Annotated in this window: 42 protein-coding genes and 1 other annotated feature (1 of these 43 cut by a window edge); of the genes, 34 read left to right on the top strand and 8 right to left on the bottom strand. The window is 54.9% G+C overall.

What is annotated here, in order from left to right:
* Positions 1–475 precede the first annotated feature (475 nt).
* On the top strand, positions 476–865 hold the full coding sequence (locus tag HGBM_RS05190; RefSeq protein WP_019120030.1) for a DUF2500 domain-containing protein: 390 nt from the start codon (positions 476–478) through the stop codon (positions 863–865).
* Positions 866–940: 75 nt separating this feature from the next.
* On the opposite strand, the gene trhO is transcribed toward HGBM_RS05190, so the two are convergent.
* Positions 941–1,870, bottom strand: coding sequence for an oxygen-dependent tRNA uridine(34) hydroxylase TrhO (gene trhO / locus HGBM_RS05185; protein ID WP_019120029.1), 930 nt, complete (start codon positions 1,868–1,870; stop codon positions 941–943).
* 159 nt (positions 1,871–2,029) lie between these two features.
* Here trhO and HGBM_RS05180 point away from each other — a divergent pair, with 159 nt between their 5' ends.
* On the top strand, positions 2,030–3,160 hold the full coding sequence (locus HGBM_RS05180) for a conserved virulence factor C family protein (protein WP_019120028.1): 1,131 nt from the start codon (positions 2,030–2,032) through the stop codon (positions 3,158–3,160).
* Between the two features lie 252 nt (positions 3,161–3,412).
* The gene (locus HGBM_RS26620) at positions 3,413–4,858 is read left to right on the top strand and encodes a PAS domain-containing sensor histidine kinase (protein ID WP_019120027.1); all 1,446 of its coding nucleotides are present in this window, start codon (positions 3,413–3,415) and stop codon (positions 4,856–4,858) included.
* Positions 4,859–5,046: 188 nt separating this feature from the next.
* Here the strand turns inward: HGBM_RS26620 and HGBM_RS32405 are convergent, their stop codons facing one another.
* Together HGBM_RS32405 and HGBM_RS30685 are read right to left on the bottom strand one after the other, a co-directional pair.
* Positions 5,047–5,133: a putative holin-like toxin gene (locus HGBM_RS32405; RefSeq protein WP_222705644.1), complete on the bottom strand. Its 87-nt coding sequence runs from the start codon at positions 5,131–5,133 to the stop codon at positions 5,047–5,049.
* Between the two features lie 301 nt (positions 5,134–5,434).
* A complete protein-coding gene (locus tag HGBM_RS30685; protein WP_019120025.1) occupies positions 5,435–5,626 on the bottom strand; it encodes a serine hydrolase in 192 nt (63 codons plus the stop codon).
* Positions 5,627–5,834: 208 nt separating this feature from the next.
* Here HGBM_RS30685 and HGBM_RS05160 point away from each other — a divergent pair, with 208 nt between their 5' ends.
* The 4 genes from HGBM_RS05160 (at position 5,835) to HGBM_RS05145 (ending at position 9,486) form a co-directional block, all read left to right on the top strand.
* A complete protein-coding gene (locus HGBM_RS05160; protein WP_026074227.1) occupies positions 5,835–7,469 on the top strand; it encodes a peptide ABC transporter substrate-binding protein in 1,635 nt (544 codons plus the stop codon).
* A 90-nt stretch (positions 7,470–7,559) separates the two neighbouring features.
* Positions 7,560–8,780 carry an NAD(P)/FAD-dependent oxidoreductase gene (locus HGBM_RS05155; protein ID WP_051029600.1) on the top strand — a complete coding sequence of 407 codons (1,221 nt, stop codon included), beginning with the start codon at positions 7,560–7,562 and terminating at the stop codon, positions 8,778–8,780.
* Positions 8,781–8,863: 83 nt separating this feature from the next.
* The gene (locus HGBM_RS05150) at positions 8,864–9,295 is read left to right on the top strand and encodes a peroxiredoxin (protein ID WP_019120022.1); all 432 of its coding nucleotides are present in this window, start codon (positions 8,864–8,866) and stop codon (positions 9,293–9,295) included.
* Positions 9,292–9,486: a hypothetical protein gene (locus HGBM_RS05145; RefSeq protein WP_019120021.1), complete on the top strand. Its 195-nt coding sequence runs from the start codon at positions 9,292–9,294 to the stop codon at positions 9,484–9,486. Before HGBM_RS05150 ends, HGBM_RS05145 begins: the two co-directional genes overlap by 4 nt.
* A gap of 11 nt (positions 9,487–9,497) precedes the next feature.
* Here the strand turns inward: HGBM_RS05145 and HGBM_RS05140 are convergent, their stop codons facing one another.
* The gene (locus HGBM_RS05140) at positions 9,498–10,715 is read right to left on the bottom strand and encodes an MFS transporter (RefSeq protein WP_019120020.1); all 1,218 of its coding nucleotides are present in this window, start codon (positions 10,713–10,715) and stop codon (positions 9,498–9,500) included.
* A gap of 225 nt (positions 10,716–10,940) precedes the next feature.
* Between HGBM_RS05140 and HGBM_RS05135 the strand changes: the two genes are divergently transcribed.
* From HGBM_RS05135 to leuS, 9 genes are all read left to right on the top strand, one after another.
* Positions 10,941–11,462 carry a YqeG family HAD IIIA-type phosphatase gene (locus HGBM_RS05135; protein ID WP_026074226.1) on the top strand — a complete coding sequence of 174 codons (522 nt, stop codon included), beginning with the start codon at positions 10,941–10,943 and terminating at the stop codon, positions 11,460–11,462.
* Positions 11,459–12,574, top strand: coding sequence for a ribosome biogenesis GTPase YqeH (gene yqeH, locus HGBM_RS05130; protein ID WP_019120018.1), 1,116 nt, complete (start codon positions 11,459–11,461; stop codon positions 12,572–12,574). Before HGBM_RS05135 ends, yqeH begins: the two co-directional genes overlap by 4 nt.
* 26 nt (positions 12,575–12,600) lie before the next feature.
* The gene (locus tag HGBM_RS05125) at positions 12,601–13,446 is read left to right on the top strand and encodes a shikimate dehydrogenase (protein WP_019120017.1); all 846 of its coding nucleotides are present in this window, start codon (positions 12,601–12,603) and stop codon (positions 13,444–13,446) included.
* Positions 13,447–13,450: 4 nt separating this feature from the next.
* A complete protein-coding gene (gene yhbY, locus HGBM_RS05120; RefSeq protein WP_026074225.1) occupies positions 13,451–13,741 on the top strand; it encodes a ribosome assembly RNA-binding protein YhbY in 291 nt (96 codons plus the stop codon).
* 12 nt (positions 13,742–13,753) lie between these two features.
* Positions 13,754–14,383, top strand: a complete 630-nt coding sequence (locus tag HGBM_RS05115) for a nicotinate-nucleotide adenylyltransferase (protein WP_019120015.1) — start codon at positions 13,754–13,756, stop codon at positions 14,381–14,383.
* Positions 14,325–14,894, top strand: coding sequence for a bis(5'-nucleosyl)-tetraphosphatase (symmetrical) YqeK (gene yqeK / locus HGBM_RS05110; RefSeq protein ID WP_019120014.1), 570 nt, complete (start codon positions 14,325–14,327; stop codon positions 14,892–14,894). The genes HGBM_RS05115 and yqeK overlap by 59 nt, the downstream gene beginning before the upstream one ends.
* 10 nt (positions 14,895–14,904) lie before the next feature.
* Positions 14,905–15,261, top strand: coding sequence for a ribosome silencing factor (gene rsfS, locus HGBM_RS05105; protein ID WP_019120013.1), 357 nt, complete (start codon positions 14,905–14,907; stop codon positions 15,259–15,261).
* A gap of 4 nt (positions 15,262–15,265) precedes the next feature.
* Positions 15,266–16,009 (top strand): class I SAM-dependent DNA methyltransferase, encoded by a 744-nt coding sequence (locus HGBM_RS05100; protein ID WP_019120012.1) that lies wholly within the window; start codon positions 15,266–15,268, stop codon positions 16,007–16,009.
* A gap of 44 nt (positions 16,010–16,053) precedes the next feature.
* Positions 16,054–16,287: a binding site (T-box leader), on the top strand.
* Positions 16,288–16,344: 57 nt separating this feature from the next.
* Positions 16,345–18,813, top strand: coding sequence for a leucine--tRNA ligase (gene leuS / locus HGBM_RS05095; RefSeq protein ID WP_019120011.1), 2,469 nt, complete (start codon positions 16,345–16,347; stop codon positions 18,811–18,813).
* A gap of 196 nt (positions 18,814–19,009) precedes the next feature.
* Here leuS and comER read toward each other — a convergent pair whose 3' ends face one another.
* Positions 19,010–19,912, bottom strand: coding sequence for a late competence protein ComER (comER, locus tag HGBM_RS26615; protein ID WP_261798117.1), 903 nt, complete (start codon positions 19,910–19,912; stop codon positions 19,010–19,012).
* A 153-nt stretch (positions 19,913–20,065) separates the two neighbouring features.
* On the opposite strand from comER, the gene HGBM_RS05080 reads away from it, so the two are divergent.
* Together HGBM_RS05080 and HGBM_RS05075 are read left to right on the top strand one after the other, a co-directional pair.
* A complete protein-coding gene (locus HGBM_RS05080) occupies positions 20,066–20,383 on the top strand; it encodes a DUF485 domain-containing protein (RefSeq protein ID WP_019120008.1) in 318 nt (105 codons plus the stop codon).
* Positions 20,380–21,894, top strand: coding sequence for a solute symporter family protein (locus HGBM_RS05075; protein ID WP_019120007.1), 1,515 nt, complete (start codon positions 20,380–20,382; stop codon positions 21,892–21,894). The genes HGBM_RS05080 and HGBM_RS05075 overlap by 4 nt, the downstream gene beginning before the upstream one ends.
* Positions 21,895–21,902: 8 nt before the next feature.
* Here HGBM_RS05075 and HGBM_RS05070 read toward each other — a convergent pair whose 3' ends face one another.
* Both HGBM_RS05070 and asnB read right to left on the bottom strand, forming a co-directional pair.
* Positions 21,903–22,580, bottom strand: a complete 678-nt coding sequence (locus HGBM_RS05070) for a ComEA family DNA-binding protein (RefSeq protein ID WP_019120006.1) — start codon at positions 22,578–22,580, stop codon at positions 21,903–21,905.
* Positions 22,581–22,774: 194 nt separating this feature from the next.
* Positions 22,775–24,706: an asparagine synthase (glutamine-hydrolyzing) gene (gene asnB, locus HGBM_RS05065; protein ID WP_026074224.1), complete on the bottom strand. Its 1,932-nt coding sequence runs from the start codon at positions 24,704–24,706 to the stop codon at positions 22,775–22,777.
* Between the two features lie 190 nt (positions 24,707–24,896).
* Between asnB and HGBM_RS05060 the strand changes: the two genes are divergently transcribed.
* From HGBM_RS05060 to holA, 4 genes are all read left to right on the top strand, one after another.
* Positions 24,897–27,290 carry a DNA internalization-related competence protein ComEC/Rec2 gene (locus HGBM_RS05060; protein WP_019120004.1) on the top strand — a complete coding sequence of 798 codons (2,394 nt, stop codon included), beginning with the start codon at positions 24,897–24,899 and terminating at the stop codon, positions 27,288–27,290.
* Positions 27,291–27,379: 89 nt separating this feature from the next.
* Positions 27,380–27,928 (top strand): RNA polymerase sigma factor, encoded by a 549-nt coding sequence (locus HGBM_RS05055; protein ID WP_019120003.1) that lies wholly within the window; start codon positions 27,380–27,382, stop codon positions 27,926–27,928.
* On the top strand, positions 27,925–28,830 hold the full coding sequence (locus HGBM_RS30215; RefSeq protein WP_019120002.1) for an anti-sigma factor family protein: 906 nt from the start codon (positions 27,925–27,927) through the stop codon (positions 28,828–28,830). Before HGBM_RS05055 ends, HGBM_RS30215 begins: the two co-directional genes overlap by 4 nt.
* A gap of 291 nt (positions 28,831–29,121) precedes the next feature.
* Positions 29,122–30,171: a DNA polymerase III subunit delta gene (gene holA, locus HGBM_RS05045; RefSeq protein WP_019120001.1), complete on the top strand. Its 1,050-nt coding sequence runs from the start codon at positions 29,122–29,124 to the stop codon at positions 30,169–30,171.
* A gap of 44 nt (positions 30,172–30,215) precedes the next feature.
* Here the strand turns inward: holA and rpsT are convergent, their stop codons facing one another.
* Positions 30,216–30,491: a 30S ribosomal protein S20 gene (gene rpsT / locus HGBM_RS05040; RefSeq protein ID WP_019120000.1), complete on the bottom strand. Its 276-nt coding sequence runs from the start codon at positions 30,489–30,491 to the stop codon at positions 30,216–30,218.
* Positions 30,492–30,655: 164 nt separating this feature from the next.
* Here rpsT and gpr point away from each other — a divergent pair, with 164 nt between their 5' ends.
* From gpr to HGBM_RS28765, 12 genes are all read left to right on the top strand, one after another.
* A complete protein-coding gene (gpr, locus tag HGBM_RS05035; protein WP_019119999.1) occupies positions 30,656–31,777 on the top strand; it encodes a GPR endopeptidase in 1,122 nt (373 codons plus the stop codon).
* 465 nt (positions 31,778–32,242) lie between these two features.
* Positions 32,243–34,126 (top strand): PrpR N-terminal domain-containing protein, encoded by a 1,884-nt coding sequence (locus HGBM_RS05025; protein ID WP_019119997.1) that lies wholly within the window; start codon positions 32,243–32,245, stop codon positions 34,124–34,126.
* Positions 34,127–34,302: 176 nt separating this feature from the next.
* Positions 34,303–35,619, top strand: a complete 1,317-nt coding sequence (locus HGBM_RS05020) for a four-carbon acid sugar kinase family protein (protein ID WP_051029599.1) — start codon at positions 34,303–34,305, stop codon at positions 35,617–35,619.
* A 16-nt stretch (positions 35,620–35,635) separates the two neighbouring features.
* Entirely contained in the window at positions 35,636–36,667 is a 1,032-nt protein-coding gene (locus HGBM_RS05015; RefSeq protein WP_019119995.1) for a TRAP transporter substrate-binding protein, read from the top strand.
* A gap of 66 nt (positions 36,668–36,733) precedes the next feature.
* Positions 36,734–37,249, top strand: a complete 516-nt coding sequence (locus HGBM_RS05010; RefSeq protein ID WP_019119994.1) for a TRAP transporter small permease — start codon at positions 36,734–36,736, stop codon at positions 37,247–37,249.
* 2 nt (positions 37,250–37,251) lie between these two features.
* A complete protein-coding gene (locus tag HGBM_RS05005; RefSeq protein ID WP_019119993.1) occupies positions 37,252–38,526 on the top strand; it encodes a TRAP transporter large permease in 1,275 nt (424 codons plus the stop codon).
* 37 nt (positions 38,527–38,563) lie between these two features.
* Positions 38,564–39,829 carry a nickel pincer cofactor-dependent isomerase, group 22 gene (locus HGBM_RS05000; RefSeq protein ID WP_019119992.1) on the top strand — a complete coding sequence of 422 codons (1,266 nt, stop codon included), beginning with the start codon at positions 38,564–38,566 and terminating at the stop codon, positions 39,827–39,829.
* Positions 39,830–39,868: 39 nt separating this feature from the next.
* Positions 39,869–41,311: an aldehyde dehydrogenase family protein gene (locus HGBM_RS04995; protein WP_019119991.1), complete on the top strand. Its 1,443-nt coding sequence runs from the start codon at positions 39,869–39,871 to the stop codon at positions 41,309–41,311.
* 27 nt (positions 41,312–41,338) lie between these two features.
* Positions 41,339–42,541, top strand: a complete 1,203-nt coding sequence (locus HGBM_RS04990; protein WP_019119990.1) for a hydroxyacid-oxoacid transhydrogenase — start codon at positions 41,339–41,341, stop codon at positions 42,539–42,541.
* A gap of 36 nt (positions 42,542–42,577) precedes the next feature.
* Positions 42,578–43,582, top strand: coding sequence for a 4-hydroxythreonine-4-phosphate dehydrogenase PdxA (gene pdxA / locus HGBM_RS04985; RefSeq protein ID WP_019119989.1), 1,005 nt, complete (start codon positions 42,578–42,580; stop codon positions 43,580–43,582).
* An 89-nt stretch (positions 43,583–43,671) separates the two neighbouring features.
* Positions 43,672–44,655, top strand: coding sequence for a 2-hydroxyacid dehydrogenase (locus HGBM_RS04980; RefSeq protein ID WP_019119988.1), 984 nt, complete (start codon positions 43,672–43,674; stop codon positions 44,653–44,655).
* Positions 44,645–44,828, top strand: partial view of a molybdopterin-dependent oxidoreductase gene (locus HGBM_RS28765; protein WP_019119987.1) — the beginning only. Its footprint extends 926 nt past the window's final position; only the first 184 of its 1,110 coding nucleotides appear in the window; the start codon lies at positions 44,645–44,647; its stop codon lies off the right edge, out of view. The genes HGBM_RS04980 and HGBM_RS28765 overlap by 11 nt, the downstream gene beginning before the upstream one ends.

The raw sequence follows: 44,828 nt of genomic DNA, 5'->3' as shown, positions 1-44,828 counted from the left end.
GTGTAAAAAAAACTGGATTTCATGAAAATAGTGGACAATAAATCGGCATAGAACGAAACGGAAATATTTACTGATAAACAAATGTGAACGTTTTCATTTTACTATGATTCTTTTTTTCGTTCAACGTTTTGTCACATTTTCCCCGCTTCCAAATCTTTCAAAGCAGAAAAAGGACAGCCATCATGAAAGAGTCATGATGGCTGTCCGGTATGGCCCATTTACTATCTGCGGCGACGGGCTCTGACCAAAACGCTTTGGCCAGGTCTTAATGTTACAGTGATTTGTTTTTTGCGACGCTTGTGTTTATGACGATGGCAGGACATACATACACCCCCTTTGCTAACTCTACTACATCCTATGCATGTCTGATTGGAATGCTATGGACAAGTGTGACAGGAAAAAAGAACATTTTTGATCAGTCGAATTATGGTAAAATAAGCCGATATGCGACGTTTTTTAACTGGAGGTTATTTACATGGGCATGGGACCAGGGTTCGGAGATGCTTTTTTTAGCGGCAAGCCTCCGTTTTTTCTGCTGTTTTTCCTAGCAGTTGCCGGCTTTATCCTGTTTGGTATTTTGCGTACGGTTCGCTATTATGTAAAGAATGCGACTTCTCCGATGTTAACGACAAGGGCAAGGGTTATCGCCAAAAGGATAGAAGTCACCGGCCATACGAGCATGCACAACAATGAGGCTCACCGCCATTCCCGCACCTATTATTACGTTACGTTCGAAACGCCTTCGGGAGAGCGAATGGAGCTGGTGACCAGCGGGAGAGAGTACGGACTGCTGGTGGAAGGCGACGAGGGAGTCTTGACCTATCAAGGCGAATGGTATAAAAGCTTCCAACGCTCACAAGCGTAGCAGAAAAGGCAGGAGCGGTATTCCCCAAGCTGCAGTCAGCAGGAATACCGCTCCTGATGTTTCTTTGTCCTTGTTCTATTTTCCGGCGCCGGCCAGTTCGGCCTGCTCCAGAACGTACCGGTTGCGGGGATGCTCCTCGCATTCCTTGGAGCAGGAACGCTTGTGTTTGATTTCGCACTCCGGACAGCAGATATGCTGCAGGTTGCATTCCGGGTTGGCACAGTTGAGATATCTGTCCTCCGGTTTGCCGCAGTGGTAGCATTTTCCGACGACGACATCCTCCACCTGGTTGATCGGAACGGAGATTCGTTCGTCGAACACGTAACATTTCCCGTCAAACAATCGGCCCTTTACCTCCGGATCCTTCCCGTAGGTGACGATGCCGCCGTGCAGCTGGTAGACATCTTTAAATCCTTCTTTTAACAGGAATCCGGTCAGCTTTTCGCAGCGAATGCCGCCCGTGCAGTAGGTGAGCACCTTCTTGTCTTTATACTGGTGAAAGTTTTCCCGGATCCACTGCGGAAACTCGCGGAAGGATTCTACCTCCGGCCGGATCGCGTTGCGGAAATGGCCGAGGTCGTACTCGTAGTTGTTTCTGCCGTCCAGGACGACCACGTCATCCCGCTGCAGCATTTCGTAGAATTCTTTGGGCTTCAAATACTTGCCAGTCAATTGATTGGGGTCGAGGTCGTCTTCCACGCGGAACGTGACCAGTTCCTTCTTGGGCCGGACAAACATTTTTTTAAAGGCATGCTTGTCCACCTCATCGATCTTGAACCAAAGATCGGCAAACAGCGGGTTTGCGTGCATGTGCTTCATGTAGGCATCAGTCTGTTCGACCGTGCCTGATACGGTTCCGTTGATGCCCTCTTCGGCAACGAGAATTCGCCCTTTTAAGCCAAGCTCCTTGCAAAATTGCAAGTGCTCCGCCGCGAATTCCTCGTAATTTTCAATGCGAACAAATTTATAGTAAAGGAGAACCCTGTAAGCTTTCTGTCCGTTCATGATACCAACATCCACCTATCTTCAGTTATTTTCGTTCAGAATCATATTATACTTGATTTTTTTAACAAGTGCACATTCATATTTTGGAGAAAACGGTAATTCCGATATAATGGTTACGAGTTGAACCAGAGCAAAAACGATGGAGTGTGAGCAAGGAAGATGAAAATCGTATCGATTGAACCGACTCCCAGCCCCAATAGCATGAAGTTGAATTTGGACGAGAAGCTGCCCCCCGGGGTGAAGATGACATATACGCAGGAAAACCGGGAGCGAGCGCCGGAACAGATCAAAAAACTGCTGGAGATTGAAGGGGTCAAGAGCATTTTTCATGTGGCCGACTTTATCGCGCTGGAGCGAAGGGCGAACGCGGATTGGAAGGCGATTCTGGCCCAGGCAGGCGAGGTGCTTGGCGAAGGGACTGCGCAGTCTGTACAGGCCGTGGCACAGAACAGCCAGGATGACCAGTGGCAGGAGGTTAACGTCTTTGTGCAGATGTTCCGCCACATTCCGATGCAGGTGAAAGTGACAGCCGGTCTGGAGCAGATGCGGGTCGGTTTGCCGGAGCGTTTTACACAGGCGGCCATGCGCGCCGGAGCGGCTTCGGCCAACCTGGTCATGGAGCGGAAGTGGGTGGAACAGGGGGTCCGCTACGGGACCATGCAGGAGATCGGCGAAGAGGTCGCACAGGAGTTGGATGCGGCATACGACACTGAGCGGTTGGAACAGCTTGTGGAACAGGCCTTCCACTTTGAGCCGGCAGCCCCCGAGCCGATCGAGACACTGTCAACCGAAAAAATAGCAGAAATGCTCGACCATCCCGATTGGAAAAAGCGCTACGCGGCATTTGAACGGCTCAACCCGACGAAAAATGACATCGATCTGTTGAAAAAAGCGCTGGCCGACCCGAAATCCTCGATTCGCCGCCTCGCTGTCGTCTACCTGGGCATGGTTGGCGGGGAAGAGGTATTTCCCCTGCTCTTCCAAGCCTTGACGGATGACTCTGTCTCCGTGCGGCGGACCGCCGGCGATACCTTGTCGGACCTGGGTGATCCGATAGCGATCGGACCGATGGCAAAAGCTCTGCAGGATCCGAATAAGCTGGTGCGCTGGCGAGCCGCACGCTTCCTGTACGAGGTGGGGGATGAGTCGGCCCTGCCCGCGCTGCGGGAGGCACAGGATGACCCGGAATTTGAAGTGAGCATGCAGGTGAAGATGGCCCTGGAACGGATTGAGCGGGGAGAGGAAGCCAGCGGTACGGTATGGCAGCAGATGACCAGAAGAAACTCCTGACAAAGAAAGCGTTGCTGGAGAAGGGGGCAGCGCCAGAGCGGCTGCCTCCTTTGTCTATAAGGGTGCAGCTTGGCTCCGCCTGAAAGCTAGGCGGAGCCAAGTTGTCGATTGTTGCAGGTGTATTTGTCGAATTATGTCGTATTTTTTCGCTTGTTGGGGGAATCACTCTCCTCTATGCTGAAAGTGACAGAAAATTTCATAATTGAAATGGCTATCATAGCGACGCCAGCATAACAGGAGGGAAAAGGAGACTTGAACGGATATCGCAGCTATCCCAATCATTCCAGACTTGAAGAACACGTCATTATCCAAAATGCTCCCGAGGCGATCGTCACGATCGAAGCCTCCGGTGTAATATGCTCTTTTAATGCGGCGGCCGAAGAACTATTCGGTTATTCAGCAAATGAAGTGCTGGGGGAGAAGTTCTCCCTGCTGATTCCCCAGGCAAACGGAGATTCGCTCTTGCACATTCTTTACGGGCCTGAAGCAGATGGCCCGCAGAGCGAAAGAATCGGGCGGCGCAAAAACGGCCAGGTATTCGACCTTGGCGTGAGCATCCGCGACCTTCTCTTCGAAGAGCGTGCGTATTACGTCTGTATTTTTCGCGACATCACGAAGCAGAAGGTCCGGGAACAGGTGATGCTGGAGAGCAAGGAGCGCTACAAATCGCTGTATGAACACCATCCTGATATCGTCTGCTCAATCGATGCAAAGGGAACCATTGTCAGTATCAACTCGGCAACCACGAGGATTACGGGATACTCGCAGGAAGATGTCCTGGGCCGCTCGTTTGTCAGGTTAGTCGCAGAGCGTGATCTGAATCTGGCAAAGGATGTTTTTCGGCGCTCAATCGCCGGGGAACAGATAATGAGCGAGTTGGCTGTCAAACATAAAAGCGGAAGATTTATCGATTTGTCTGTCAACAGTATTCCGATTTTGATTGAGAACCGGATTGTTGGCCTTTTTTGTATCGCCAGGGACATCACTGAGCGGAAACACACGGAGGAACTGCTGCGGCAGTCGGACAAGCTGTCAGCCCTGGGGCAATTGGCTGCCGGCGTTGCCCATGAAATACGCAACCCGTTGACAGCGCTCAAGGGGTTTATTCAACTGCTCCAATCAACGCAGAGCAAAAATCAGACCTATTTGGGAATCATGCTGACAGAGCTGGAGCGGATTAACTTTATCGTCAATGAACTGCTGCTGCTGGTGAAGCCGCAAAGCGTCCATTTCAAACGAATTGATTTGGTATCGCTTACGCAAAGCGTGATCACCTTGATTCAACCGGAAGCCATCTTGAACGACGTCTCGATTACCACCCGCATCCAAGGGGAAATCCCGGAGATCGAAGGCGAGGCCAACCAGTTGAAACAGGTGTTCCTCAACATCCTAAAGAATGCAATCGAGGCCATGCCACGGGGCGGAGAAGTGGTCGTCACCATCGGAGCGCATGAAGGGGACAAGGTGTTGATCCAATTCCAGGATCAAGGTCCGGGAATCCCCGAAGAGCAAATTCCCAAACTGGGAGTCCCCTTCTACACGACGAAAGAATCGGGAACAGGCCTGGGATTGATGGTGAGCTTCAAGATCATCCAAGAACATCACGGCAGCATCCGAATCCACAGCGAGACAAACAGGGGAACCGCCATCAGTGTGATTTTACCAGCTGCAGCTGACAGGGAACAGTTAGACAATTGACCGAATTTACATAAAAAAATGTTTCATCAGGAAGTCACCTGTGATAAAATAAATCTTGTTGGTGTCAAAACGACATTACCGGCAACACAAAAAAACCGCAGGTGCTGCCAACACCTGTGGCAAAAATGTCGTTCCCCCAAGGGAGCGGCTAGAGTGAAATGACCGCTGATCTCCACATGTACAGGCGGTTATTTCCGTTTGGTGGGGAAAGAAACCATCGCTAATACCAGCGCCCCAAATGTAACCATGAGAGATAACCCTTCGTATACAGTCATTTTTGTTCACCCCCTTTCTATAGGGGTTCAGCCAACTGCCCTTGAAGGTTAAAAATTATCTCTATATTGCATTATAACATGTACACTGGCACAAATATACAGAAAGTTTAAAAAAGTTTCTTTTGTTACAGGGTAAGAAGTCCAAACGCAGCTTACCCAACTTCCGATCTGTAATGATCGTACACCAGTTTGCCGATTTTTTCGATCGTGTCACGGGCTGCCCGTGCCTCTACATCCTTGGATAGCACGCCTGACCCTCTAACCAGATCCTCCTGCCGCAACGGGATCTTCTCTTCAAAGCTCACCGGCCCGCGTAAGTCTCGGCAAAGACAGCCAGCATGACCGGGACTTTGATCAAGCTGGCAGAGAAAAACCGCTGATCCTCGCGAAGCGTCCAGCGCTCACCCGTCCCGAGGTGTTCCAGGACAATCCCCCATTCCCAGCCAGCCGACGAAACGAGCGCTTCCAGTTCCTCATGCAAATCCGCTAACATACTACCCCTCCTTATGTACAGAAAAATAATTGATAGACATAATATTCGTAATAGAATAATATAAATCATATTCCGTTTTAGCAAGATAAAATAACAGCTATAGAACAGTAAGGGAGGACAACGCAGCAAGAATAAAACGGATGTTGACAAGTCTTTAAATTGGATGACGGAACGTTTTGATTGTTTATGGACAAACAAGGGGGCACCTATGAACAAAAGCAAATTCGGCATGCTATCCATGAGTATCGTTCTAACGCTTAGTCTACTATTTGCTGGCTGTTCTTCCAACTCTGACAGCACATCGGGAGGAAGTGCCGCGGATTCCGGCCCGGCTGCGGGGGCTCAAAAGCTTTCGGTGAATATGGGCTCTGAACCGTCGACAATCGACCCTGGTCTGGCTGAGGATATCCCTTCCATGGTTGTTCCGCGGGCGGCCTTTGACGGATTGCTTCGCCTCGGTCCCGATGGAAAACTGCACGAGGCAGTTGCCGAGAAGTATGAAGTATCGGATGACAAGCTGACTTACACGTTCCACCTGCGGGACTCCAAGTGGAGCAACGGCGATCCGGTCACGGCCCAGGATTTTGAATACGCCTGGAAGCGGGTCTTGGATCCGAAGACGGCTTCCAGCTACGCTTATCAGCTCTACTACCTGAAGAACGGGGAAGCGGCCACCAAAGGAAGCGTCTCCCTCGACGAAGTGGGTGTAAAGGCGACGGACGACAAGACGCTGGTCGTCACGTTGGAGCATCCAACCCCATTTTTCCCTGAATTGGTCGCATCTGTCACCTACTTCCCGGTAAATAAAAAAGTGGCCGAGAGCAATGAAAAATGGGCGGACGACCCGTTTACTTACGTCGGCAATGGCCCGTTTAAACTGGACAAGTGGGAGCACAAGTCAAAAATTCACCTGGTGAAAAACGAACAGTACTGGGACAAGGACAACGTGAAACTGTCGGAAATGACGCTGTTTATGATCGACGATGCCAATACGGAATTAAACATGTTCGACAGCGGCGATCTGGATTGGGCCGGCTCTCCGCTGGGCAATCTGCCGCTGGACGCAATGCCGGCGCTGAAGGAGTCCGGAGGGCTGCAGAGCCAAGCGACTGCCGGGACGTACTGGTACCTGTTCAATACGGAGCAGGCGCCGTTTCACAACAAGAAAATTCGCCAAGCCTTCAGCTACGCGATCAACCGCCAGGAGATTGTCGATAACATCCTGCAGTCGAAAGGCGAGGTGGCGCTTGGCATCCTGCCTCCGTCGATGTCGTACAAGCCTGACGGCTACTTCAAAGACGGCGACATCGAGACGGCGAAAAAATTGCTGGCAGAGGGAATGCAGGAGCTAAAGCTGCAGAAGCTGCCAGAAATCACGATTCTCTACAACACGGACGAGACTCATCAACGGATTGCCCAAGCCATTCAGGACCAATGGCGGAAAGCTTTCGGCGTCGAAGTGAAGCTGAAAAACGAGGAAAACAAGGTTGCCCGCGAAGACATGAAACAGGGCAACTTCCAGATTGGCCGTGCCAGTTGGATCGCGGACTTTAATGACCCGATCAACTTCCTTGACGTGTTCCGCGACAAAGGCGGCAACAACAAAACCGGCTGGTTCAGCCCGGAATACAAGGACCTCTTGACCAAGGCAACCGAAGAGAAGGACAGCGGCAAGCGGGCTGAACTGTTGAAACAGGCAGATGCCATGATTATGGATGAAATGCCGGCGATTCCGATTTACTACTACACCTACGCATGGGTGAAAAAGGATTCGGTAAAAGACGTGGTTATCGACCCGCTCGGTTTTGTCGACTTCAAGTACGCTTCCAACGAAGTGAAGTAAAAGTATGGACCGTTCCATTTGGGGCGGTCCGTTTTTTTGTTCAGTCTTAATTCCGCTGTTTTTTCATATGAAAAAAGAAAGAGGTACCCTATGACTTTGCAGGGGGGGATAAGCGTGTCACAAACGCATTACACGGTTGCGATTGTAGGCGGCGGAAGCGGCGGGATTGCGGTCGCGGCGAGGCTGGCCCGGGCGGCAAAGGGGCTGTACGGGAAAATCGCCATCCTCGACCCGGCCGAAAAGCACTATTATCAGCCGCTGTGGACATTAGTAGGCGGAGGTGTGGCCAGAAAAGAAGCGACCGAGCGGAAGATGTCCGCCCTTATTCCAGAGGGGGTGGACTGGCTGCAAGACAGCGTGACAGACATTCTTCCCGAGGAAAATCTGCTCGTGACCGCAAAGGGGATGAGCGTTCGCTACGACTATTTGGTGGTGGCCGCCGGCATCCACGTGGCCTGGGAGAAGATCAAAGGCCTGCGGGAAACTCTGGGCAAGAACGGCGTCTGCAGCAATTACTCCTACGATCTCGTCGACAGCACATGGGAGAACATCCGGGACTTTTCCGGGGGAAACGCGATTTTCACCCAGCCCAATACCCCGGTGAAGTGCGGCGGCGCCCCGCAGAAAATCATGTACCTGGCGGAGGAGTTTTTTTGCAAAAAGGCGATCAGACAGCACTGCCAAGTGATTTTCGCTTCGGCAAGTCCGACGATTTTTGCCGTCAAGAAGTATGCCGCTACCCTGGATCAAGTCATTTTGCGCAAGCAGATCATCACGAAGTTCAAGCGCAATCTGATCGAAATCAAGCCGGATGCGAAGGAGGCCGTCTTTGAGCACGTCGAGACGGGGGAGCTGGAAGTGCTCCCTTACAGCATGATTCACGTCGTACCGCCCATGCACGCTCCCCCGTTTATTCAGAAAAGCCCGATCGCCGACCAGGCCGGCTGGGTGGACGTTGATAAATACACCTTGCAGCACAAGCGCTTTGCCGACGTATTTGCCTTGGGAGATTGCAGCAATTTGCCCACCTCCAAGACAGGCGCGGCCATTCGCAAGCAAGCCCCTGTCGTCGCGGGAAATTTGCTCGCCCGGATGGAGGGAAAGCCGCTTCCCGAGAAGTACGACGGCTACACCTCCTGTCCGCTCGTCACCGGGTACGGCAATCTGGTGCTGGCCGAATTTGACTACGACCTGAATCCCCGGGAGACCTTTTGGTTTGATCAGTCCAAGGAGCGCTACAGCATGTACCTGCTGAAAAAGCACGTGCTCCCGGTGATGTATTGGCAAGGCATGATGAAAGGGCGCATGTGAAGGAAAGAAGGGGATTGCCCGCCGGTACGGAGGAAGGGTACACTTGAGTCAAGAAAAGCCAAGGGGCAAAGGGAGGTGCGGCCATGCTGCCAGTGGGAGCAATTGCACCCCTGTTCACGGCCGAGAGTACCTGCGGCGAGGTGCGTTTGGCAGACTATATCGGGAAGAAAAACGTCGTGCTGATCTTTTATCCGCGGGATCACACGCCGGTCTGCACCAAGCAGCTCTGTACCGTACAGGCGGATCTTCAGCAGTTTGAGCAAAGCGATACGGCAGTATTTGGCGTAAACCCGGGGTCCCTCGAGACGCATCAGGGTTTTGCGGCGCGTTACAGCTTCACCTTTCCCTTGATCGCGGATCGGGAAGGAGCGATCAGGAAATTGTACGACGTTCCCAAAATGCTTGGATTGATCGCCCAGCAGCGAATTGTCTACGTCATAGACAAAGCGGGAAAAATCGCCTTTGCCCAAAAGGGCTCTCCCGCGACACAGACCTTGCTCGGGGTGCTGCGATGAAAGAGAATCGCTACCACTGCTGCGCCACCTGCGAGCACTTTCGCGTCGAGAAGGGGGACGGCAAGACCTCATACCGCTGCGCCAGGCTTACCTACGAGACAAAACCGCATTACCGCTTCAACTGCTGGTCGCCAAAAGAGCAGGTGCGGCGGCGGATGGAACAGGAAGCGCCTCAGTCCGATGAAGACTGAGGCGCTTGGCGTTACTCGTCAACCAATTCCCGCAGCCGCGTCTCCGGTCCGAGGAAGGCGACCGCCAAGACGCCGATCAGGATCACGCTGAAGAACATCGTGAAGATCCAGGCAATGCTGAACTTGGCGGCGACGAGCACGCCGACCAGGAGCGGAGCGGCGATTCCGCCTACGCGGCCGATGGAAGCGGCCATGCCCGCACCTGTCGAGCGTATCGCCGTCGGGTACAACTCCGGCGTGTAGGCGTACAGGCCGCCCCATGCCCCCAGGTTGAAGAAGGAAAGAAAGATGCCGGATGCCAGCAATGCGGGCAGGGAACCGGCATTGCCGAACCAGAGGGCGGCGAGCGCGGTCATCGTCAGGTAGAGGACCAGGACAAATTTTCGTCCATATCTTTCAATAAAGTAGGCGGCCGTGAAGTATCCTGGCAGTTGAGCAAGCGTCATGATCAAGACGTATTCAAAACTCTTGATCAGGCTAAACCCCTTCATGACCATGACGGTCGGCAGCCAGAGAAACATGCCGTAATACGAAAACACGACAGTAAACCACAAGATCCACAGCATCATCGTCGAACGGCGGTGTTCGCGTTTCCAAATCGAGGCTAGATTTTCGGCAAAGGAACGCGCTCCCCGTCCGCGTACGGCGATGTGACGCGGGGAATCTTCGATGGAACGGCGCAGGTACAAGGCGTAGAGCACCGGGATGGCGCCGATCGCAAAAGCTGACTGCCACCCGTACACGGGGATGACAAAGTAAGCGACCAGTGCCGCGAGCAGCCAGCCGCCCGCCCAAAAGCTTTCCAGCAGGACCACGGCTTGTCCGCGTTTGGCTGCCGGCATGGACTCCGAGACGAGCGTCGAGGCGACGGGCAGTTCGCCGCCCAGTCCGACTCCAGCCACAAAGCGCAGCACGCAGAGGATCAGAAAGGAATGGGCCAGCGCCGACAGCCCGGTGGCAACGGAAAAGACGAGCAGGGTGGCGATCAGCACGTTTTTCCGCCCGTAGCGATCCGCCAAAATCCCGGCCAGCGCCGCTCCGACGGCCATCCCGATGGAATTGATGCCAGTCAGCCACCCTACCTGCTGCGGGGTGAGATTCCAGGCGACAGTCAGCGCGGCGACAATGAAGGAGATAATCCCTACATCCATCGCATCGAACAGCCAGCTAAGTCCTGCGCTGAACAGCAATTTTCTCTGGCTTGTACTGCTAGAAGTAAGCATCGACATGAATAAGACCTCGCTTTGTCCATTTCATTAATAGCGTAACCTGCCTTGGCAAAATCATAAATACTAAAATTCCGATTGCAGGCATTATCTCCATGCATTCGCCCCTTTCAAGGACGGCTGTTTTCTTTTGCAAACAAGGCTTCAGATATGATATAGTTAGTCCCGATATCACGTACTGAACAGAATATTGCAGGCCTTGACGGGACGTTTTGGAGGTGTCTTAGGCTGATCAAAAAAGTCATGCCGAGCCAATTCGTGGAGACGATTCACGATATCGATATAGAAGAATTGCGAGCGAAAAATATCCGTGCCGTCATCACGGACTTGGACAACACACTGGTCGAGTGGCACCGGCCGGACGCTACCCCGGAGGTGCTGGCGTGGCTGTCGCGCATGCGCGAGGCCGGCATTCAGGTGACGGTCGTCTCCAATAACAATCAGGAGCGCGTGCTGCGCTTTTGCGAGCCGCTTGGCATCCGGTTTATCTGGGCGGCGCGCAAGCCGTTGAACCGGGCGTTCCTCAGGGCAATCCGGGAGATGGGTGTTCGGATTGAAGAGACTGTAGTGATCGGGGATCAGTTGTTTACGGATATCCTGGGCGGAAATTTGCTCGGGTTCCATACGATCCTTGTGGTCCCCGTGGCCGGCACCGACGGATTTTGGACCCGGTTTAACCGCCGCATGGAAAGGATTGCGCTTTACTGGATGCGCAGAAAGGGATTGATTACGTGGAAGAACCATTCATGAGCCCAGATGAGCCGCTGCAGTGTGCCGGCTGCGGCGTCGCCATACAGACGGAAGACAAGACAAAGCAGGGGTACGCCCCCTTGTCTGCACTGAATCGGGACGTCGTCATCTGCCAGCGCTGCTATCGGATCAAACACTACAATGAAGTGGCGCCGGTCGACATGGAGGACGACGACTTTTTGCGGATCTTAAACGGCATCGGGGCTACGGACAGCCTGGTCGTCATGGTCGTCGACATCTTTGACTTTCAAGGGTCGTGGCTGCGCGGACTGCCTCGCTTCGTCGGAAACAATCCGATCCTGCTCGTCGGCAACAAGGTTGACCTTTTGCCGCGCAGCATCAACCTTAATCGCGTCCGCAACTGGATGCAGCACGAGGCCAAACAGCTGGGACTTCGCCCGGTCGACGTCGTGCTGGTCAGCGCCGCCAAGGGGCAGGGGATCGACGAACTGCTGCAGCGGGTCGGGGCACTTCGCAGGGGCAGAGACGTATATATCGTCGGGGTCACCAACGTCGGAAAGTCTACCCTGATCAATCGGATTATCCACGATTACGGGTCCGCGGGAGTGGAGATTACCACTTCTCCGTTTCCGGGAACGACGCTGGACAAGATCGAGATTCCGCTCGAAGACGGGCGCTTTATCTACGACACTCCCGGGATCATCAACCGGGATCAGATCGGCCATATGGTTACGCCGCAAGACCTGCGGAAGCTGACGCCGACCAGCCGGGTCAATCCCAAAACCTATCAATTGAACGATCGGCAAAGCCTGTTTATCGGCGGCTTGGCGCGGATCGATTACGTCAGCGGCGAACATCAGCCGTTTGTCGTCTACGTTGCCAACGCTCTGCCGATTCACCGCACCAAGCTGGAAAAAGCAGATGAACTGTTGGCAAAACACCATGGCGGGCTTCTGGCCCCCCCGGCTGGCGAAGCGGTCAAGCTGCTGCCGCCGTTTACCCGGCATACGTTGAAGATCGAGAGCGCAGGCCCGGTTGACGTCGTCATCTCCGGCCTGGGTTGGGTTACGCTGCAGGGCAAACGGAAAGCGACTCTGGAAGTACACGTCCCGAAGGGCGTCGGCGTTGCCGTCCGCAAAGCGCTGATATAACGGGAGCACCGCTGGGGGGAAGAGATATGATAACGAGCAAAACCGTGTTAGTGGGGTTGTTGGGTCATCCGGTCGGCCATTCGCAATCACCGCTGATGCACAATGCCGCATTTGCCGCACAGAACCTGGAATTTGCCTACACGGCCTTCGATGTTGCCCCTGATGATTTGAAGGACGCCGTGGCCGGCATCCGCGCACTTGGCCTCCGGGGCGTCAACGTGACGATTCCGCACAAAGTAGCGATCATGCCTTTTCTGGACCGGATTGATCCCTTGGCGCGTCGGATCGGCGCGGTAAATACCGTCGTCAACGACCAGGGGCAGCTGATCGGATACAATACGGACGGGTTGGGGTACGTCCGTTCATTGGTGGAAGAGATGAAGATAGATCTCCACGACCAGGCGGCTGTGCTCTTGGGCGCGGGCGGTGCAGCCCGGGCGGTCGCTTTTACCCTGGCGGACCAGGGAGTAAAACAGCTCAAGATATACAACCGTTCGCGGGAAAAGGCGGAATTTTTAGCAGAACAGCTGAAGTCGATTGCAGCGGTGAAAACGATCGGCCCCTCTGAGTTGAAAGCGGCTGTCGAGGCTGCCACGCTTTTGATCAACACCACTTCGATCGGGATGCATCCCCATGTCGACGAGATGCCGATACCGGCGGAGTGGCTGCATGAGCGGTTGATCGTCAGTGATTTAATTTACAATCCATTAGAGACAAAACTGCTGCGTCACGCGAGGCAGGCTGGTGCCAGAACACACTCCGGCGTCGGGATGTTCGTCTATCAAGGGGCACTTGCTTACGAGCTGTGGACCGGGCAGCCAGCACCGACGGAGCTGATGCGCGAGTCGGTGCTCAAACGCTTGGAAGGATGATATGATGTTGACAGGAAAACAAAAGCGGTATCTTCGCTCTCTCGCCCATCACCTGACCCCGATTTTTCAGGTGGGCAAAGGCGGGGTAAATGAAAACATGCTGAAGCAGATAGAGGAAGCTTTGGAAGTTCGCGAATTGATCAAGGTATCGATCCTGCAAAACAACCTGGACGACAAACACGAGGTTGCGGAAGCGTTGGCCGCCGGCTCCGGCGCCGAACTGGTCCAGCTGATCGGCCATACTGTCGTCTTGTACAAGGAATCTGTGGAACATAAAACGATTACGCTTCCGTGAGGACGGGAAACGATGCAAAAACGGATTGGGATACTGGGCGGAACGTTTGATCCGATTCACAACGGGCATCTGCTCGCTGCGGAACAGGCGCGGGAACAGGTCGGGCTCGATGAAGTCTGGTTTATGCCCGCCTACATTCCGCCCCACAAGGAGCACAAGGGCATAGCGGAGGCACGGCATCGCCTGCGAATGACGGAACTGGCTACGGCCGACCATCCCGCCTTTCGGGTGACGGATATCGAATGCCGGCGAAGCGGTCCGTCGTATTCGATCGACACCATGCGGGAGTTGACCCGGACCTACCCGGACGTTCAATTTTTCTTTATCATCGGCGGCGACATGGTGGAGATGCTGCCTAGCTGGCACATGATCGAGGAGTTGGTCAGCCTGGTCCGCTTTGTCGGCTTGGCGCGTCCGCGGGCGGATTACGACGAGGCCGCACTGGCCCGCTACGTGACATTTGTCGATATGCCGGCCTGGGATCTCTCGTCTACGCTGATCCGCGAAAAGGTGAGAGCGGGGAGAAGCCTGCGCTATCTCGTACCCGCCGCCGTGACAGACTATATAAAGGAGCAGGGGTTGTATGGAGCTGTTGCACAATCGGGAGAAACTGCTGGCACAGATTCGCGCCCAGATGAATGAGAAGCGCTACACGCACACCCTCGGCGTCGCTGCCGCTGCCCGGGAGCTGGCGCAACGCTTCGGCGCCGATCCGGACAAGGCGGAGCTGGCCGGCTTTGCACACGACTATTGCAAATGCTGGCCGACGGCACGGATGCACGATTACCTGCTGCGTTACGATTTTCCCGAGGATATTTTGAGCGGCGACAAGGAACTGTGGCACGCCTTTGTCGGAGCCATCGTGATTCAGACCGAACTGGGGGTTGACGATCCGGAGATTATTCAGGCGGTGCGCTATCACACGACTGGCCGGGCAGGAATGTCCCTTTTGGAAAAGGTCGTCTGTGTGGCCGACTACATCGAACCGGGCCGGTCGTATCCCGGAGTGGACAACATCCGCCGACTGGCCGAAAGCGACCTAAATCTGGCTCTGGCTGAGGCGCTCGGCGGTACGATCACCCATTTGATCGAGCAAAAAAAGCGGGTCCATCCGCTTACCCTGACAGCATACAACGATCAACTCAACCGATAGGAGGGGTTTTGTGGCAAATGTAATCGAAGAACTGGCCCGCCTCGTCGTCAAGGCGGCAGAGGACAAAAAGGCGGAAAACATCCTGACCCTGGATATCAGCAAGCTGTCGGTCATCGCCGATTACTTCATCATCTGTCACGGCAATAACGAACGGCAGGTGCAGGCGATCGCAGGTGAAATTCGCGATCAAGTCTACAAGCATGGTTATCAGGTTCGCGGCATCGAAGGCGCCGATGAAGGTCGCTGGGTACTGATCGATCTGGGCGACGTCGTGGTCCACGTCTTCCACAAGGAAGAGCGGGATTTCTACCATATCGAACGGCTGTGGAGCGAGGCGGAACACGTCTCCCTCAGCAAACAGGCGTAAGGCCGTGGCTTACACGCATTTAGCCGCCGTTTACGATGCGCTGATGGCGGATGCCCCCTACAGCGAGTGGCTCGACTGGGCGGAAGCAGCCTGGTCCAGGACGGGACGGCCGAAGAGCGTCATCGATTTGGGCTGCGGTACAGGAAATCTCGCCATTCCGCTGGCCAAACGCGGGTACGATGTCACAGGAGTAGATCTGTCCGCCGAGATGCTTTCGATCGCCTACGAAAAAATGAAGCGGGAGCAGGCGCGGGTCACCTGGGTTGAACAGGACATGCGCGAGTTGGCGCTGCCTCAGTCAGATGCGGTGATTTCATTTTGTGACTCGCTTTGCTACCTGCTCGAAGAGAGTGATGTCGAGCGGACGTTTCAGCGCGTCTTTGCCCAGCTCAGGCCGGGCGGGACGTTTTTGTTCGACGTCCACAGCCCGTACAAGATCGTTCAGGTCTTTGGCAACAACACGTTCACTTTGACGGGCGACGAGATCAATTACATCTGGCAGTGCTTCTGCGACCCCGAGCGGCTGGAAGTGGAGCATCAGCTTACCTTCTTCGTTCAGGAGCGCGCCGATCTGTTCCGCCGGATGGAAGAGGTCCACGTCCAGCGCACCTATCAGCCGATTCAGCTGGCCGGGTGGCTTAGGGAAGCCGGCTTTGAAAACATTGTGATCACGGGAGATTTTACCTGGTTGCCGCCGACCCCCGGGAGCGAACGCCTATTTTTTTCGGCTCGCCGCCCCTTAAGTTGACAGGATGCGACATCTCTGACTATAATGATTGGTAATGATCAGTATGGTTGGCAATGACGAGGAGCAGTAGGAAATGGATTCGGCACAAAGAGAGTTGGCGGACGGTGCAAGTCAACCCAATCTTTTCTGAACTCGCCTTTGAGCTCTTCACCGGAAGGCTGCGAGGCTGCGTATGGTGAAGCGACCCTTCCACGTTACGGAAGCACAAGTGGGCGTACGGCGTATGACTGTTCGTCAAGTAGGGTGGTACCGCGGGAAAGTAACCTCTCGTCCCTGACAGCATGCTGTTGGAGATGGGAGGTTTTTTATTTACATGTCGTTGAGGAGGCTTTTCTATGGCAAAGCAATACGATCCTGCCTTGATTGAGCAAAAGTGGCAAAAGGTCTGGAAGGAACGACAAAGCCACAAGACAAATGAAGACAAGTCAAAACCGAAATTCTACTGCCTGGAGCAGTTTCCTTATCCTTCCGGTCACCTGCACATGGGGCATATGCGGGTCTATTCGATCGGGGACATTATCGCCCGTTTGAAACGGATGAACGGCTATCAAGTGCTCCATCCGATGGGCTGGGATGCCTTTGGGCTGCCGGCGGAGAATGCGGCCGTCAAATTTGGTGCCGCCCCGGCGAAGTGGACGTATCAGAACATCAACCACATGAAAGAGCAGCTGCACCGTTTGGGGGTCAGCATTGATTGGTCGCGTGAAGTGACCACCTGCTCTCCCGATTACTACAAATGGACCCAGTGGCTGTTCCTGACCTTCTATGAGCGCGGACTTGCCTACCGGAAGCGGGCCTCCGTCAACTGGTGTCCGGAGTGTTCCACTGTTTTGGCCAATGAACAGGTGATTGACGGCCGCTGCTGGCGCTGCGATTCGGAAGTGACAAAACGGGATTTGGAGCAGTGGTTCCTCAAAATCACGGATTATGCCGAACGCTTGCTGAACGATCTGGAGAATTTGCCGCGCTGGCCGGAAAAAGTTCGGACGATGCAGAAGAACTGGATCGGCAAAAGCGAAGGGGCCAATATTGCCTTTACCCTGCCGGAGTTGGCAGACGAGAAAATCACCGTTTTCACCACGCGGCCGGATACGCTGTACGGAGTGACTTACATGGTGATCGCTCCTGAACACCCGCTCGTTCCCCGTTTGATTGCCGGGAAACCGCAGGAAAAGCAGGTCGCCGACTTTATCGAGCAGATGAAAAAGGAGAGCGACATCTCCCGCACCTCCGCCGATGCGGAAAAGGTGGGCTATTTTACCGGCGCTTATGCCAAACATCCGCTGACCGGCGAACAGGTGCCGATCTGGGTGGCCAACTACGTGCTGATGGATTACGGAACGGGCGCGGTGATGGGCGTGCCGGCTCACGACGAGCGGGACTTCGCATTTGCGAAAAAATACCAGCTGCCGATCAAGGCAGTCATCAATCCGGATAGCGAAATGCTGGTGGAGGAAGTCGGCATCGATTCCGCCTATACAGGGGAAGGCACGCTGATTCACTCCGACATCTTCGATGGCATGCCAAACCGCGAGGCGATTCAGGCGATCGCCAAACATCTGGAGGAAAAGGGAATTGGCGGCCCGACGGTCTCTTACCGGCTGCGCGACTGGCTGGTGTCCCGCCAGCGCTATTGGGGCGCCCCGATCCCGATGATCTACTGTGACAGCTGCGGCATCGTTCCCGTACCGAAGGATCAGCTGCCGGTCATGCTGCCGGAAGACGTCGTCATTGACGGCAAGCGGAATCCGTTGACGACATCGGACGAGTTTGTCCACACGACTTGTCCGAACTGCGGCAAGGCAGCCCGGCGGGAGACGGATACGATGGATACGTTCATCGATTCTTCCTGGTACTACATGCGGTATACCGACCCGCACAACGCAGCGCTTCCGTTCGCCAAGGAGAACGCAGACAAATGGATGCAGGTGGACGAGTACATCGGCGGGATTGAACATGCGATCCTTCACCTGTTGTACTCTCGTTTCTTCACCAAGGTGCTGCACGACGCAGGCATGATCTCCTGCGACGAACCGTTCCGCAGCCTGCTGACCCAGGGCATGGTGCTCAAGGACGGGGCGAAGATGTCCAAGTCGAAAGGCAATGTCGTCAGTCCGGACGAGATGATTGAAAAATACGGGGCGGATACGGTACGCCTGTTCATTCTGTTCGCTGCGCCGCCGGAGCGCGACCTGGACTGGACCGACACCGGCGTGGAGGGCAGCTACCGCTTCCTGAATCGCGTTTGGCGGCTGGTCGAATCGCATGCGGACTTGCTGAAAAGCGGAACTGCTGCGGCCGATCCATCCGGCGGGGATGCAAAAGAACTGTACCGGATGACGCACTACGCGATCAAAAAGGTTACCGAGGATATCGGCGAGAGGTACACATTTAACACGGCAATCAGCACGATTATGGAACTGGTCAACAAGCTGTACGCCTATCCTGCGGAAGCTGACCGCGGCACGCTGGCCTTCGCTCTGGAGACGCTGATCGTGCTGATGGCGCCGATCACACCGCACATCGCAGCCGAGATGTGGGAGTTGATCGGCAAGAACGGCTCTGTGCATGAACAAAGCTGGCCCAGCTACGACGCTGATGCTCTGGTGCTCGATGAAGTGGAGATCGTCGTTCAATTGAACGGCAAAGTGCGCGACAAGCTGGTCGTGCCGAGCGGCTTGTCAAAAGACGAATTGGAATCACTCGTGCTCGGCAACGACAAGACCAAAGCCCTGATCGAAGGGAAGACCGTCAGAAAAGTGATTGCGGTCCCCGGCAAACTGGTCAATCTCGTCGTTGGCTAAAAAGCTAGTCGGTTTACTGTCATACATCATAAAGAGATGCTCCTCTTCGGGACGGTTTTTTTGCCATTGTCCCCAAGAAAGGAGCACTCTTTTTTTATCCCGGCAGTTCCGATGACACCCATACGGCACACGTGCAGCTTTTGCCAGTCAGCTGCGGCCGGACCTGAGCCGCGCGCCTTGATGTCCGGCAGCCAGGTCACACGGATTCTCTGGCTGCTTCGCTCCTTTCCGTGGCCGTGAGCTGCAGATGTTCACTCATCGCTGCACGGTCCTCGGCAAACTTGGCGTGAGTGCGCCTGAATACCTCTTGAAACACACCGGGCACGTGCTCCCGCAAAGGAATCAAACCTTCACCCGTAATCCCGCCGGGAACACAGACCCGTTCTTGCAGGGAAGGCAGGGAGAACACGTCCTGGCGGAGGAGATCGGCAAAGCCAAGGACCATCTGCGTGGTGAGAAATGTGGCCGATTCCCGGGAAATGCCCGTTTCATCGACAGCCGCTTGGATCATCTGCTGCAGCAGATAGCTGAGGAAGGCAGGGCCGCAGCTGCTGAGATCGGAGGCAATCCGCAAAAAGCCTTCCGACACTTCCAGCGGCTGACTGATCCGGGAGAACAGGGACAGTACCAACCGACGCTGTTCATCAGTGATGCGCTGTCCAAACTCGACCAGTGTAAGTCCGCTGCGAGCGGCATTGGTAATGCTCGGCACAGCCCGGGCGACGGCACAGGGGACGAGATCCTCCAATTGGACCAGTTGGACGGGGCTCGTAATCGTCACGAGGAGCTTTTGTTCCGTCAAGGCGTCTCCCAGTTCTTCCAGCGCCTGGCGATACTCCAGCGGTTTGACGCAAAGCAGTACGACGTCGCTCTCTTCAGCTACTTCCGCATTCGAGTTTGCTGCCCGGAGGCCGGGATGCCGAGCAGCCAAGTTTGTCAATTTATCGGGCGTCCGATTAAAGGCGATGATCTTGTCGGGTGCAAGTGAATGGGCGGCGATAAAAGCGTCAATGAGGATGGCCCCCATACTGCCCGTACCGATAAAGCCAACCTGCATGGAAATCCTCCTATCAGATCTTCTTTTTGCATAGTATGACAGCAGAGGAAGAAAAATGCCCAAGTGGGGAGTAGGGAAGCAGCGGACAAAGGAGAAAACAAAGTTGAAATTGTAAGAATATTGTAATAAATTACAAATAGGCAGAGATTGGAATTCGATCTTTGCAAACTTGGGAAACAGAAGGAGGAAGAAAGCATGAGTCAACCTGATTGGGACAAAGTGGTCCAATCACCCGCGTTTCGGGAGTTGATGCGGCAGAAAAAATCGTTCATCATCCCGGCCACCATCTTTTTTATCGTTTTCTACTTTATGCTCCCCCTGCTGACAGCCTTTACGACCTCGTTGAACGGAAAAGCAATCGGAGCGATCAACTGGGCGTATCTTTACGCGTTTGCTCAATTTGCAATGACCTGGATCATTTGCCACTTGTACGCGAGCAGGGCAAGCACATTTGACAGAATAGTCGAGCAAGTCAAAGAAGAGGTTGAGGGGAAGGGAGTGAAGGCCGGATGAATGGAACCGCTTTCAGTTTGTTTGTGATTATCATCCTCATCACGCTGATCATCACCTATTGGGCTTCCAAACGCAACAAATCGACCAGTCAATTCTACGTCGCGGGCGGATCGATTACCGGCTGGCAGAACGGACTTGCCATCGCGGGGGATTACATGTCGGCAGCCTCATTTCTCGGCATCGCCGGTGCCATTGCGTTAAACGGTTTCAGCGGCTTCTTCTTTTCCATCGGTTATCTGGTAGCTTATTTGGTCGTCTTGCTGCTTGTTGCCGAACCGCTGCGAAACCTGGGAAAGTATACAATGGCAGACATGATCGCGTCGCGGTTTAACGTGAAGGCGATTCGCTCTACGGCTGCTCTCAGCACGATCACGATCAGCACCTTCTACATGATCGCCCAGTTGGTTGGCGCCGGAGCGATCATCAAGCTGCTGCTTGACATCGAGTACACCACTTCCATCATTATCATTGGAATTCTCATGACCATCTATGTGGTGGCCGGCGGCATGCTTGCGACCACGTGGGTGCAGATCGTGAAGGCAGTGCTGCTGATGTTCGGGACAATTGCGCTGGCGATCATGGTATTGGCCCATTTTCACTTCAACCCTGTTGAGATGTTCAATCAGGTGGAAGCCAAACTGGGCGAGGAGATGATTGCGCCTCCGCCTCCTACGACAATTGCTGCCGGATTGGATTCGCTCTCCCTCAACATGGCTCTGGTTTTCGGAACAGCCGGGCTGCCGCATATTCTCATCCGGTTCCTGTCCGTGCCGGATGCGGTGACTGCCCGCAAATCAGTTGTCATCGCCACTTGGCTGATCGGGGTGTTCTACCTGCTGACACCGTGTTTGGGATACGGTGCGGCCTATTTTGTCGGCAAGGAAGTCATCATGGCGGAGAATAAAGCGGGCAATTTGGCAGCTCCGCTGCTTGGCCAACACCTTGGCGGAGACTTCTTCCTGGCGTTTATTTCGGCGGTTGCGTTTGCCACCATTCTGGCGGTGGTGGCCGGTCTGGTCATCTCTGCAGCCAGCGCATTCGCCCACGATTTTTATTCCAATGTGCTGCGGCATGGACAAGCGACGGAAAAAGAACAGATGCGTGCTGCGCGGTGGGCCTCGATCGGCATATCCATCGTTTCCATCCTGCTGGCGCTGGGGGCGCGAAACTTCAATGTCTCTTTCCTCGTTTCCCTCGCCTTCTGCGTTGCCGCCAGCGCCAATTTGCCGGTTATTCTGTTGACAATATTCTGGAAGAGATTTAATACGAAAGGCGCAATTACAGGGATGCTGACCGGACTAATCAGCTCTGTCGGCCTGATCTTGCTCAGCGGAAATGTGATGGAGCAAGCCATTTTCCCATTGAAGAATCCAGCTCTCATCTCCATCCCCCTCGGATTCCTGGCCTGCTACCTCGGTACCGTGCTGAGCGGAGGCTCAACGCCGGAGGAACAGAGAAAACACACCGAGATCCTGGTAAAAGCGCATACCGGGATCAAGCAGACCGGATGACGATTTGGTCATGGCGCGGCGATTTTGTCTTTCAGCCGGTCATACGTAGAGTTGCCGATTCCGCTTACTTTCTTTAGCTGTTCCGGAGAAGAGAACGGGCCATGCTGCTCGCGGTAGGCGAGGATTGCCTGCGCCCGGGTCTCGCCGATACCGGGCAGCGTCATCAGCTGCTCCTGGGTGGCGGTGTTCAGGTTTACTTTGTCGCCGCCGCCGGAAGCAGCTTGCCCGGCCGAGGGGCCCCCGCTTGCGGCAGCGCCTGGTGTTCGACCAAGAGTGCCGCAGGGGCCGCACCGTGCGTTTTTGGCAGGAATAAAAATCACCATGCCGTCGGTGAGCGGCTGGGCAAGGTTGACACAGTCTGCATCAGCCTCCGGCAAAAAGCCGCCGGCTTTGGCGATGATCTGCCCGGTCCGCTCGTTGTCGGAGAATGTGTACACCCCGGGCTGTTTGACGCTCCCTTTTACATCAACGTATTTTACAGCCGGTGCCGGCGGGCTTTCCGCTTTTTTCTCCACAGGCAGCGGTGCGTCTTCGCTTGCTTTTGCTGCGGCGTAGGCGGGCAGCGGGAGTGAGGGGGCATCCTTGTTGGGCCATCCCGGATAGAACAAAAATGAGACAAGTACAAACAGCGTGATGCCGATCACGATAATGATCCTGCGGTGCCGCTCCCATAGATCGTACAGCATCTCTTTACCCTCCTTTACAATATCTCCTTGTAGAGAGCCTACAAAAAGACAGAGGGGGAGCGCAAAAAAATGTCCGCTGGGGCAGCCTGAGGCAGGGTATCGATAGAAACAGCCTGAGTTCATGTAAGTACAGAACTCAGGCTGTTTACTCGTTCGATTCTGTCTGCTTTATCTGCGTTTTTCCTGCAGGCAGCCTATCCGATCTGCTGATGCAGCTCTGCCGATTTTTGTCGGCGGATTTCCACGGTTGGACTGATGTATGGTTCGAATTGATATTTTTGCTCGATAAAAATTTGGTGCCAGAGCATGAACACGAGAATCGTCCAGATCTTCCGGCTGTAATCCGCATGCCCCTCGCGATGCTCATCGAGCATGTACAGGACAAACGCTTTGTTGATCAGGTAATCCACCTTCGATTCGAAGATCAGCTCTTTTGCCCACTTGTAAAACTGATGCTTCAACCAATGCCGCGTCGGCACAGGGAAACCGAGCTTCGGACGCGTTTTGATGTCGGGCGGCAGAAAATCCTTCATCGCTTCCCGCAGGACGTGCTTCGTCGTCCCGTTGGCAATCTTGTACTTGGTCGGGATCGTGGCGGCGAATTCAAAGACTTTCACGTCGATAAACGGCACGCGAAGCTCGAGGGAATTGGCCATCGTCATCTTGTCGGCCTTCATCAAGATGTTTCCGCGCAGCCACGTGTGAATGTCCAAGTACTGCATTTTCGTGACGTCGTCGTAAGCGGCTGCTTTTTTGTAGATCTCCTCGGTGATCATCCAGGGATTCTGGTAGCTGTCCAGCCGTGTGATGTCCCGGGTGACGACGCGTTCTTTCAGTTCTTCGTCAAAGATCAGCGCGTTGCCGAAAAAGCGTTCTTCGACAGTCTTTGATCCCCTGATCAGGAAATTTCTCCCTTTTAGATTGGCTGGCAGCTTTTCGGCAATGGTGCGAAGCGATCCTTTCATCCACTGGGGCATGCCCGCAAACATCCGCAAGGAGTGAGGCTCCCGGTAGATATTGTACCCGCCGAAGAATTCGTCCGCTCCCTCGCCGGACAGGACTACCGTGACGTGCTGACCGGCCAGTTCGGCGACGAAGTTGAGCAGGATCGCCGAAGGATCGGCGACCGGTTCGTCTTGATGCCAGATCAGGCGCGGCAGTTCATTCATATAGCGTTCGGCAGAGATGACGACCTCGTGGTGTTCAGTGCCCAGGTACTCCGCTGTCCGCCTGGCATATTCAAGCTCGCTGTAGCCCGGTATGTCGGAGCCGACGGAAAAGGTCTTGACCGGTTCAAAGCTGCGCAGCATACCGACGATGCTGCTGGAGTCCACGCCGCTCGACAAAAAGGCGCCCCGCGGCACTTCGCTCATCCGGTGCTTGTTGACCGATTCGAGCAGCACTTCCCGCGTCCCCTCGACAAAATAGCTGAAAGGCTTGCTCTCGTCCGGAGCGAATTTTGCTTCCCAATAGGGCACGAGGGTAATCTGGTCGTTTTGAATGACGAAAAAATGGGCTGGAGGAACGCGGTAAATTCCTTTGTACATCGTATTTGGGTCGGGCACGTATTGAAAGGTTAAGTAGTGGTAGAAAGCCGTTTCATTTACTTCGCGCTTCAGGCCGGGCAGTTCCAGCAGGCTTTTGATTTCACTGCCGACGGCGATGGCATCAGCCGTTTCCGTGTAGTAAAGCGGCTTGATTCCAAAGTGGTCGCGGGCGCCGAACAACAGGTTTTGGCGGCGGTCCCAGATGGTGAAGCCGAACATGCCGCGAAGGTGTTTGGGTGCATCAAATCCCACTTCTTCGTAGAGATGGAGAATGGTTTCAATATCTGAACCGGTTTCAAAGACGTGTCCGCGGTCTTTCAACCAGGCTTGCAGTTCCTTGTAGTTGTATATTTCTCCGTTGCCAATGATCCACATGTCTTTTGTTTCGTTGAAAAGCGGTTGGTGGCCGCCTGCGACATCGATGATGCTCAAACGGCGAAAGCCGAGAGAGACATGATCTTCGGTGTAAATTCCGTTGTCGTCAGGCCCCCGGTGCAGGATCACATTGGTCATCATTTCCATGACCTCCTGCTGAACGGGCACTCTCCGCTTGTTAAAGAGCGATACAATTCCACACATAAGTTTATGCTTCTTCCTCTCGCAGTGGGTTGCCTTGCTAACACTATAGCTAAATCTATCATGTATTAATCGGCAGTGCAATCTGCCAAACACCTAGTCCAACATGGGACACAAGGCCCGGCAGCGTTTTTTTGTCCTTCCGGTTTGACGTATCATCGGAGAAACAAACCGAGAGCGGGGGGAAGAGGGCGTGGGACGACGAGAGAATCGGTTCTTTGCCGCCGGCATGCTCTGGGCGGCGGGGGTGGCATTGGCGGCTTCGGTCACATACGCCTGGCTGCTGCCTGGCCTGGCAGCCGCGACAGCGATCGGACTGCTTGCGGTTCCGGCCAGGCTGCGCAAGGGCGTAATGGCCCTCTCCGGTGTGATTATCTTGTCAGCGTCTGCCTTTGCGATATACGACTACATGCACCGGTCGACGCTGGTTGCCTACGCTCGGGCTGAGGCCGAACTGCTGATCGAGGGGACCATCGATTCGCCGGTCAAGCGGGACGGGGACAGTGTCCGCTTTTTTTTGCTGGCAGACCGGTTTGGTCGGGCCGCCCCTTCCGATCAGCTATCTCCTAAAGAGAGAATTGCCTTGCGAGTCAAGTTGAGCGAGGAGGAGCAGGTGGAGGGCATCGCTTCCTGGGCGGTCGGATCGCGTCTTTCTGGCAGAGTGAGCCTGGGACTGCCCGATCCGGCGCGGAATCCGCACGGTTTTGACTATGCCAACTACTTGCGCTGGCAGGGAGTCCGGGTGACGGCGGCGGCGGAGTACGCCGACTTGACAGAGGGGCCTGCCGGATGGTCGCTTTTTTCCTGGTTTGGCCGCATCCAGCAGTATGAAGCGGCCAAATTGGATCGACTTTTCGGCAATCCGCTGACAGCCGGTTATATGAAGTCGCTTTTGCTCGGAGTTCGCGACGCCGTAGACCCAGAGCTCGAGGAGGTGTACTCCGGGCTGGGGTTGATCCACATTTTGGCTATTTCAGGGCTGCACGTATCATTGGTCAGCGGCGGATTTTTATGGCTTTTGGAACGGTTCGGAGTCGTCCGCGAAAAGGCTTTGCTCATCACGATTCTCTTCCTGGCCGGTTACGTGATGCTTGTCGGCGCATCTCCTTCGTCTGTCCGGGCCGGGTTGATGGGGGGAATCGGCTTGTGTGGGAGGTACGTGAAGAGCCGTTTTGCCGTATTGGACTTGTGGGGCCTCGCCCTTCTGCTGATGCTGCTGTACAATCCGTACCAACTGTGGCAGATCGGCTTTCAGTTGTCATTTGCCGTGACGCTCGGCCTGATCTGCCTGGTTCCGATGTTTGCCGCCGTGCCGCGCTCCGGCCCGCCCTGGCTGCGTTCGTCGCTTGCGGTCGCCTGTGCGGCACAGCTTGCCTCGTTTCCGTTTCTGGTGTACTGGTTCCATCAGGTTTCGCCGCTCTCCTTGCCGCTGAATATTCTGGTGGTCCCTGTCCTGTCTTTGCTCGTCCTGCCTGCGGGCTACGTGGCGCTGCTGCTGTCTCATCTCCACCCGGCACTTGCCTTTTTGCCAGGGAAGCTGGTCGATGTGATGCTCACGCTGCTGCATCGCTGGCTGGTGCAGCTTGGCGGTTTGATCGTACCGTTTACCAATTGGCCTCACCCTGGCGTCGGCTGGATTTTGAGCTACACCGCCGCAATCGTCGGCATCTGGTTCTTGTGGAAGCGGGGTTACCATCGCAGGCGTGACATGCTCATGTACGGGATGGTGATCTGCCTTCTGCTTCTGGCCGCCCGTCAGCCCTTCTCCGGCGCTGACGAAGTGAAAATTACGTTTTTGGACGTCGGTCAGGGAGATTCCGCCGTTGTCGAGATTGGTAGAAACACAGTATACTTGATAGATGGAGGAGGAACTTTCCGATTTGCAGAGAAAGAGCCCTGGCGAGCAAAACGTTTGCCGTATGAAGTGGGCAAAGACGTCGTCGTGCCGTTTCTGCGTTCCCGCGGTGTGGAGAGAATCGATCGATTGGTGCTGACGCATGGCGACTTCGATCATATCGGCGGATTGGCCGCTGTCATCCCCCGGTTCGGGATTGGAGCTGCTCTGGTAAACGGCCAGCCGCCAAAGGACCAGGAGCGGGAGATGCTCGACCAATTGAGGGCAAAATCCGTACCCGTTTACAGCGGGACGGCCGGTTCCGGGTGGCAGGACACCCCGCAGGTCCGCTGGACGTGGCTTCATCCGGACGGTTCGGGCGGAGGCAACGAGAATAATCAATCCGTCGTTTTGCTGTTGACCGCCTATGGAAAAAACATTTTGTTTACCGGCGATCTGGAACAAGAAGGAGAAGAGCAGCTCATGGAAGCCTTCGACCTACCGCCGATCGACGTATTAAAGGTCGCCCATCACGGCAGCAAAACATCCAGTTCGAAACCATTCCTGAACGCAATACGCCCGAAGGTGGCGGTAATTTCCGTCGGTTCGCAAAACCGCTACGGCCACCCCGCACCGGCTGTAATAGAGCGCTTAAAAGGCGGCGGCACCCAGATTTACAGAACAGATTGGCACGGTGCGGTCACTGCCAGAATCAACCGGGATGGAATTCATTGGAGTGTACAAATCAACTGATCGTATCGTACAAATACATAACGGAAAAAATCGCCTTTGCCATCTGCAACTTTTCCGAGCAGCGCAGCGTCTGAAGAGGAGGAGAAATAATGGTCGAAGCAGAGCTGATTAGAAGAGCTCAGGCGGGTGATCGTGAATCCTTGATCGAATTGCTCCGCTCTATCGAAAACTCTGTCTATCGGAGCGCCTTTTATATTTTGGGCAACGAGCAGGACGCACTTGATGCCTCCCAGGAAACGCTGATTCGGGTTTATCAAAAAATCCACCTATTTCAGGAGAAGGCAAAATTTTCCACATGGGTTCAGCGTATTGTCAGCAACATTTGCATGGATAAATTTCGCTCGAAAAAAGAAACGATTTCGATTGATGAGCACGAGCTTGCCTTGCCCGTTATAAACAATGTAGAGGAAGAGTTTCTGTTGAATGATCTAACACATGAGGTCCATCAGGCAGTCGCCAAGCTGCCGGAACACTATCGCGTTGTCATTGTCTTGCGCTATCTACAGGAGCTGTCTTACCAGGAGATTGCCGATACGCTTGAATTGCCGCTGAACACGGTGAAGTCCTACTTGTTCCGGGCCAGGCAGCAGCTTCAGGAACTTCTGTACGACTATCAGGAAGGAGGGGTGAAGGGATGACGGCAGATATGCTGGAATTGATCCAAAGGGATCTCGATGGCGACCTGAGTCCGGAAGAGAAGCTTGCGCTGGAGAAGCACCTGCAGGCCGATCCGGAACTTCAGTTGGTCTACGCCCGACTGCGGCGAGTCTCGGCCCAGTTGGAGCAGCTTCCCGACGTGGCTCCGCCGTTTAGCATCGTCGATTCCATCCTGCCTAAGCTTGAGACCCCGAATCCCGTTCCCGTGGTCGCGGCAGCACAGAGCGAGCTGCCGAAGTTGGAGCGTCGGGTAACTGCCGCTCAGGAACAACCTCGCACAAAAACGCGCCGGTTTCCCCTGTGGGCGGCAAAAGCGGGCAGCGGAGTGGCGGCTGCTTGCCTGCTGTTCGGGTTGTTTATGCTGACCAAGGGGGGCGAACCCGCTGGGATCGTCGATCAAACCCCCAGCTCACAGCCAAAGTCAGTCACGGTACAAACCGTTGACGATCCTGCCTCAGGTAACGCCGGTTCGCCTGACAAGACAGAGCCGCCGCAGAAGGAATCGGTTGATTCCGCTTCGCAGGGTACGACCCAGCAGAATCAACCGGCAGGCGGTGGAGAGAATTCGGCATCATCGCCGATAACTTCGCCGAATCCACCGGCAAAGGGCAATAACGGCAGTCCGGGGCAGGCACACAGCAAGGGCGTTCCCGCTCAGACAGACAAGGAAAAGGAAAAAACGGAGAAGGAAAGAGAGAAAGAAGAGAAGGAAAAGGAAAAAGAGGCAAAAGAAAAAGAAAAAGAAAAAGCCGAGAAAAAAGAGAACAACAATGACAACAGCGCGCTGATTGATAAAAAGTTGCACGAGAAGGAAGAGTGGCAAAAGAAACAAGAGGAAAAGGAACGGGAAGAGGAAGAGAAGCAGATGGATCGGGGAAAATGAAAAAACGGGCCGTTTTCCGGCCAGTCAAGAACAACGGGGGACGCGTTTGAAAAAAAACGGGAAGTTTGGCTTAAGACCAGCACCACCTGAAGCAGCGAAGCGTATAGTACAGTATCGCCCCCTGCTTACCGTTTAGGAAGAAGAAAAGACCCGGGACTTCTCCCTAGACGTTTACATAAACGCGCCCCATTACACGCAAGCTGCGGCTTTTGGCCGCAGCTTTTGTGTTTGCCCTTTTTGCAATGGTATAATAAAGGAATTGATTCACGGCCGGCGAACGGAGGTATGCTTATGCCGCTGCACGAAGTAGTAAGGGACATCAAGGCGAAGCGGATTGCTCCGCTCTACGTTTTATTCGGAGCGGAGACCTTTTTGATGGAAGAGTTTGTGAAACTTCTGCGCTCTGAGTTGATTGATCCGGAATACGCTGATCTTAATGTAAGTCAATACGACTGTGCGGAAACACCGCTTTCCGCCATTTTGCAGGATGCCGAAACACTGCCGTTCTTAGCCGAGTATCGGCTTGTTTTGGCGGAAAATGCCTTCTTCCTGACAGGGGCGAAGCCGCCCGCCAAGGTGGATGTTGACACGGATGAACTGGTTCGCTATTTGGACGAGCCAGCCGGACACACTGCCGTCGTTTTGCGTGCCAATGCGGACAAGCTGGATGAGCGAAAAAAATTGGTCAAAGTCCTGCAGCAAAAGGCAGTCGTCCTTGCTTTCCAACCGCTGCAGGGTGCGGACCTGTACGCGTGGATAGAGCGAAGGGCGAAGCAGTATCAGGCGCGGATTGAGCGTCCACAGGCGATGAAACTGGTGGAGCGGGTCGGCAGCGAACTTCGCCTGCTTGACAAAGAGCTGGAAAAAATGGCGCTCTACACGGGGAGTCAAGACGCTGTCATAACGGAACAGGTAATCGAGCTGCTCGCCTCTCGAACGCTGGAACAGAATGTGTTCGCCCTGGTGGAGGCGGTAGTCGGAGGACAGCTGAACGAAGCCTTCCGCATCCTGTACGATTGTCTCAAAACAGGAGAAGAGCCCATCCGGATGCTGGCGCTGTTGGCGCGGCAGGTCCGGCTGCTTTTGCACGTCAAGCTGTGGGCCCCTCGCGGTTATACACAGCAGCAGCTGGCCGGCATGCTCAAGGTGCACCCGTACGCTGTAAAGAAGGCAATGGAGCAGGCGAGGCATTTTGATGAAACAGGTTTGCGCCGTTTGCTGGGGATTCTGGCTGAGGAAGATTTTCGGATGAAGTCGGGACAGGTGGACAAGCAGATTGCCCTGGAGGTATTCATGACCCAGGTAGCTGCCCAGCTTCAGTCGGCAAAGGCAGGCGGTTAAATTGAAAAAACCCCCGGGCATCAATCCGGGGGTTTTTGCCTGCATTACGCGACTGGCGCAGAGAGTGCGTTCAGTTTCTTCGTCAGGCGGGATTTTTTGCGATTCGCTGCGTTTTTATGGATAAGTCCTTTCGTAGCGGCTTTGTCCAGCTTTTTGACTGCCACCAGAAGGGTAGATTTCGCTAGCTCCAGATCATTAGCGGCAACTGCTTTTTCAAAGTTTTTCACTGCAGTGCGCAGGTCGGATTTTTGCGAAGCGCGCTGCAAGCGGCGTTTTTCGATCTGCTTCGTACGCTTGATAGCGGATTTGATATTTGGCATGTATGTCACCTCCTTAAAACGATCAGAACTGCAAAAAAACTAGTAAATACAACAAGAAATATTCTAGCATGCCGCGTATCCGAATGCAAGAAAGGTTTCCGAATAATATTTCCACATCCATGCAAGCTATGGATAACACGATTGAGCGTCGAGGAGGAGATGACATGCTGGAACAACACAACGTGGACATGTCGGCATTTTCGATCCGCACTGACCTGGCTTTGGAAGCCCACGAAATCGCCTTGGCCGCCGAAGAGACGAAGAGTGAGAGCATCCCGGGAATAACGCTGACTACAGATGACAGCGAGCCGGGAATCAAGGTGACACGGCTGCGGGTTGAACATGAGGAAGCGGGGCGCAAAATCGGCAAGCTGCCTGGCAACTACATCACGATTGAGGTGCCGAAGCTGCGGGATAACGACACGAAGCTGGAAGACGCCGTGATGAAGCGTTTTGCCAGGGAAATGCGGCAGTTTCTCCAAGACCTCGGCCTGACGGAAGACAAAAAGGTGCTGGTGATCGGTCTTGGCAACTGGAACGTGACACCTGATGCACTCGGGCCGATGGTGGTGGAGAACCTGCTCGTCACCCGGCATCTGTTTAAGCTGGCTCCCGATTCAGTGGAAGAGGGATACCGCGAAGTGAGTGCCCTGTCGCCGGGGGTGCTGGGGATTACCGGGATTGAGACGAGCGAGATCGTCTACGGAGTGGTGAAGCAGAGCAATCCCGATTTTGTCATCGCTGTCGACGCACTGGCATCCCGGGCACTGGAGAGAGTCAATACGACCATCCAAATCGCCGATACCGGCATCCAGCCCGGATCGGGCGTGGGCAATAAACGCAAGGCGATCGATTACAAGACCCTGGGAATCCCGGTCATCTCGGTTGGCGTACCGACAGTCGTATTCGCCGCCACGATCATAAGCGATGCCATCACCTACCTGCTTGGCCACTTCGGCCAGTCGATGAAAGAGAGCAAACGGGCGTTTAATCGGCTGGTGCCAGAGGGCAGGAACCTGCCCGAGCGCAAAACGCCGTACACCGAAGCCGATCTGCCCGGGATGGAGGCGCGGAAAACATTTATGGGTCTGGTCGGACAATTGGCTGAGAACGAAAAAATGCAGCTGATCCAAGAGGTGCTGCAACCGCTGGGACAAAACCTGGTCGTCACCCCGAAAGAGATTGACGATTTCATGGAGGGGATCGCCAACGTCGTGGCCGGCGGTCTGAACAACGCCCTCCATCGCGCCGTAGAACACGAAAACGTCGGCGCCTACACCCATTAAGATCGTCAATTCATTTGACTTTGAGACTTCACAGCTCACCTGAATCAATCAGGTGGGCTTTTTCAGTAAGGTCGGAGATAACCGTCATAAACGATGAGCAAAAGTCCGAGAAACAGAAAAAAATGGAGCGAGCGCAGTCCTTGGCACGCCCACCCAGTCGGAACGGAAAAAAACGGCACACGCTTGTCGACCAAATTCTACGTTGAAATACTTACAGTACTTTTTGGTCGACGTGCCGTTTTTTGTAGTGGAGACGGCCAGTCCAGCTTCCCGGCAGGCGCGCCACAGACGAAGCGAGCCCATTTTTTTCTGTTTCCTTCATCAATGTACACCAAAGCAAATAGAACGCGTTTTTTCCAAAGCCACCCACCCACCTATTGAAAAAAGAAAAGCAGATCAGTACACTATATGTATCAAAATGCAACATTCAAAATGCAGATATTGTTGCGAAAATGAGGGGTTCACGTGGCGCGCATTCTGGTGATTGCCCCATATCAGGGGCTGCGGGATATTTTTCTAGAGATCAAGGCGGAAACAAACCATGATGTTGCAATTGATGTCGAGGTAGGCGATTTGTACAAGGGATTGGCCCTGGCGAAAAGTCTTGAGGACAAAGGGTACGACGTGATTATCAGCCGGGGGGCGACTGCGCGTTTGCTGCGCAAGCACTGCAATCTGCCGGTGGTGGAAGTGAAAATCTCCGGCTACGACATTTTGCGCACCCTGACGCTGGTCAAAGGTTTTACCGGCAACATCGGACTGATGAGCTATTTGAACACAATCCAGGGCGCCGATGCGATCGGAACGCTGTTGGACATGAATTTGACCTTCTTTCCGATCGGAGAAGAGCAGGAGATCGAGCAGGGCTTGAAGCAGGCGCTGGCACAAGGCATCCAGGTAATCATCGGCGATGTGATCTCCACTTCTGTCGCCACCCGCTTGGGGATGCAGGCCATCTTGATCACGTCGGGCAAGGAAGCCGTGCTGGAGTCGATCTCCGAAGCGGAGCACATGGCCTATTACACGCGGCGGGAGAAGGAAATGCGGCAGCGCATGGAGGCGCTGGTGCAAAGCCTGCCAGTCGGAGTGATTGCCGCCGCAGGCGATGGACGCGTGTTTGCTTTTAACCATCAGGCGGAAGAAGTGCTTGGCATCCAGGCGGGATACGCGCTGGACAAACCGTTTGAGCAGCTGCACCCGCTCCTGAATCTCGACAGCGTGCTGAAGACGAGCCAAGCCTCCGGCGAGGAAGTCATTTCGCTGAACGGAGAAAAAGTCCTGATCCAAAAACTGCCGCTGATCGTAGAAGAGAAACAGGAAGGCGGCTTTGCGGTGATACAGCCGGCTCGCCACATTCAAAAGGCGGAGTCCCGGCTGCGCCAGTCGCTTGCCGGCCAGGAGTCCCGGGCGAGCATGCATTTTAACCAGCTGGTAACCACTTCGGACGGGATGAAAAAAATGCTGAAGCTGGCGAAGCAGGCAAGCCGAACAGAACTGCCGCTGCTTCTGTACGGCGAACCGGGCACTGGCAAGCAAAGTGTCGCACAGGCCATTCACAATGCCGGGCGCCGCCGGGATTTTCCGTTCGTGTTCATCAACTGCGAGGCGTTTGGCGAGGAGCAGTTGATGCTGGAGCTGTTCGGCAGTGAAGGGAGCCTTGTAAAGCGCGGGGTCTTTGAGCTGGCCCACGGCGGAACGCTGTTTATCGATGCAATCGGCAAGCTGCCGCCAACCGTACAGGCGATGCTGATCAACGTCTTACAGGAGAAAAAGGTCAGCCGTCTGAACGGCACTGCGCCGATTGAGACCGATGTGCGGATCATTGCCGCCAACGCCCAGAGCTTGAAAGAACGCGTCGAAGCGGGAGAGTTTCGCGAAGATTTATACCATTTGATCAATGGGTACACGCTGTTTATTCCCCCGCTCCGCGAGCGGAAAGAAGATATTGAAGATCTGGTGCGGTGGTTCATCGCCTCGTTTAACGCTCGTTTTGGCAAGCAGATCGTCGGCGTCCGGCAGAATGTGCTGGCCATGTTGAAAGAGGCGGATTGGCCGGGCAACATTCAGGAATTGAAAACCGCGGTGGAAAAAATGTGCCTGGCCGCCGAGGGGCCCTTCATTGACCGGGCGGAAGCGGAGCATATTTTGCTCGAGGTAATGAACGAAGCAGGCCGCGCTCCATCCGGCGCGGGGATCGATATCAGCGGCAAAACGCTGGAGGAGATCGAACGGGAAATCATCTGGAGAGTGCTGGAGGAGGAAGGACAAAATCAGTCGGAAGCGGCCAAACGGCTGGGAATCAACCGTTCAACGCTCTGGCGGAAACTGAAGCAGTCGATTCGCGAATAAAACAGGCAAGCAGCAAGCGGAGATGCTTGTTGCTTTTTTGTACGCAAATAATAAATTGCAAAAAATCGTTGCAAAATTAAACAGTCAGAATGGGTTTTTCATATTGAATTTTGCAACGCTTTCATGTACTCTACTAATGCAACATCATGAACGTTGCCGAAGAGGTGATTGATTTATTGGCTAGGATAGTCGTTATCGCTGACGATTTAACAGGAGCGAATGACACAGGCTTGCAGTTTGCGAAAAAAGGCTTTTGTACCGTGTCATTGCTGGATCCTGTCCATCAAGAAAGCGCCCAAGACGCAGATGTTTGGGTCATCAATGCGGAAACCCGGTCGCTTGATCGCAAGGACGCGTACGAAAAGAACAAGGCGATAGCTGAGGGCATGAATTTGGCCGAGATCCCTTACGTGTACAAAAAGATCGATTCCACGATGAGAGGAAACATCGGGAGCGAGATCAATGCGCTCTTGGACAGCTGCCCGTTTGATGTGGCGGCAGTCATTCCCGCGTACCCGGTCAACAGGCGCACGACAGTAGGGGGGTACCACATCATCGATCAAGTTCTGCTTGAGGATTCAGAGATTGCTCGCGATCCCAAATCGCCAGTCAACGAGTCGCATCTGCCTACACTCTTGCGGGAACAGGCAAAGCAAACGGTCGGTCACATTGACCTGAAGACGATACGACGAGATAAAAGCGTTTTGGCCCGCGAGATTGTACGCCAGCATGAGAGCGGGACGCGTCTGATCGTCTTTGACGGCTATGATCAACCAGATCTGCAAAAAGCAACGCAAGCGCTGCTGGACACTCGTATGCGCGTCTTGTGGGTAGGTTCAGCCGGATTGGCTGATGCGCTGTCTGATGAGCTTGTCACGGACGCTGGAGCACATTCGGCGGGCAGGGGCAAGAGGGAGAGAGAGGGTTCAAGCGATCCAGTTTTTGTTATTGCCGGTAGTGTAAGCGCTATTACGGCAGGGCAGATTGAGGTGCTCAAAGAGCGGCCGCAGTTTCGGATCGTGATGGCCGATCCGCTTCGACTCCTGCAGCGAGAAACGGTTCACCAGGAACTGGAACGTGCCCTGCAGGAGACGCTGGACATCATTGACGGAGGTTATTCTCCCGTACTTGTCACTGATTCGTCTGAACAGATGAGGCAGGCGGTGGCAAACTGGATGAAGCAGACAGGAACCAGCGGTCTTGCCGCAGGCAACGCGATTGCCGACTGCCTGGGGATGCTGGGTGTGAATGTGCAGGCGAAGCGAAAGCTCCGGGGCTTTGTTCTCACCGGCGGAGATATTGCGTACCGCACGTGCCTTCACCTGCAAGTAAAAGCGCTTCAAATCGTCAGTGAAGTGGAAGAAGGAATTCCGCTGTCGGTCATCATTGGCGGACCGGCGGACAAGCTGCCTGTCGTCACGAAGGCGGGTGCATTTGGAAATCGCTTTTCCTTGGCGAAAGCCGTGGAAAAAATAAACACATACGAACCATAAGAGGGGGAATTTCGACGTGAAGAAATTGTTCAGTACACTGGTTGTCTCGACCATGGTTCTTCTGACCGCGTGCGGCGGCGGGAACGAGGTGAAGCCTGCGGATAATGGCGGACAGCAGCAATCCGCTGCATCTGCCGGCGGGTCGATTACCTTGAAGGTGGGCCACACGCTGGCTGACACCTCACACTACCAGAAGGGCCTGGAGAAATTCAAGGAACTGGTGGAGGCCAAGACAAATGGCGCAATCAAAATCGAGACCTTCCCGAACGGCTCGCTGGGCGGCGAGCGCGACATGATCGAAGGCTTGAACGTAGGCAGCATCGATATGGTGCTTACCTCTACGGGACCGATGAGCGGATTCGTACCGGAAGTGACGGTCGTCGACCTGCCGTTCCTGTTCCGCGATGCCGATCATGCCCACAAGGTGCTTGACGGCGAAATCGGTACGGAACTGCGCAACAAGGTTGAATCGACGATGGGCGTAAAAACCCTGGGTTGGTGGGAAAACGGTTACCGCAACGTCACCAACAACTCCCATCCCGTCACAAAACCGGAAGATTTGAGAGGGTTTAAAATCCGCACCATGGAAAACGACATCCATATGGATACTTTCAAGGCACTGGGCGCACAACCGACGCCGATGGCCTTTACAGAGCTGTTTACGGCACTGCAGCAAGGAACGATTGACGCCGAAGAAAATCCGGTGCCGATCATCATGACTTCCCGTTTCTACGAAGTGCAAAAGTATCTGAGCATGACTCGCCACTTCTACTCTCCGTCGCTGTTGATGATGGCCCAGGCGAAATTTGACGCGCTGACTCCGGACCAACAGAAAGTGATCGAAGAAGCAGCGATCGAAGCGGGCAAATTTGAACGCGATACTGTCGCCGAGATGGAAAAGCAGTATCTGGAAGAACTGAAAGCCAAGGGCATGGAAATCATCGAGCCCGATATTCAGTCGTTCGTGGATGCGGTAAAACCTGTTTACGAAAAATACGAGCCGAAATTCGGCAAAGAGCTGATTGGAAAAATTCGCAACACGCAATAAAAGCAGTGCTGAAAACGGCGGATAGGACGAACCTATCCGCCGACTCTTAAAGTGGGGTGAGGTCATTTGCAGGGTATTGTCAAGGTAATTGATGGTTTCAACAAGGTTTTGCGCTATGTGATTGCTGTACTGCTTGCCGTTATGACCGCTCTGATCGTGTATCAGGTGGTTGCCCGGCTGTTAAGCGGCTATCTTGATTTTGATATTCCCCGTTGGACGGAGGAATTGGCCCGTTATTGCATGATTTGGTCTGTCTTGATCGGCACATCCCTGGCAGTTCGCTACAATGCCCTGATTGGGGTGGAGGCGATTGCGGAGCGTTTGCCTCAAAACATGCAGAAGCTGCTGCGGATTCTCGTGCTTGTGATTTCGATGGTCTTTTTTGTCGTTCTCATTATTTTTGGTTTTGAAATGCTCGGACATGTTGGAAAACAGCTTTCTCCCGGATTGAAAATTCCCATGACGATTCCGTATGCATCTTTGCCGGTTGGCGGTCTGTTTATGTTGATAAATGCGGTTGCGGTTCTGATCGAGGTCATGACCGGAAAAATGAACCGAGAATTCTTTAAGGGGGCTGAATAACCGTGGCATCCATCATGATGATCTCGCTCTTGGTACTGCTGCTTTTGAGCGTGCCAGTCGCCCTCTCGATCGGTCTGGCATCGACGATTTCCTTTTTTAGCGACGGCACGATGCCGCTCACGGTGTTGATTCAGCGGATGTTTGCCGCTCTCGATTCGTTCCCGTTGATGGCGATACCTTTCTTCATTTTGGCCGGCTCCTTGATGGAGTCAGGCGGCATTTCCCGGCGGTTGGTCAACTTTGCCAACTCATTGGCAGGAGGGATGACCGGCGGTTTGGCGGTCGTGACGGTCGTAACGGCCATGTTCTTCTCCGCGATTTCCGGTTCCAGTGCCGCTACGACGGCCGCGATCGGTTCCATTTTGATTCCGGCGATGGTAAAAAAAGGATATGACATCCGGTTCGCCGGCGCCACACAGGCGGTATCTGGAGAACTGGGCGTCATCATCCCGCCGTCGATTCCGATGATTCTGTTTGGGATCTCGGCTGGGGTATCCATTGGCGATTTGTTTATTGCCGGGTTTTTGCCAGGCATTTTAATCGGCGGCTCGCTGATCTTTGTCTGCTGGTATATCTCCAAACGGCGCGGATACAAAGGCGAGCCGGGGATTACCTGGGGAGCGCGCCTGAAGGCCTTTAAAGAAGCGCTGCTTGCCCTGCTGATGCCGGTTATCATCCTCGGCGGCATTTACGGCGGGTTCTTTACGCCGACCGAGGCGGCCGTCGTCGCAGTCGTGTACGCGTTGATCGTCGGCGTGTTCGTCTACCGCGAAGTGAAGTGGAAGGAACTCATCGAGATTTTCTCCCGTTCGGCGATCACGACATCGATCATCATGATCATCATTTCGGCTGCCGGGATGTTCGGCTGGATATTGACACGCGAGCAGGTTCCGCAAAAAATCGCCGCGGCGTTCACCAGCTTTTCCGAAAATCCGGTGATCTTCCTGCTGCTCATTAACCTCTTGCTGCTGTTTGTCGGGATGTTCTTCGAGACTTCTGCTTCGATCATTATCCTGGCGCCGCTGTTGACGCCGATTGCCGTGCAACTGGGAATTGACCCGGTTCACTTTGGAATGATCATGATCGTCAACCTGGCGATGGGAATGGTGACGCCGCCGGTAGGGGTCAATCTGTTCGTCGCCTGTCAGATAGCGGGCATCAAGCTGGAAGAGCTGACCAAGGCACTGATCCCGTTCTTCGTGATGCTGATCATCGACATTCTGATCATCACGTATGTTCCGGCGATTTCCACCTGGCTGCCGGGATTCTTAAAGTAACGACGCGAATCCACTTCGGGAGGCGAATTTTTGTCCAATGAATTTCCCAAAAATGGTTAAAATCAAACAGCGCTTTACCGGGCCGGCTGTGGCTGATATCGACGCCACCGTCCGCAGCCAGCTGGAAAACGTGCAGCTGCCCGAACGCATCAAGCCGGGGATGACGGTTGCCATTACCGCCGGCAGCCGCGGCATCGCCAACATCCACATCATCATCCGCGCCGTCGTCCGCGAGTTAAAGCGCATGGGTGCCGAACCGTATATTGTGCCGACCATGGGCAGCCACGGCGGAGCAACGGCCAAGGGACAGGTGGAAGTCCTGGAAAGCCTCGGGGTTACAGAGGACTTCTGCGGCGCTCCGATCAAATCGTCGATGGAGGTTGAGCAGGTAGGGACAACCGAGGATGGAATGCCTGTCTACGTGGACAAAAATGCACTGGCTGCTGACGGGATTATCCTGATGGGGCGCATCAAAGTCCATACCGACTTCAAATCGCCGATCGGGATTGAGAGCGGCCTGATGAAGATGGCGGCCATCGGTCTTGGCAAGCACAAGCAGGCGCTCTTGATCCACAGTTACGGGGTAACGGGCATTCGCGATATCATGCCGAAGGTGGCCAGAGTCATGCTGGCCAACACCAAGATCCTTTGCGGCGTCGGCATTGTAGAGAATGCTTTCGAACAGACGGCGATCATTGAAGCGATCCCCACTTCCCGGATCGAGGAGCGGGAGCGGGAGCTGCTCCGTGAATCGGCTGCCTTGATGCCAAAGCTTCCGGCGGAGGACATCGACATCCTGCTGGTGGATGAAGTGGGCAAAAACTACAGCGGCACGGGGATGGATACGAACATCATCGGGCGTCTGCGGATCCAGGGAACGCCGGAGCCGGACTCGCCGCGCATCAAGTATATTATCGCGAGCGACCTGTCCGAAGCGTCCCACGGCAACGCGCTGGGCATCGGCCTGGCCGACCTGACCACGCAGCGATTCTTCGACAAGATTGACTTCAAGGCGATGAATGAAAATGTCATTACCAGCACCTTCCTGGCGCGGGCGAGTATTCCTATCGTGATGCCGAGCGATCGGGACGCGCTTGCCGCCGCACTGCGCGCCAACTGGGGCGTCGAGCCGGCCAAGGCGAGGATTATGCGCATTCCCAACACGCTCCATCTGGAGTACGTGTACGTATCGGAAGCCCTGCTGCCGGAGGTAGCCGCCCTTCCCGGCGTGGAAGTGATGGGAGAATTACACGATTTTGAATTTGACGAACACGGATATCTGCCGAAAATGCATCATATGTAAAGACGTGAAACGATAAAAGGAAGCGGGAGGAGAGAAACCATGCAAAACGGGACAGGACAAAAGACGGCTGTTTACGGAAATTACATCGATGGAAATTGGCAAGTTACGGAGGATACCTTCCCCGTTCTGAACAAATATACGGGAGAGGAGATGGCTCGCGTCAGCAAGGCGTCAAAAGAGGACGTCAACCGGGCGGTAACCTGCGCTCTCCATACCTTCAAGACGAAAAAACTGAGCCCCGTTCAGCGCTATGAGATTCTGATGCGCACCGCCCAGATCGTCAGCGAGCGCAAGGAAGAACTGGCCATGATCATGGTCGGCGAGGTGGGGAAAGTCATCAAGGACGCGCGTGCAGAGATCGACCGCGGCATTCAAACCCTGATCGCATCCGCGGAAGAAGCGAAGCGCATTGCCGGCGAAGGGGTGCCGCTCGGACAGCCTGGCTGCGACGGCAAGCTGGCTTTTACGGTTCGCGTGCCGGTAGGGGTCATCGGTGCGATCACACCCTTCAACTTTCCGTTCAATCTGACGGTGCACAAGGTGGGACCGGCCATTGCCGCAGGCAACACGGTGGTGCTGAAGCCGGCGGAGGTGACGCCGATCATCGCGCTAAAGCTGGCGGAGATCATGGAGGAAGCAGGGCTTCCCGCCGGTTTCCTCAATGTGGTCAACGGTTTTGGCCAAGAGACCGGGCAATATCTGCTTGAAGACGATCGGATCGCGATGTTTACCTTTACCGGAAGTCCGGGGGTAGGCCGCCATATCAAGAGCGCGACCGGGATTCGCAGGGTGACGCTGGAGCTGGGCAACAACTCGCCCAACATCGTACATCACGATGCGCCAGATCTGGATAAAGCGGCAGAGCTGTGCGTGACGCGCGGCTTCTCCAATGCGGGTCAAGCCTGCATCTCCGTACAGCGGGTGTATGTCCATCGCGATGTGTTCGATGCGTTTGTGGAGAAGGCGGCGAAGGTGGCGCAGTCGATCAAGGTAGGCGATCCTGCCGATTCCGCAACCGATGTAGGTCCGATGATTTCCGAGAAGGAAGCGAAGCGGGTCGAAGAGTGGATCAAGGAAGCGGTTGAACGCGGCGCGAAAGTAGTCTGCGGCGGCAAGCGCGAAGGAGCCGTTCTGTACCCGACTGTTCTGGTGGGCGTAACGGCCGAGATGAAAGTGGTTTGCCAGGAGGTGTTCGCGCCGGTCATCAGCATCATCCCGTTTGACGAGATCGACGATGCTTTCCGCATGGCAAACGACAGCCGCCTCGGCTTGCAGGCAGGTCTGTTCACCTCCAATCTGCAATTGGCCATGCGTGCCGTCCATGAGCTGGAATTCGGCGGCGTCATCATCAATGATGTTTCCACCTTCCGCGCCGACGTCATGCCGTACGGCGGCGTCAAGGACAGCGGGATCGGCAAGGAAGGGCCGCGCTGGGCAGTGGAAGAGATGACGGAAGAGCGTATCGTGGTCATTACCCTGTAAGAGCGGGTGGAGAGGAGAGAAGGATAGATGAAAAACACATGGGAGTTTTTTTCTACAGAGAGAATCGTCTTCGGTAACGGATCGATCCAGGAACTGGACAAGATTTTGCAGCGCCTCAAGGCCAAAAACATCTTCCTGGTCACGGACCCGGGCATCAAAGGGGCCGGCATTGCCGACAGAATCATCAGTTTGCTGCAGGGAGCCGGTTACAATGTAGTCGTGTACGATCAGGCCGTCCCGGAACCGCCGATCCAGACGGCGATTGAGTGCTACGAATTTGCCAAGTCGCATATGGACACCGATGCGATCATCGGCCTTGGCGGAGGCAGCAGCATCGATTTGGCCAAGGTGGTGGCCCTGCTGATGGCCCACGGCGGCCATCCGGCCGATTACTTCGGCGAGCATCGCGTGCCTGGGCCGATCGCGCCGCTGATCGCGATCCCCACCACAGCGGGAACGGGATCGGAGGTTACTTCTGTCGCCGTGTTGGCCGACGTGGAAAACAACCTGAAAATCGGCATCTCCGACAACTATCTGCGTCCGGCCGTCGCCCTGCTCGACCCGGAACTGACGGTCGGCCTGCCGCCGTACGTCACCGCCTGCTCCGGGATCGACGCGCTGTCTCACGCCGTGGAGGCGTACACGGCCAAGAACTACCGCTACATTCAGGCAGAGGGGGAACTGCTGTTCAAAGGCTCGCTCCCGCTCGCAGACGCACTCGCCTTTAAGGCGATTGAACTGGTTGCAGAGAACCTGGTCCTGGCCGTACAGCAGGGCAGCAATCTGGAAGCCCGGAGCAATATGCTGCTCGGCAGTCTGCTTGCGGGGATGGCCTTCTCCAATGCCGGTACGGCCGCCGCACACGCCCTGGCTTACCCGATCGGCGGACTGGTCAAATCTCCGCACGGGGAAGTAACCGGACTGCTTCTGCCGTACGTGATGGAGTACAATACCTATGTAGAGCAGAAAAAAATGGCGAAGATCGCCTTGGCTTTTGGCGTCAATCCAGCAGGCAAAACGGAAAAAGAGCTGGCCGAAGCGGCATCCAAAGAAGTGTTCAAGTTGGTGGAAGCGATCGGCCTGCCGACGAAATTGTCGCAAATCGGCATTAAAGCAGAGGATCTACCGGAGATTGCCCGAAAAACCCTGGAAATCAACCGGCTGATTCGCAACAATCCGCGCGTGCCAAATCAAAAGAGCCTGGAAGAGCTTCTGCGCAAAGCGCTGTAACCCCCAGGCTGTCCATAGAAAGGCAGGAGTGTCGATATGACAACCAATCACAGACCGATCATCGCGATCACGATGGGAGATGCCGCCGGAGTAGGCCCGGAAATCATCGTGAAGGCACTGGCAGACAGCACCGTCTACGAGGGCTGCCGTCCGTTTGTCATCGGCGACGCCAAAATGCTGGAACGCGCCAAGGGCATCGTGGGTGCCGATCTTGCAGTGCGTTCGATCCAATCCGCCCAGGAAGCAGTGTTTCAGCCGGGCAGCATCGACTGCCTGGATCTGGACCTGCTGCCCGCCGATCTGCCGTTCGGGAAGGTGTCGGCGGAGGCGGGCAATGCGGCCTTCCGCTATCTGGAGAAAGCGATTCAGCTGGCAAACGACAAGCAGATTGACGCCATCTGCACAGCGCCGCTAAACAAGGAAGCGCTGCACAAGGGCGGACATATTTTCCCGGGTCACACGGAGATTCTCGCCGAGCTGACGGGCACGCAGGATTATTCGATGATGTTGTCCGCGCCCAAGTTGAAAGTGATTCACGTGACGACCCACATCGGCTTGATCGATGCCGTGAAAAAGATCAATCCGGACCGCGTCTATAAAGTAATCAAACTGGCCCATGAAACCCTGCAAAAAGCGGGGTACAGCGAACCTAGAATCTGCGTGTGCGGAATCAATCCGCACGCCGGCGAAAACGGCTTGTTCGGCTACGGCGAAGAGGAGGAGAAGATCGTCCCCGCCGTGGAAAAGGCACAGCAGGAAGGCATCAAGGTAGTAGGTCCGCTTCCGGCTGACACGTTGTTCTTCCGCACGGTTCGCGGCGACTTTGACATCGTTGTCGCCATGTACCACGATCAGGGTCACGGACCGGTCAAGGTGCTGGGATTGGAAGCAGGCGTCAACATCACGGTCGGCCTGCCGATTATCCGCACCAGTGTGGACCACGGCACGGCTTTCGACATCGCCGGAACCGGGATCGCCGACGAGCTCAGCTTGAAAGAAGCGATTCGCCAGGCCATTGAACTGGCGCCCAAACGTTCATAACGGTACGATGAGAAGAGACGGCTGATCGCAGGCTGTCTCTTCTCATCGTGAAACAAAACTGATTTACGCAGATGGAGGTGCATGTTCAATTGAGGAAGGCAAAGGTTGTCGTGACGCGCAACATCCCCCGGCGGGCGTTGGAAATGCTGCAGGAACGGACGGAAGTGTTTGTTTGGGAGTCGGATGAAGAGATCATCCCAAGGGATGTGCTGCTCAGGGAAGTACGGGATGCGGCAGCGATTTTTACCAACGTGGCGGATCAGATCGACCGGGAGGTATTTGACGCCGCTCCCCATTTGCGCGTGGTCGCCACGATGGCTGTCGGCTTCGACAACATTGACATAGCGGAAGCGACAAGGCGGGGAATTCCCGTCGGACATACCCCGGGCGTGCTCTCTGAGACTACCGCCGATCTGACGTTTTCTCTCTTGATGGCGACGGCACGCCGCATTCCGGAGGCGGATCGGTACGTGAGGGAAGGCAGATGGAAAAGCTGGTCGCCGATGCTTCTGACCGGACAGGACATTTATGGCGCGACCATCGGCATCATCGGCATGGGACGCATCGGAGAAGCGGTGGCCAGGCGGGCCAAAGGGTTTGACATGAACATCCTCTACCACAACCGGAGCCGCAAGCCGGAGGCGGAGGAGGCCTTGGGCGCGCAGTATCGTCCATTGGATGAGCTGCTCGCCGAATCCGATTACGTGGTGCTGATGGCACCGGCGACGAAAGAGACGAACAAGCTGATCGGCGAACGGGAGCTGTCGCTGATGAAGCCGGACGCAATCTTTATCAATGCATCGCGCGGTACCAATGTGGACGAGGCAGCTCTCTACCAAGCGCTTAAGCGAAAACAGATCTGGGCGGCAGGGTTGGACGTGTTTGAGACAGAGCCGATCGGCGCCGATCATCCGCTGCTCACCCTGGATAATGTCGTAGTCGCCCCCCACATTGGCAGTGCCAGTATCGCAACGCGCACCAGGATGGCCCAGATGACAGCCGAGAACATTCTCCGCGGCCTTGCCGGCGAGAAGCTGCTGCATACGGTTAACGCTGTGGTCTATGAAAAATAGGCGTTGGCTGGCGGCTCTGCATGGCATTCATGCAGCCGTGCTCTCTGTTTTGCTCGCGACCGGGGCGTGTCTGTACGTCCCGGCGCTGCGCACCATGTTTGGCGAATCGATCAGACAGGTGCGCAGCGCCCATATCGGCGTCGGGCTTTGTTACCTGCTGCTGCTCGCCATCG

Origin of the sequence: Brevibacillus massiliensis, from assembly GCF_000311785.1 — a bacterium.
Taxonomy (GTDB): domain Bacteria; phylum Bacillota; class Bacilli; order Brevibacillales; family Brevibacillaceae; genus Brevibacillus_C; species Brevibacillus_C massiliensis.
This window is presented reverse-complemented; position numbering and strand designations above follow the sequence as displayed.

Bases quoted from the DNA above. Each gene is read 5' to 3' on its own strand.
- HGBM_RS05190 (WP_019120030.1), top strand. From the start codon at position 476: ATGGGCATGGGACCAGGGTTCGGAGATGCTTTTTTTAGCGGCAAGCCT.
- trhO (WP_019120029.1), bottom strand. From the start codon at position 1,870: ATGAACGGACAGAAAGCTTACAGGGTTCTCCTTTACTATAAATTTGTT.
- HGBM_RS05180 (WP_019120028.1), top strand. From the start codon at position 2,030: ATGAAAATCGTATCGATTGAACCGACTCCCAGCCCCAATAGCATGAAG.
- HGBM_RS32405 (WP_222705644.1), bottom strand. From the start codon at position 5,133: ATGACTGTATACGAAGGGTTATCTCTCATGGTTACATTTGGGGCGCTG.
- HGBM_RS30685 (WP_019120025.1), bottom strand. From the start codon at position 5,626: ATGTTAGCGGATTTGCATGAGGAACTGGAAGCGCTCGTTTCGTCGGCT.
- HGBM_RS05160 (WP_026074227.1), top strand. From the start codon at position 5,835: ATGAACAAAAGCAAATTCGGCATGCTATCCATGAGTATCGTTCTAACG.
- HGBM_RS05155 (WP_051029600.1), top strand. From the start codon at position 7,560: ATGACTTTGCAGGGGGGGATAAGCGTGTCACAAACGCATTACACGGTT.
- HGBM_RS05150 (WP_019120022.1), top strand. From the start codon at position 8,864: ATGCTGCCAGTGGGAGCAATTGCACCCCTGTTCACGGCCGAGAGTACC.
- HGBM_RS05145 (WP_019120021.1), top strand. From the start codon at position 9,292: ATGAAAGAGAATCGCTACCACTGCTGCGCCACCTGCGAGCACTTTCGC.
- HGBM_RS05140 (WP_019120020.1), bottom strand. From the start codon at position 10,715: ATGTCGATGCTTACTTCTAGCAGTACAAGCCAGAGAAAATTGCTGTTC.
- yqeH (WP_019120018.1), top strand. From the start codon at position 11,459: ATGAGCCCAGATGAGCCGCTGCAGTGTGCCGGCTGCGGCGTCGCCATA.
- HGBM_RS05125 (WP_019120017.1), top strand. From the start codon at position 12,601: ATGATAACGAGCAAAACCGTGTTAGTGGGGTTGTTGGGTCATCCGGTC.
- yhbY (WP_026074225.1), top strand. From the start codon at position 13,451: ATGTTGACAGGAAAACAAAAGCGGTATCTTCGCTCTCTCGCCCATCAC.
- HGBM_RS05115 (WP_019120015.1), top strand. From the start codon at position 13,754: ATGCAAAAACGGATTGGGATACTGGGCGGAACGTTTGATCCGATTCAC.
- yqeK (WP_019120014.1), top strand. From the start codon at position 14,325: ATGGAGCTGTTGCACAATCGGGAGAAACTGCTGGCACAGATTCGCGCC.
- leuS (WP_019120011.1), top strand. From the start codon at position 16,345: ATGGCAAAGCAATACGATCCTGCCTTGATTGAGCAAAAGTGGCAAAAG.
- HGBM_RS05080 (WP_019120008.1), top strand. From the start codon at position 20,066: ATGAGTCAACCTGATTGGGACAAAGTGGTCCAATCACCCGCGTTTCGG.
- HGBM_RS05075 (WP_019120007.1), top strand. From the start codon at position 20,380: ATGAATGGAACCGCTTTCAGTTTGTTTGTGATTATCATCCTCATCACG.
- HGBM_RS05070 (WP_019120006.1), bottom strand. From the start codon at position 22,580: ATGCTGTACGATCTATGGGAGCGGCACCGCAGGATCATTATCGTGATC.
- asnB (WP_026074224.1), bottom strand. From the start codon at position 24,706: ATGTGTGGAATTGTATCGCTCTTTAACAAGCGGAGAGTGCCCGTTCAG.
- HGBM_RS05055 (WP_019120003.1), top strand. From the start codon at position 27,380: ATGGTCGAAGCAGAGCTGATTAGAAGAGCTCAGGCGGGTGATCGTGAA.
- HGBM_RS30215 (WP_019120002.1), top strand. From the start codon at position 27,925: ATGACGGCAGATATGCTGGAATTGATCCAAAGGGATCTCGATGGCGAC.
- holA (WP_019120001.1), top strand. From the start codon at position 29,122: ATGCCGCTGCACGAAGTAGTAAGGGACATCAAGGCGAAGCGGATTGCT.
- rpsT (WP_019120000.1), bottom strand. From the start codon at position 30,491: ATGCCAAATATCAAATCCGCTATCAAGCGTACGAAGCAGATCGAAAAA.
- gpr (WP_019119999.1), top strand. From the start codon at position 30,656: ATGCTGGAACAACACAACGTGGACATGTCGGCATTTTCGATCCGCACT.
- HGBM_RS05000 (WP_019119992.1), top strand. From the start codon at position 38,564: ATGAATTTCCCAAAAATGGTTAAAATCAAACAGCGCTTTACCGGGCCG.
- HGBM_RS04995 (WP_019119991.1), top strand. From the start codon at position 39,869: ATGCAAAACGGGACAGGACAAAAGACGGCTGTTTACGGAAATTACATC.
- HGBM_RS04990 (WP_019119990.1), top strand. From the start codon at position 41,339: ATGAAAAACACATGGGAGTTTTTTTCTACAGAGAGAATCGTCTTCGGT.
- pdxA (WP_019119989.1), top strand. From the start codon at position 42,578: ATGACAACCAATCACAGACCGATCATCGCGATCACGATGGGAGATGCC.